Below are 57,671 nucleotides of genomic sequence, written 5' to 3'. Positions count from 1 at the left end.
TCCATCACGGTGAAGTAGGAGAAGCCGTACCGTTCGCCGTGGTGGAGGACCTGTTCCGCGATCTGGCCGGCTGTGCCGACGAACAGCGTGGGCACCTCCAGAAGCCGGTCGGTGCCGAGGTCCGGCGCGTAACGGCGCAGCGCCGCCACGCCCGCCCTGCGGTCGCGGGTCAGCACGGTCCCCTTGGACAGCACGTTGAGCTCAAGCCGCGGGGCGCGCACCCCGGCGGCCGACCGGACGTACGCGACCCGCTCGGCCATCTCGTCGGCGTCAACCAGCGCGGTCCTGCCGAACTCCGCCCGGTAGGGGGCGCCGGTGAAGCTGACGATCTCGGCCCGCTCCGCGGCCAGCCGCAGCACCCGGTCACCATGACCGCCGATCAGCAGAGGGGGCCGCGCGTCGCCGAGCGCGGCGAGCGCGCCGGTCGCGTCCCGCAGGGCGCGCAGCCGGTCGGCGGCGCCGAACGGGACGCCGGCCGCCTCGAACTCCGCCCGGACGTAGCCGGCCCCGAGCCCGACCTCCAGGCGCCCGCCGGTCAGCCGGTCGGTCGTCGCGACGTCCCGGGCGAGCACGGCCGGGCGGTGAAGGGACGCGTTGAGCACGTAGGTGCCGATGACGGCCTTCTCCGTCGCCTCCGCGGCCAGCATGGCGGAGGGAAACGGCGAGAGCAGGTTCAGGTGATCGGGCACCGCGATGACGTCGTAGCCGAGCGCCTCCGCGCGGCGGCACTTGTCCATCCACTGCGCCCGCGAACAGTCCTCGGTGATGAGCACCACCCCGAACCTCGCCACCGCATCCTCCCGCCCGTCGCGGCACACAATAACCCGGCCCGGCGATTGGGCTGAAGATTTGATCCGCGGAATAGGGGTCGCCGCGAAAATGAGGGGGTAGGCGTTCGTCACCGGCCGTTGCGGCCACCGGCGGTTCTCCTACCATTGGCACGGCGGCGCACGGTTTATACCGCCGAGCGCGGCGTAATCGCTTCCCGATTTCCCGGAATCGGGATTCGAAAAAGGGGTGCTGGTGCGCTACACGAAGCTGGGCCGATCAGGACCCGTCGTCTCCGCGGTCGGGCTCGGCTCGCTCGCCCTGGCGGGAGCCTATGGAGGGATCGGCACGGCCGAGGCGGACCGCCTGATCCGCCGGGCTCTCGACAGCGGGGTCACCCTTCTCGACACCGCCGACTTCTACGCCGGCGGGCGGATCGAGCGCCTGATCGGCCGCGCCGTGGCAGGGCGGGACGGGCAGGTCCTGGTGAGCACGCGGGGCGGACCGGCCCAGGCCGGCGACGGGCCCGACCGGCTCGCGCGGCTCGTCCGCGCCTGCGAGGCGTCCCTCGGACGACTCGGCCGCGACCACGTCGACCTCTACTACCTGCGCTGCGGGGACGGCGTCCAAGTCGAGACCGGCACGGCCCGCCTGGCGGAGCTGGTCCGGGCCGGGAAGATCCGCTACCTGGGCCTGTCCGGCGGCACTCCGGAGCAGATCCGGCGGGCGCACGCGATCCACGAGATCACCGCCGTCGCCGTCGAATGCTCGCTGCAGACCGGACCCCCCGACGCGGAACTGCTGCGCACGGTCAGGGAGCTCGGCATCGCCCTCGTCGCGGCGCGCCCGCTCGGCCGTGGCCTGCTCACCGGCCGGATCAAGTGCCCGGCCGCGTTCGAGGAGGGCGACTGGCGCCGAGCGGACCCCCGGTTCGGACGCGAGGGGCGGGAGCTCGGCGCGGCGCCGCTGCGGGCGGTGGAGTCCGCGGCGTCCCGCCTCGACCTCAGCGCCGGGCGGCTCGCCCTGGCGTGGCTGATGGCGCAGGACGGTCCCGTGGTGCCGGTCCCCAGCACCCGCAGCCCCGTGCACCTGGAGATGAACCTGGCCGCCACGCGGGTCGACCTGCCGCCGGAGGTGCGCGACGAGCTGGCCGGGCTCTTCCCCGCCGCCTACGGCCCCTCCGCGTCCGACCTGCTGTGAGGGGTGATCAGCGAGCCCGCCACGGCCTTGTTGACCGCGTCGATCCGGGAGACGGCGTTCAGCTTCAGGAAGATGTTGTGCATGTGCCGCTTGACGGTGGCCTCCGCGACCCCGAGCCGCCGGGCGATCTGGTGGTTGCTCAGCGCCTGGGCGGCGAGCTGGAGCACCTCCAACTCCTTGTCGGACAGCACCGGGCAGGGCGGCGCCTCCACGTGGGCCAGGCTGGTCCGCGACACCGCCAGCACGAGCCGGGAGGAGTCCTGGTAGACGCTGCGCACGGCCGCGATCAGCTCGTCGCGGCGGACACTCTTGTGCAGGTAGCCGCGGATTCCGGCGCTGAGCAGCCGGGTGAGCAGCTGCGGGCCGTCGTACATGCTCAAGATGATGATCCGGGTCTCCGGGGAGAGGTCGCGGATCCGGGCGACGGTGTCGGTGACCTCCTCGCCGGGGATCTCGACGTCGAGCAGGACCACGTCGGGGCGGGTGGCCGAGACGAGGGCGACCGCCGCCGCGGAGTCGCCGGCCTCGCCGGCGATCCGCATGCCGCCGAACGACTCGAGGATCTCGCGCAGCCCCTCACGGAACAGCGCGTGATCGTCCACCAGCGCGATGGAGATGGCGGAGTCGGGCCCGGAGTCGGGCCCGGAGTCGGGCCCGGATTCCGGCCCGGAGCCGAGCCCGGCACCAGGCATGGCACCCGTCACCGGCCGGACCCGCGCAACGGGAGGAACAGCTCGACCAGGCAGCCCGCGCCCGGCTCGCTGGAGATGATGACCGTGCCGCCCAGCAGCTCGGCCCGTTCGCGCATCGACATCAGGCCCACTCCGTCGTGTCCCACCCGCGCCGGGCCGAAGCCCCGGCCGTTGTCCTGTATCGACCCGGTGAGCTGGTGGGGCGCGATGTCCACCCGGACCAGCACCATCGTCGGTGCGCCGTGGTTGAGGGCGTTGCGCACCGCCTCGCGGAGGATCAGGAACGTCTCCTCCAGCACGGCGGGCTCAACCCACGACTCGTCGCCGTTCACGTCGAACACAACGGAGATCGACTCGTCCTCGACCGCCTCGAGCAGGTCGAGCAGGGACTTCTCCAGGTTGCGCACCGGCGCCTGGCGGTGCAACTCACTCGTCATCAGGCGGAGATTATCCATGATCTCCCTGATGGCCTGCTGCACCATGACGATCTTGGCGGAGGCCCTGGCCGGATCGGCGGCCCGGTACGCCTCGGCCAGCGCGAGCTGCTGATGGGCGACGCCGGTGCCGTGCCCGATGCGGTCGTGCAGCTCACGGGCGATCCGGCGGCGCTCGCTCTCCTGCGCCTCGAAGACCTGGTTCAGCAGGAAGCTGTGGTAGGCGTCCGCGGCCTCGCGGATGCGCCGCGACAGACTCTCCTCCAGCCCGGTCGCGACGAGCACGAAAAGACCGGAGGCCGGATTTTCTTCCCTCGCCAATTCACACGTCAGCCGGGCCAGCGCGACGCGGAAAAAAAGTGAGCCCGCCTCAAGAGAGGCTTTGGGGTTCACTCTGTCCGCAGCCCTCGCCTTTCCGACCTCCCAGGCGTGCAACCGCGATTGGCTACCGGAAAGTATTTTCCCGGCGCGGAGCGTAGCCGCCACATCGTCCAGCACGTAGCCGGCGGTCGAAAGGGCCTGCCGCCTGGCCAGCGGGTCGGCGAAGAGCACATTACCGGTCGCCTGCAGTGCAGACTCGAATTCGGCGAGCACTTCGTCCCGACACGCTTCGACATATCTCCCCGGGTCACCCGCCGCGTCGACTGCCGCGTCCAAGGCCCCACCCTCCCCCACGGGATGAGTGTACGAGCGCCCTCCACTATCCCGTAGACGACAGGCATTTGCAACATACGGGGTCAGATGACCGATAGAACGGCCATAATATGAAGCAGATGCTGCGTCACCATGAATGCGGCATAAGGCCGCCGGCGGCGACGCCGGTCACCGTCCTCGGGATGAAATTTCAACCACTTCGCCCCCGAGATCACCACGGCGGCCACCCCCGCCGCCATGGCCAGCAGCGGCCCCTCCAGCGGCACCCCTACGATCGCCACCGCCACGCCGAAGGCCGTCAGCACACCGACGGCGGCCAGTGCCATCAGCCGTCGCGACACCCGTTCGCCGACGAGCGCGCCCAGAGTGCGCCGGCCCACGGCCGCGTCGCCCGTGATGTCGGACAGGTCCTTGGCCGGCATGCCCACCAGCACCATCCAGGAGATGGCGGCCGCGGCGAACACCAGCAGACCGTGCGGCATCGCCAGGACCGCGCCGCCCACCGCCCAGTCCGCCACACCGCCACCCGCCCCGACCGCCACCCCGTCCGCTGTCCCGCCCACCGCGCCGTCCATCGCGACCACCGCCCCGGCCAGATAGGACAGCAGGCCGGACACGCAGAGCACCGTCAGCGTGCCCGCCACACTGTCCTTCAGCGGGGCCGGACGGCCCGAATAGAGGTAGCCCAGGACGAGGTTGAGGGCGATGATCACGGCCATCGGCGCGGGCAGCCCCAGCGTCGCCGCGAGCGCGAGGACGGCCGCGGCCGCCACGACGAGGGCCGCGGTCCGCTGGGGCAGGTCGCCGCGGGCGATCGGCCGGCCGGATCCGTTGATGCGGTCCTCGGTGACGTCGGTCACGCCGTTGAACAGGTAAATCGCGAGGATCGACAGCACCCAGGCGGCCATGCCCTGGAGGACCGTCAGGGGATTGGGGGACGCGCCCGCCGGCAGTGCCAGGGCCGCGCCGGTGAGGAAGCGGAGCGCCGATACCCCGAGCACACAGGGCCGCGCTTCCACGACGCACAGCAGCAGAATGCGAATTGCGGACGGGCGCTGCGGCGCCCACGTCCGGATGGCCAGCATAGCCCGGAGTATGACCCTGGGACCTGCGTCCGATAAGGGTGATATCCGAAAGTTGTAGGGCCCTGATACCGGGGATACCCCGCAGGCTACCCCTGGTTGACCTGCCCTGAACTCCTGTCGCACCTTCTTGCCGACGCACCGGACCCCCTACTAGTTTCGCAATCGGCCACACATTTTCCCCGAGGCCGAGAAGTTCGCCGTCCCAGCCATTTCTTCCGATCCCGCGCGCCGCATTCAAAGGGGGGAGCGGTAAGCCGTCGTTCCGGCGACGGCGACCGTCCGGCGCGGACCTCGAAACGGCCGCGCCGACGCGGCCCCTTTCAGGAAAGGAAATCCGGACCATGCAGGGAGCCGAACGTTACGCGAATTTCACGCCGATAGATCTGACCGAGCGCACCTGGCCGGGCAATCGCATCCGATCCGCCCCGCGATGGCTGTCCACCGACCTGCGCGACGGCAACCAGTCGCTCGCCCGCCCGATGACACCCGAGCGGAAGCTCATGATGTTCGACCTGCTCGTCCGGATGGGCTTCAAGGAGATCGAGGTCGGTTTCCCGGTCGCCAGCCGCGACGACCACGACTTCGTCCGGCTGCTCATCGAGCAGGACCGCATCCCCGACGACGTGCGCATCACCGTGCTGACCCAGGCCCGCGAGGAACTCGTACGGGCCACCGTGGACAGTCTGCGAGGCGCCCCCCGGGCGACCGTGCACATCTACAACGCCACCTCGCCGCAGTTTCGCCGGCTCGTCTTCGGCCTCGGCCGGGACGGCTGCCGCGACCTCGCCGTACGGGCGACCGAGGTGCTGCTGGACCAGGCCGAGCGAGTGCTCGGCGACTGCGACCTCGGCTACCAGTACTCCCCCGAGCTGTTCAACGAGACCGAGCTGGACTTCACGCTGGAGGTCTGCGAGGCCGTCATGGACGTGTGGCGGCCGGGCCCCGGCCGGGGCATCATCCTGAACTTCCCCACGACGGTGGAGCGCTCGCTCCCCAACGTCTTCGCCGACCAGATCGAGTGGCTGGAACGGCGGTTGTCGCGACGCGAGCACGTGTGCCTGTCGGTGCACCCCCACAACGACCGGGGCACCGGGGTCGCCGCCGCGGAACTCGCCCTCCTCGCCGGGGCCGAGCGGATCGAGGGCTGCCTCTTCGGCAACGGAGAGCGCGCCGGCAACGTGTGCCTGGTGACGCTGGGCATGAACATGTTCGTCCACGGCGTCGACCCGGGCGTCGACTTCTCCGACATCAACGCGGTGCGCCGCACGGTGGAGCTCTGCAACGGGCTGCCGGTCCACCCCCGCCACCCCTACGGGGGCGAGCTGGTGCACACGGCCTTCTCCGGTTCCCACCAGGACGCCATCGACAAGGGATTCGCCGACCGGGAGCGCCGGGCCGCCGCGACCGGCCTGACCCCCGACGACCTGCCGTGGACCATGCCGTACCTGCCGGTCGACCCGAAGGACGTGGGCCGCACGTACGAGGCCGTGGTGCGGATCAACAGCCAGTCCGGCAAGGGCGGCGTGGGCTATGTGATGAGTGCCTGGCATGGGATGCGCCTGCCCCGGGGGCTGCGGATCGACCTCGCGGCGCGCGTACAGGCGCTCGCCGACGCGGACGGCGGCGAGCTGTCCCCCGCCCGGATCGGCGCGCTGTTCGAGCGTGAGTACCTCGGCCACAGTGACTGTCACGGCGGCCCCGAGGTCCCCCTGACGTCCGCCGCCGGGCCGGTCCCGGTCACGCTGTACGTCGACGGCGGCGTCGAGCTGACCGGCCCCCGGGCCGAGGCCGTTCAGACGCTCGGGGCCACGCTCGCGTCCCGGGGCGTGCGGGTGCGCGCCGTCCAGCGCGCCGCGGCTCCGGACCCCGTCACACCCGGCCCCGTCGCATCAGACGCGTTTTCGCGCACCCGGCCGGACGAGGCGACCGGATTCGCCGGCCGGACCGAGGGCGCGATGGTGATCTACGCCGAATGCTCCGCCCATGGCACGACAGCATGGGGCGCGGGCATCGACGCGGATCCCGTCCGGGCCGCCATGTCCGCCGTGCGGGCCGCATGGGCCGCATGGGAGCGGCACAGACAGGGACAAGCGCGGGGACAGGGACAGACACAAGCCCTGGTGCAAGGGCAGTCGCAGGGACAGGCGGCGCAAGGGCCGGACCAGGGGCAGGGGCAGGGGCCGGGGCACGGCCCAAAGCGCCGCCGCCGCGTGGCCGTCGCCGGCCACTGACCGCGCCGCCAAACACCGCAGACCCGAACACCCGCAACCCAAACCCGCGAGCCCAGACACCGCAGACCCAACCACCGCACACCCAAACCACTCACCCGGACACCCCCGCGACCGCGACCCCGGCTGTCCGTCGCACGTACACAAGGAGGGCACGATGGCCGTTCACAACCAGCGGGAGGGCATGGCCCTGCTGCGCGCGATGCTGGACGAGGCCGCCGGCGGACAGGGCCGGGGCGCGATGGTCACCGGCGCGATCGCCACCGGCAAGAGCGAGTTGCTGTACGGCTTCGCCGACCTGGCGGCCGGGCGGGGCGCGCTCACGCTCACCGCGATGGGTGCCCCGTCCGAGCGCGGCCTGCCGCTCGGCGTACTCTCGCAACTGGTCCACAACGCCCCGTTGTCCGCGCCGCACCGGTCCGTCGCGCTGGGCCTGCTCCAGGAGGCCGAGCGGGCGCCGGCCGCGGGCGGCCCGGACGCCGAGGCCGTCGGGAACATCGACGTGCGGATGGTCGACGCCCTGTCGACGGCGCTGCTGGATATGGCACGGGAGTGTCCGCTCGTGATCGTCGTCGACGACCTGCACCACGCGGACCGCTCCTCCCAGCTCTGCCTCGCCTATCTGGCGCGGCGGTCCAGGAACGCCCGGCTCCTGATGGTGGTCTCGGTCCCGGACGACCACGCGCAGTCGCGCGGACTGCTGCACGCCGAGGTGCTGCGCCGGCCGCACTGCCGCCACATCCGGCTCGGCCACCTGTCCCCCGAAGGCGTCCGCGAGCGGCTGGCCGGCACCGCCGGGCACGAGGCCGCCGCGGAGCTGGCCGCCCGTTTCCACGAGCTGAGCGGCGGCAACCGGCTGCTCGTCGACGCGCTGCTGGACGACCATCAAACGGCCGGCGCCCCGGCCGAGCGGTACGGCGAGGCGGTCCTCGGCTGCCTGCACCGGGCCGACCCCGGCGCCGCGGTGGTGGCCGGCGTCATCGCCGTCCTCGGCTCCCCGGCCCAGTCCGTCCCGATGCTCAGGGTGAGCGAGGCCGCCGTCTCCGCCGCGGTGCGGGCGCTCACCGGCGCCGGCCTGCTCCTCGACGGCCGCTTCCGGCACGAGGCCGCCCGATCGGCCGTACTCGCGGCGATGGACGACGCCGAGCGCTCAGCGCTGCACCGCAGGGCCGCCGAGCTGACCTATCAGGACGGCGCCCCGGCCACGGAGGTGGCCGGCCACCTCCTGCTCGCCGGTGATCCGGCACACTCCTGGGCGGTGCCCGTGCTGGAGGACGCGGCCGAACACGCCCTGCGCCGTGAGGACGGCGTGGAGCCCGCCATCGAGTACCTGAAACTTGCCCTGCGGTCCTGCGACGACGACAGACGCCGGGCCGGAATCGCCACCCGCCTGGTGCGGGCCAAGTGGCGGATCAACCCGGGCATCTCGACCGGACACCTGGCCGAGCTGGCGGCGGCGCTGCGCGACGGGCACCTGGGCGGCGGCGACGCCGTGGTGCTCGCCAAGGCGCTGCTGTGGCACGGGCACAGCGACGACGCCCGCGACGTGCTGGACCGGCTCGGGGGCAGCGCACTCGACCGCGAGACGATGGCCGAGCTGGCCGCGGCGCATGCCTGGTTCCGCACCGGCTGTCCGTCCTTCGTCGCGCACCTGCCGCCGCTCGACGACGAACGGGCGGGCGGCGCGGGACACTCCCTGGGCGCCGGCCGCCGCCTGGAGGCCGCCGAGGCCCTCGCCCGCACCCTGGCGGAGGGGCCGGGAGAGGACACCGCGGCCACCGCCGAACGCGTCCTGCGCAGCGCCCGGCTGGACGAGATGTCGCTGGACACGGTCGAGTGCGCGCTGCTCGCCCTGACCTACGGCGACCGGACCGACCAGGCCGCGCCCTGGTGCGACGCGTTCGTCGCCGAGGCCGCGGCCCGCCGGGCGCCGAGCCGCCAGGCCCGGCTGTCGGCGATCCGGGCCGAGATCCACGCACGGAGCGGCGACATGGCGGCGGCGGTGCGCGATGCCCGGCAGGCACTCGAACTCATCTCCCCGGAGAGCTGGGGGGTGGCCCTCGGCGGTCTCCTGGGCACGCTGCTGCGGGCCGACGCCGCGACCGGGCGGCAGGACGCGTTCCTCGCGCGGGCTGAGGGCGCGGTCCCCGCGGCGATGCTGGAGACCCGGTTCGGCCTGCAGTACCTGTACGGCAAGGCCCGTTTCCACCTCGCTACGGGGCAGCCCGCGCAGGCTCTGGGCGACCTGCGTCTGTGCGGGGAACTCATGGAGCAGTGGGGGCTCGACGTCCCCGAGTTCATCGCCTGGCGGCTCGACGCCGCCGAGGCGCTGATCCGGCTGGACGAGGCCGACGAGGCACGTCTGCTCATCAAGGACCAGCGGACGCGGTGCGGCTTCCGATCCCCGCGGGTGCACGGCGTCGCGCTGCGCCTGCTGGCCGTCGCGGGTGAGGAGCGGCACCGGATCGGCCTGCTGCGCAGGTCGGCCGAGCTGCTCGAGACCGGCGGCGACCGCTACGAACTCGCCCGCACCCTCGCCGACCTCACTCACGCCCACCACGCCGCCGGCGAGTATCGGCGCGCCTGGCTCGTCGGGCGACGGGTGCGGACCCTCGCCGAGGAGTGCGACGCCGAGAGCCTGGCCGTCACGCTGCCGTACGGAGGGGACGCCGCGGAGGCCGGCTCCGCGACCGTGTTGCCGATCCTCAGCGACGCCGAGCGACGGGTGGCCACCCTGGCCGCCGACGGCTACTCCAACCGGGAGATCTCCAGCAAGCTGTTCATCACGGTGAGCACAGTCGAGCAGCACCTCACCCGCATCTACCGCAAGCTGAACGTCACCCGGCGCACCGAGTTGCCGCTCAGACAGTGGTGACCAGGGGAAGGCGGGCCACCCCGCGAACATGCCGATTTCGCGAGGGACGGCCCTCCCCTGCTCCGCTCCGCGCAGCGTGCCGCCACTGGCAGGCTCCACCGGTCATTTCTGCTCGTTGACCCTAATTATTTGGCGCGTTTCCATCCGACTGACTCTGATCGGAACTTCCTCCCTGGGGGCTCGCCTTGTCCCGATGGTCCTTACCCGTCGTCACCACCCTCGTGGCCGCCCTGGTGTTCCCCCCAGGCGCCCCGCCCGCGTCCGCCACTGACGCCTCCTCCCTGACGCAGCCCGCCGGCCTGGTCAACGTCTTCCACGGAACGAAGGAGGCGGCGGCCGACTTCGGCCACGGCGGGGGCGGTGGCATGACGTTCCCTGGCGCGGTCCTGCCGTTCGGCATGATGCAGTGGAGCCCGGACACCGTCGCCGACGCCGGCGGCGGATACCGGTACGAGGACAACCGCCTGCGCGGCTTCTCGATGACCCACATCTCCGGGCCGGGGTGCACCGGCGCGCAGGACTTCCCGGTCATGCCGTTCCCAGGCAAGATCGACCGTTCCCCGGCGACGCACGGCATGGACTACGTCCAGACGTTCCAGCACCAGAACGAGAGCGCCTCCCCCGGCTTCTACAGCTCCACGCTGGACACGGGCGTGCGTACCGAGATCTCGGTGAGCGCCCGGGCCGGTGTCGCCCGCTTCACCTGGCCGAAGGACAAGCCGGCGACGCTGCTGCTCAACACCAGCGGCTCGGTGAACGGCGTCGACGACGGCGAGACCCGGATCAGCGGGAACACGGTCGACGGCTGGGTGCTGACCGGCGGCTTCTGCGGCCCGCCGATGCGCTACAAGGTCTACTTCCACGCGGAGTTCGACCGGCCGGTGACCGGCTTCGGCACCTGGAAGGACGACGCGGTGCGGCCGGGCGCCCAGACCGTCGCCAACGCCTCGCGGGCCAGGGTGCAGGGCGACGTCGTCACGACCGACGACGTCGTGGTCAACGGGCCCGGCTCGGGCGCGTACCTGGAGTTCGACCCCGCCCAGCCGGTGCAGATGCGGGTGGGGCTGTCGTACGTGAGCGTCGACGGCGCCAGGAACAACCTGCGGACCGAGATCGGGACCAAGACGCTCGACCAGGTCCGATCCGACGCCTCGGCCGTCTGGAACCAGCGGCTCGGCCAGATCCGCCTCACCGGGGGCACTGACGACCGGCGGCGCACCTTCTACAGCAACCTCTACCACGCGCTGCTCCAGCCGTACGTCTTCGACGACACCGACGGCACCTACACCGGATTCGACAACAAGCCCCACCAGGTCCGCGCGGGGCACCACCAGTACGCCACCTTCTCCGGCTGGGACATCTACCGGTCGGAGGCGCAGCTCCTCGCGTTGCTCGTCCCCGACGTCGCCGGTGACATCGCCCAGTCGATGTACGACAACGCCCAGGCGCTCGGCAACGTGTGGGACCGCTGGTCGCACCAGAACACGGTCACCGGGGTCATGAACGGCGACCCCTTCCATGTGATCCTTTCGACCATGTACGCCTTCGGGGCGCGCGGCTTCGACGCCTCCGCCGCGCTCACCGCGATGGCGGCAGCCGCCCGCCGGTCCGGCCCGATGGACATCGGCCACCCGTTGCTCGGCTACGACGAGCGGCCCGGCAACACCGCGTACATGGACAAGGGGTACGTGCCGTCCGACCCCTCCGCCACCCTGGAGTACGGCGTGGCCGACTTCGGCATCGCCCAGCTCGCCACGCGTCTCGGCGACCAGACCACCGCGGCCGAGTTCATGAAGCGCTCGCAGGCCTGGCAGCAGCTGTTCAACCCGGCCAACTCCTACATCCAGCCGCGGATGGGCGAGGGATCGTTCACGGCTCCGTTCGACCCCGCCGCCGGTGACGTTTACATGGAGGGCAACGGCGCCCAGTACACCTGGATGGTCCCGCACAACGTGGGCGGGCTGTTCACCGCGATGGGCGGCCCGGGCAAGGTCGTCCCCCGGCTCGACTCCTACTTCACCCAGCTGAACGCCGGGCCGCACCAGCCGTACGCCTACCTCGGCAACGAGATCTCCCTGCCGCAGCCGTGGCTGTACGCCTGGGCCGGCCAGCCGTACAAGACGCAGGACGTGGTGCGCCGCGCGCAGGACCAGCTCTTCACCTCCGGGCCCGACGGGCTCGTCGGCAACGACGACCTCGGGACGATGGGCGCCTGGTACGTGTGGTCGGCCATGGGCCTGTTCCCCGCCGTCCCCGGGCGGGCGGAGCTGCTGGTCAGCACCCCGCTGTTCGACCAGATCACGATCAGGCGGCCGGCTGGGGACATCGTCGTCAACGCCCCCGACTCGTCGCGCCGCTACATCCAGTCGCTGCGCGTGAACGGCGTCTCGACGAACAGGGCGTGGCTGCCCGAGTCGTTCGCCACCTCCGGCGGCCGGCTCGACTTCGCCCTCCGCTCCACGCCCAACACCGCCTTCGGCGCGAATCCGGCCGACGCGCCCCCGTCCTTCGGCACCGGCGGCCGGCCGTACGTCCTGGGTCTCGACCCGGGCAGCGGCCCGGTGGAGCCGGGCTCGTCGTTCGACGCGCGGCTCTCGCTGCAGTCCCTCGGCCAGGCCGCGAACGTGACCGTGACCGCCCAGGCGCCCGCCGGGATCACCGTCTCGCCGTCGTCGCAGACCCTCCGGACCACCGCGGGCGGCCGGACGACGGTCACGGTGCACGTCACGGTCGGCTCCGGCGTACCACTCGGACTGACCACGGTGAAATTCACCGGGGGTTCGGCCACCGGCGGTCTGCGGCTCAACGTGGCCAGGCGCGGCACGATCGCCTGGCACCAGAACAACGCGGGCATCGGCGACGCCGCGGGCCCCGACGAGGCGAACCTCGACGGTCCCGGATTCAGCTACTCCGCGCAGGCGCTCGCGGACGCGGGCCTCACCCCGGGCGGGAGTCTCGCCTGGAACGGCTTCACGTTCACCTGGCCGGACCGCGCGCCGGGCCAGTGGGACAACCTGCGGCCGGGCACCGGGCCGATCGAGGTCACCGCGCCCGCCGGGGCGACCAAACTGGCCTTCCTCGGCGCGGGTGTGAACGGCTGGCCCGAGTCCACGGTGACCGTCACCTACACGGACGGCTCGACGAGCACCGGCACCCTGGGCCTCAGCGACTGGATCCTCGACTTCGGGGGTGCGGCGCCCCGGTTCGGCAACGAGGTCGTGGCCACCACGCCGTACCGGCTCTACTGGGGCTCGTGGGCGCTGCAGCCGATCCCGGCCAACGTCTTCGCGGCCCAGCCGATCGCGCTCACTCCTGGTAAGCAGGTGAAGAGCCTGTCGTTCTCGCAGCCGGACGACGGCGAGCTGCACATCTTCGCCTGGGCCTTCGCCTGAGCCTGAAGGTGGAATTCGGACCTGATCTGAGACCGGCCCCGAACGGCCGGTGACGCGGGAGGACCGGCGGCCGGTGAGCGCCCGCCGGTCCTTCGCGTTCCGGCGGGCGGACGGCCGGGAAAGGACCGGCCCGATATCGCATATGTAACCTTGACGTAACGTGTGGCCGGTGCCATAGTGTGGGGAAGTTGATCAAGATCGATCCCGCCCCCGACTCCCTCCGCCACCCACGACCCCGTTGACGCGAGCGCTTTTGTTAGCGCTAACACTTCGCGGCCACCGGATGTCCTGCCGAGTGCCGACCGAGACGACCGGCGCGGGATCACGCATGCCCGTGTGACGTGTCCGCGGCGCGCCCGAGCATCGGCAGGCCACGCCCTCGGACGTTCGACCCAGTCGAGCAAGACGCATGTAGGAGTTGATCCAACATGTTCGGACCCCCCATCCGACGTGGACGCCTCAGAAGCCTGGCCGCTCGTACGGCGACCGCGCTGGCGCTGATCGGCGGCGCACTCGCGGTGACGCCGCAGGCGCAGGCGGCGCCGCCGTCCGCCCCGGACCGGCCCCAGGGACCCTGTGACATCTACGCCGCCGGCGGTACGCCCTGCGTGGCCGCCCACAGCACCACGCGCGCGCTGTACGCCTCCTACAACGGCCCGCTCTACCAGGTCATGCGCACCTCGGACAACGCGACCAGGGACATCGGCGTCGTCCGCTCCGCCGCCCACCCCTCCCCGGACCCCGGCGGATACGCCGACGCGGCGGCCCAGGACGCGTTCTGCGACCACGTGGTCTGCGTGATCACCAAGATCTACGACCAGTCCGGCACGGGCAACGCCCTCTATCAGGCTCCTCCCGGCACGTTCCGGGGCCCGGCCGTCGGCGGCTTCGACACCCTCTCGATAGCGGACATGGCGCCGATCACGATCAGCGGCCACAAGGCCTACGGCGTGTACATCATGCCGGGCATGGGGTACCGCAACAACAACGCCACCGGCCTCGCGAAGGGCGACGAGCCGGAGGGCATCTACTACGTCATCGACGGCACCCACTACGACAGCGGCTGCTGCTTCGACTACGGCAACGCCTCGACGAACGGCCGCGCCGTGGGCACCGGCACCATGGAGACCACCTACTTCGGCACCGCCACCGCCTGGGGCAGCGGCAGCGGCCCCGGCCCGTGGATCATGGCCGACATGGAGGCGGGCCTGTTCTCCGGGTACAACGCGAAGCAGAATCCGGCCGATCCGACCGTCGACTCCTGGCGGTTCGTCACCGCGGTCGTCGACGGCGGCGGCGGGAACCAGTGGGACCTGCGAGGCGGCAACGCCCAGGACGGCCCCCTGACCACCTTCTACAGCGGAATCCGTCCAGGCTCGCTGACCAACAGCAGCTACTACCCCATGCACAAGAAGGGCGCCGTCCTCCTCGGCACCGGCGGCGACAACGGCAACGGGTCGTCCGGCACCTTCTACGAGGGGGTGATGACGAAGGGCTACCCGTCGGAGACCACCACGGACGCGGTGCAGGCCAACGTCGTGGCCGCCAAGTATGACGTGACGCGTCTGGCGCTGTCGCGGGCCACCACCTTCACCCCGCGCTCCGCGCAGGACGTCACCGAGACGTTCACGAACACCACGGGCTCGGCCGCGGTGGGCGTCAAGCTGAGCCTGTCCACCCCGGGTGGATGGACCGCCTCGGTCAAGGACACCCGCGACATGTCGGTGACCTTCCCGTCGGTCGCACCGGATGAGAGCGTGAGCGCGACCTTCACGGTCACCTCCGCGGAGAGGACCGACGCCGGCTACCTGACCGGCAAGGCCGAGTGGACGAACCCCTCCGGCCCGGTGAAGGGCCGCCAGTCCGCAGAGACGGCCCAAACCGTACGCAACGTCATCCCGATTAAGATCAACGAAGTCCGGTTCCGTACGAGCACCAACTCGACCGACCAGTTCGTGGAGCTCTACAACCCCTCCGCGAACGAGGTCGACATCTCCGGCTGGACCCTGACCACCACGCCGAGCGGCTCGCCCGGCACCACGCTGGCCAAGATCCCGGCCGGGACGCGGCTCGCGAGCGGCGCCTACTACCTGCTGGGCCTCGCCGGCTCCGGACTGGCGGCCCCCGCGAGCCACAAGGACACCACGGTCAACGTCAGGAGCACGACCGGCTTCGCGGCCGGCCAGCAGATCGACATCGACACCGGCCACGAGCGGGAGACCCGCACGATCCAGTCGGTCGGGACGGCGGCCAGCCCGGCGACGACGCTGTTCGTCCCCGTGTCCACCGGGCCGTGGATCACGGTCCCCGCCCACTCGACCAACGTGCCCGTCACCAACGCGACCGGCTTCACCGTCGGCGACAAGATCGGCATCGATTCGGGCGACGACTACGAACTGGCCACGGTCACCGCGGTCGGCAAGGCGGCCACGCAGACGACCCTGTCGGCCGACGCCGCCGAGGGCGCGACCAACATCAAGGTCGCGGCCGACGCCAACATGACCGTCGGCGACACCCTGACGGTGGACACCGGCGAGAACAAGGAGACCGTCACGGTCGCGAACGTCGGCACCACCGGCGCGGGCGGAACGGGCGTCGACCTCGCCGCGCCGTTGCGGCTCGCCCACGCGTCGGGCGTCGACGTGTCCGACCCCGGGACGGGGATCAGCTTCTCGCCGCCGACCCGTCGCCCGCACACGAGCGGCGTGCCGGTGCAGGCGCTGGGTGGCGGCCTGACGCTCGACAAGCCGGTCATGGCCCATCCGACCGGGGCGGCCGTGGTCAACCCCCTGGTCACGACGGCGGGCTACCAGGGAACGCCGGCGCCCGACCAGTGGTTCGGGAGCGCCCTGTCCACCAGCGCCGGCTCCATCGCGCTGCTCGACGAACGTGGCCACGTGGTCGTCGACGCCGTCGTCTACGGCTCCCAGCAGAGCAGTTCGAGCGGCAACGGAACCATCGCCACTCCCGAACTCGCCCTCATGGAGGCCGACCAGGGCAAGGGCGGGTGCATCGCCGTGGTGGCGGGCGCGGCCGCCGGCGCGGGCCGGAGCAACGCCCGCTGGCCTGACGGCACCGACGCCGACAGCCTCTGCCACGACTTCGTCACGACGACCGTGCCCACGCCGGGCGGGCCCAACACCAAGTAGCCCGATCGATCCCTGAGCGCCTCCGGTGCCCGCGGGCGCCGGAGGCGCTCGCCTCCTCCTCCGATTCCTTCCGGCGGGCCGGCGAGTCGACAGCGGCGACGGAGAACCCGTCACGCGATTCGAAATTCGGAGGAGTAGTGCTACTCGCAAACAAGAACGCGATCATTTACGGAGCGAGCGGAGCGATCGGGAGCGCGGTCGCTCACACCTTCGCCGCGGAGGGAGCACGGGTCTTCCTCGCGGGGCGCACCCGCGCCACGCTCGAGGTGGTCGCCGAGAAGATCCGGGCCTCTGGCGGCGTCGCCGACGTCGACCCCGTGGACGTGATGGACGAGGGCGCCGTCGAGGCGCTGTCCCGGGGGCTGGCCGCCGAGCTCGGGCCGCTCGGCGTCCGGGTCGTCTGCGTCAACGCGGCGAGGATGCCGGAGACACCGGGGCTCACCGAGGTGTACGGCCCGCACGCCGACGCCTACGGCATCACCCGCGAAGCCTTCGAGGCCCGCATGCGGACCGCACCCTGCGCAAGCGGGTGCCGACGGTCGCCGAGATCGCCGACGTGGCCGCATTCGTGGCGTCGGACCGGGCCGCCGCGATGACCGGCGCGGTCGCCGACCTCAGCGGCGGCATGATCGCGGACTGAGCCGGCGGACTGAGGTCGCGCGCGGAAGGTGAACGGCGGGGGCGGCGAGGCCCGGCCGCCCGGTGGGCGGGCCTCGCCGTCCTCTCCCGGTCAACGGGCCCGTTTCCCGGTTCGCGTTCCTTCAAGAGCCACTCGCATCTAATGTCGCAGGCAGACGACGGACGCCGCGACCATGCGAATGGAGGCCGAAGGTGTCAGGGGTGGATGTGACGCGGGTGGCCGCCGAGGTGACGCCGTGGGTGGTCTCGGCCGCGGGCGCGTACGGTGGCGCGGTGCTGGCGCGGACGCAGGAGGAGGCGGCCGAGGCGACGGTCCGGTGGGGCCGCCGCGTCCTGGTGCGCATGTTCGGAGAACGAGCCGAGGGCGAAGACGTTCCCGAGGAGCTGGCGGACGTGCTCGCCGATCCCGACGACACGGACGCCGTGGCCGCGCTGCGCCTGCGGATCAGGAAGACGCTGGCGGCCGATCCGGCGTTCGCGGTGGAACTGGCCCGGGCGGCCGGTGAGGCGCGGGTGACGATGACGAACAACTCCTACGGCCGGTCCCGCCAGTTCAACGTGGGCCATGGCACGATCAACGTCAACGCGCATGAGATCGAACCCGAGGGCGACCGCGGGCGGCGGCCGGGCGACGACAGAAGATGAAGAACGAGTCCTCCGGCCAGTCGCACCAGTACAACGTCGAGACCGGAAACATCAACATCATCGGAGACCGGCGTCCCCGGCTCCGCTGGCCCGCGTATCTCAGCCTCGCGTTGGTGATCATGGCGATCGCCGCCGTCGCGACCTCCGTTCTCCTGCCTCATGATCAGTCACCCTCGAGATCGTCCACGGCGGACGACCCTCTCGCGCCGATCCCACCGCCGGCGGATCCACCCGACGTGTCGACGAGCCTTCCCTCCGGCTCACCGCCGGCGTCTCCGAAGCCCCGGTACGGCAGCGCCCTGAAATTCAAGGTCCAACGAGTCGGCACTCCAGAGGGAGGGCCGGACGACGTGGTCTTCCCGGAGTCGGCGCACAAACAGATCGAGAGGTTCAACACCTATCTCGGCCCCTCGAACACCACGCCCCCGCCGGCGGACGGTCTGAGCTTCGGGGGATACTCGCTCGGGGGGATCGAGATCGCGCTGCGCATCGAGAACAACAGCGGTCGGAGACTCTCCGTCAACGCGGTCCGCGTCAACAAGCTCCGCAGGCAACCGATAGCCACCGGGGCGATCTTCTACATGCCGTCGGGCTCCGGCGACGCGACCAACGCTTTCATGATCCTCGACTATCCGGATCCCGTCCTGCGCAGAACCACGCCCACCACGCGGCTCGACAGCGAGCTGCCGCACACCGAGAAGCCCTTCTTCTCCACGAAGGAGCTGTCCATCGAACCGCGAGGAGAGTCCGACTATCTCGCGCTGACGTTCATCGCGCAGAAGGCGGCCTACGATTTCACGATCTCCTTCGACTACTCCTTCCAGGGGGATGATCAGATCTACACCCAGACGCTGACGAACGGCCGCCAGCCCTGGCGGGCCAGCGCCTCGGCCTGTCGCAGCACACCCGGCGGCGACGGCGTCCTGAAGCCGGGGCTCAAGTACACGTTCGTCCGCAACGCCGCCTTCCGGGGAAACGACTACGTCACCCTCGTCGGCGACCAGGCCCACAGCTGCAGCCGATGGATCGACTGATCTCGCGGCCGTCTCGGCCGATTCCTTTTCTCGGGTCTCCGAGTCTGTAGATGTGACTCGATCCTGAAGACGATCAAGGAGTGATCATGACGGACACGACGGCGATCCGGCTGGGCGGCCTGGTGCTGGGCAGCGACGACCCGGAACGGCTCAGCGACTGGTACCGCGCGGCCTTCGCCCCCTCGGCCGAGCCGGGCACCGTCCTGATGGTGGGCGCCAACCGGTTGGTCTTCGATCGGCGCGACGATCTCGAGAAGAGCACGCGTGAGCCCGGCAGGGTACTGATCAACTTTTACTGCGACGACATCGAAGCTGTCGCGGATCACCTGAGGGCCCTCGGCGTCACGCGGTGGATCCGCCCGGTGGAGCACTTCGGCCCGGGCCTCATCGCGACGGTGGAGGATCCGGTCGGAAACTACGTGCAGATCATCGAGCTCGGCGCCCGGCCCGCCGCCGGACGGTGACGCGGATGGGCCACATCTGTGCCGACGTCGACGACTTCGCGCAGCTGACCTCCGCGTACCGGCCCGAGCTCCTGGCCTACTGCTACCGCATGCTCGGCTCGACGCACGACGCCGAAGACCTCGTCCAGGAGACCTACCTGCGCGCGTGGCGCTCGTTCGAGGCGTTCGAGGGACGGGCGTCGGTGCGCACCTGGCTCTACCGGATCGCGACCAACGTCTGCCTCACCGCGCTCGAGAACCGTAAGCGCCGGCCGCTGCCGTCCGGGCTCGGCGGTCCCTCCGGCGACCCCCAGACCCCTCTGGCGCCACCGCCGGAGGTGCCCTGGCTGGAGCCCGTGCCCGACCGGCTGGTTGGCGCCGGCTCGGACGACCCCGCCACCATCGTCGTGACAAGGGCGAGCCTGCGCCTCGCCCTCGTCGCGGCCCTGCAGTACCTGCCCCCGCGCCAGCGTGCCGTCCTCATCCTGCGTGACGTGCTGGCGCTCCGGGCGGCGGAGGTGGCCGACCTGCTCGGCGTCTCCGTGCCCGCGGTCAAGAGCATCCTGCAACGCGCCCGGGCCCAGCTCGGCCAGGTGGCGCCGTCCGAGGAGGAGGCGTCCGACGCCTCCGGCGCGCGCGAGCGGGAGCTGCTGGACCGCTATGTCGCGGCCTTCGAGAACGCCGACGTCACCGCGCTGATGGGGTTGCTGACCGAGGACGTCGTCCTGGAGATGCCGCCCACGCCCACCTGGTTCGCCGGCCGCGAGGCCGTCTGCCGGTTCTTCCGGTCCCGGGTGCTCACCGCGCCGGGCGCCTTCCGGATGGTGGCCACCGCCGCCAACGGGCAGCCCGCGGCCGCCATGTACGACCGCGGACCGGACGGTGTGTACCACTTCCACGCGGTGATGGTCCTGTCGGCCGGCGACGCGGGGATCAGGCGGATCATCGCGTTCCGCGACCCGGGCCTGTCCGGCCTCTTCTCGCTCCCTCAGACACTCCCCCCGGCGCCGCGGCCGTCCGGCTGTCACAACGAGGGAGGCTGTCTTGTCCTATCTGGCGACCGGTCCGCGACAGGCGCGCCGGCGACAGGAGGCTCTTCATGAAGATCGCAGTTATCGGTGGGACCGGCTTGATCGGCTCGCAGGTCGTACGGAACCTCACCGCGGCGGGGCACGAGGCGGTGCCGCACTCGCTCTCCACGGGCGTCGACATCATCACCGGCACGGGCGTGGCCGAAGCGGTGGCGGGCGCGGACGTCGTCGTCAACCTCACCAACTCCCCCACCTTCGACGACGCCTCTCCCGCCTTCTTCCAGACCTCGATGGACAATCTCCTCACCGCGAGCGCGCAGGCCGGCGTCGGGCACTTCGTCATCCTGTCCATCGTGGGCGTCGACCAGGTGCCCGATCTCGTCTACTACCGGGCGAAGGTGCTTCAGGAGGACCTGCTGCGGGCGGGCGGGGTGCCGTTCTCGATCGTGCGGGCCACGCAGTTCATGGAATTCATGGACGCGGCCCTGTCCTGGACCGCCGACGACAAGACCGTGCGGCTGCCGCGCACGCCGATCCAGCCGATCGCCGCCGCGGACGTCGCCGCCGCGGTCTCGGAGGTCGCCGTCGGAGCGCCGCTGAACGGCGTCCGCAACATCGCCGGGCCCGACGTCCTCCCTCTCGACGACCTCGGCAGGCTCACACTGAAGGCCAGGGGGGACAGCCGTTCCGTCGTCACCGACGACACCGCGGGCATGTTCGCCGCGGTCAAGGGCGACGTCATCATCGCTCCCGCCGGCGCCGTCATCGCCCCGACCCGGTACATCGACTGGCTCGCCCGCGGCTGAACCGGCCTGAGACGCAGGCCGGGCCGGGCGCCCGCAGGACGCCCGGCCCGGGGAGGTTCCGCGGGTCGGCGTTATCCGATCCGCTTCCAGGGACCGTTGGGGTCGCCCGGCGTCTGGTCGCGGGTCCACCACTTCGCCTCGTAGACGACGCCCTGGTAGTCGGCCCGGTCGCCGGAGACGAAGATCCGGGACGGGGTCCACACCGCGGTGCCGTCCGGCGTGGTCACCATCTGCTCCCAGGCTCCGTACGGGTCGCCGGGGGTCTGGTTCTGCGTCCACCACAGGGCGCGCCAGACCGATCCGTGGTACGTCGCCTGGTCACCGGTGTCGTACACCTTGGTGCCGACCCAGGCAGGCGGGTTGCCGATCACGAACGGGACGATCTGTTCGGTGGTCAGCCCGTTCGTACCGACCACGTCGATCTTGAGCTGGTAGTCGCCGTTCGGGTACGCGGTGGTGTCCACGACGAGGTCGGGGTGGAGACCGTCGTTGTGGCTGCCCGGCGCCTTGGTGTTGTCGGTCAGCCAGACGCCGCCGCGGTTGAGCTCGATGTAGGTGTAGGAGACGTCGGAGGCCGCGCCGCCGAGGTCGGCGGTGAAGGTCCGCGTGCCCGAGACGGTCGCGCCGTCGGCGACCGAGACACCCGTGATGGCCGGATAGGCGGCCAGGGTCCAGAAGTGGTCCGGGACCGCGGCGTCGCTCGTCGCGGGCTGCGGGCTCGAGACGACGGTGGCGTTGCGTCCGTTGCCCGACGAGTCGGCGACGGCCGTTCCGGAGCTCTCGTCGAACGTGTAGCGCAGCACGTCGCCCGCGCCCGCGTCCCCGCCCGCGAGGGCGGACACCTCGGCCGCGGTCAGCGCCCGGCCGTACACGTTGAAGTCGTCGACCGCGGCGGCCAGGTAGGCGTCGCCCGAGTACTGCGAGCGGCCGATCCAGTTCTGGTTGGTCGCGCCGAGGTCGGACGGCCGCAGCGTGAGGTTGGTGCTGGTGCCCGCCACCTGGCCGTTGACGTAGAGGGTGCCGGTGGTGCCCGACACGGTCACCGTCACCAGCGACCACGTGTTGAGCGGGAGCGTCGTGGTGGAGTTGATCTGCTGCTCGCCGCCGGCGCCGCCGGTCGTGATGGCGAACCTGAGCCCCGTGCCCTTGTTGACCGTCAGGAACATGTACTTCGACGTGCCGGTGCCGAAGTCGAACAGGCGCGACCACGTCGAGTTCTTCGCCGGGTTGACCCAGGCCGAGATGGTGAAGTCACCCGTGACACCGCTCACCGCGCCCCGCGGGACGTTGACGTACTGGTTGCTTCCCGACAGCGCGAGGGCCTTGCCGAGCTTGCCGGCCACCCGTGTGCCGCCGGTGCCGGAGGACGTGACGGTGCTGTCGCTCCACTGCACGACCTGGGCGCCCGGTTCCTTGCTCATGCCGTCGACGCCGAGCACGTAGCCGTCGTCGTAGTTCACGAGCTTGTGGTGGCCCTTGCCGTCGGGAACGACCTGCCAGAGCTGGGAGTTGTCGCCGGTGTCGGTCTCCACAATGGCGGACGCGCCGTTGCCTGACGCGCCGTCCTTCACGCCGAGCACCAGGCCGCCGGCCGCGCTGACCACCTTGTACAGGCCCGAGCCGGTCGAGAGGAGCTTCCACCGCTGCGCGGCCGCGCCGGAGGCCGTGACCTGGCCGACGAGGCTTCCGGCCGTACCGTCGCCCTGGGCGCCGAGCGCGAGCCCGCTGTTGAGGTTGGTGATCCGGTACGTGTTCTGCAGGTCGGTCGCCGTACCGGCGCCGCTGATCACCAGGTGATAGCCGTTGACGGAGTTCGTCGCCACCGGCACGGTGATCGAGCCGTCGGTGACCTGATAGACGGTGTCGGAGATGGTGATCGGACCGGCGGCGGGGTTGGTCCGCCCGTACGACGGGGTGTACTCGAGCTTCGCGTGGACGGTGGCGCCCAGGTCGAGCTTGTCCAGGCCGTCGACGCGGACGGCGGTCGCTCCGCCGCCGCCGCCGAAGATGACCTGGACCTGCTTCTTGTCAGTGGTGACTGCGGCGGCGCCGTCGAGGCCCGTCGTGGCGTTGGGCGGGGTGGTCGTGACCATGTCCCCGCTCATGTCGGCGTACCACTTGTACAGCCAGTAGGCGCCGTTCGGGTTCCCGCCGGTGCCCGTCAGCAGGTCGCCCAGCGCGCCGTAGCCGTTCCAGAACGCGAGCTCGGCGTCGTGGATCCCGTAGCGCTCGAACTTCGCGATGTATCCGACCATCGCCCCCGGGATGCCGACTTCGGCGGGCGCGCCGTACTCCTCGATCGCGATCGGGCGCGGGCTGATGCCGAGGTCCTTCATGATGGCGGCGACCTTGGCCACGTCGGTGACGATCTTCCCCGAGTTGATCAGCTCGTGCCACGCGATGATGTCGGGCACCGTGTCCGTGTCGACCGCGTTCTGCAGGAAGTTCTGCATGTCGCCGATGTTGTCGGAGAAGCTCGGCCCCTGGATCGGCGTGGTCGGGTCGAGCGACCGCACCTGACGGAAGGTCTTCGTCCAGAAGTCCTCGTAGGTGCCGTTGGCCGCGAGCCAGGTGTTGTCCGACTCGTTCCACAGCTCCCACGCCGCCAGGTTCTTCACCCCGGCCGACTGCATGGACTTGACCTGCTGCTCCACGACGGACGGCCAGGTGGACCAGCTGAACTGGTAGGGCCAGCCCGCGTAGTAGTCGGAGAGGCGGTCGACGACCTTCGCGCCCGCCCTGGCCGCCTTGTCGGCGACGACCAGAACGTCGCCCTTCGCCTGCTGCTGGCCGCCTACGGCCATCTGGACGAACGTGTTCGGCTTGATCGCCTGGACCAGCGCGTCGGAGGGCGTCGCGTCGTCGGCGAGGCCGTACAGGGATCCGGTCGCGACGTGCGTGACCGGGCGGAAGGGCTGGTCCGCGCTGACCACGAGGGTCGACGCGGGCGCCGCCGCGGCGGACGCGGGCGCGGCGGCGAACGGGGTTCCCGCGGCCACGACCGCGAACGCGGCGACCACGGCCGCCGGGTGCCGGAACCGGCCGCGGAACCCGCCGCGGAGCAGGTCCGAACCGGAGCGCGCGGCTGCCGCCGCGCCCCGGGAGGAGTGTGTCCGGGACATGGGTGGTGGTGCTCCTTTGCGTTCTGTGAAGGAGGGAGCCCTCACACGTCCGAGAGCGCATCGCCTCGGAGGTCTCCTCGGACGGCGGGAGGGCAGACCGCCGACCGGGGAAGTTAGCGTTAACATCCGGGCGCGCCGCGTTCGGAAGCGTCCCCCTTGCCGGTGGGGGCGTTTCCGCGTCGATGGAGACGTTCCGCCGTTGAGGCGGAGCGAGGGTGTCATCGCCTCCCGGCCTTTCGCCGCGGTCGAAGGAGCTCGGATAGAGCGTTCTTCGAATCGCGACGGGAAAGTCAAGAAAACGATTGCCTTGACCGTAGAGACCGCGTGGCATGCGTGTCAATAGACCGTTACATAGGCGTTAAACGGAAACCATTAGCCGCAAATAGGAAACCTCTCAGGAAACTTGGGGAAATGTCGCTTACCAGCCACGATTGCCGGCCGCGCCTGCCAGACCCCGCCGCGACTCAGCCCGGGGCGTGCGGGACAGAGCGGGTCGTCCTGGACGGCCGGCCGGCGGGCGGGACGTCCTCGTTCACACGCCGTGCTCCGGCCGCCCTGACCTGGGACAGGTGGTCGTGCGGTGACGTACTGGCCGGCCGCCGGGCTGGCGCTCGTCCTCGGCGGCGTGGTTCCGGCGACGTCCCTGGCTCTCCACGGCGACCCGTTCGACCGGCTCGTCGGGGCGCACGTCAGCCCTTTGAGGCTCTGCGGCTCGTCGGGTTAGAGCGTGCGATGGGTCTTGTGCCGTGCTGGTGGCCGGCCGCTGGACGCCGCCCGCGGCCCTGCGCTATCTGAAGGACGTCGAGGCGCACTATCACGCCCTGATGCTCCTCGTCCTCGCCGGCATGGCGGGGTTCGCCGTCAGCGGCGACCTGTTCGACATGTTCGTCTTCTTCGAGATCGGGCGCCGCCCGGACGCCCTCGTCGTGGCGGCGTTCGTCCTGGTGATCACGGGGGGCGGCTTCCGGGAACCGGCGTGCTGGATGTTCCTGCTGGCGGCGCTGGCCCTGGTGGGTCTGCCGCCTTTCGGCCCGGGCTGGGCAAGGCCGTCGCCGAGGAGGCAGCCGCCGCGGCGGGTCGTCCCTGGCCGCGGGTCGCGTTCATCGTCGTGTCGGCGGTCACGGGAGGCGCCGTCCTGGTCGTCATGCTGGCCGCGACGGGTGCGCTGCCGGCCGGCGGCGTCCTCGTCGGCGTGTTGCCCTCGATATCGACACCGGCCGCCCGGGGCGCGGAACTGTTCACCGACCCCGGGGGCGGGTCCCGTCGGCTCGGCGCGCCGGGGTGCTGCCGCAACAGCGGCAGACGGTCAGCCCTGATCCCGGCCCGTCGCCCTGTCGCGGAGCCGGTCGGCCGCTGCCACGGCGCGCCCGGCGGTCTTGAGCACTCCCGGCTTCGGCGGGGTGTGCGGATGGGGGCGGGTGGGCGCCGTCTTCTTGCCCTCCACGAGCTTCTTCCCCAGCTCCGCCGCCCGGTCCGTGCCGATCACCGAACGGAGCTGCGGCCAGACCGTCTTCTCCTCGTAGGCGATGTGCTCGCGCGCGTCGGCGATGAAGCCCGACAGCAGTTCCTCGAACTTGGCCTCGCCCGCCTCCAGACCGAGCAGGTCGTCGAGCACCTGCTTGGCCGCCTGCTCCTCCTCCACCGCGTGGTCGGCGAGCCGGTCGCCGTCCGGGACCAGCTCCCGCACGGCGGGCCAGAAGTACTCCTCCTCGACCGCCTCGTGCTTGGACTCCTCGATGATGAGCTGCTCGACCATCTTGCCGCGCAGCTCCGGCCCGTCCAGCCCTGCCGGGGCGGTTCCGCTCTCCAGCTCCGCGAGCATCCGCTCGACCTCGCGATGATCGTGACTCAGGACCTCGAACACGTCCGCCATCTCACTCCTCCTCTGTTCCCCTGTGTCTGGTGTTTCCGTCACGTCCGTCGCCCTCTTCCCTAAGCCGAGAGGCGAAACATCACGGGTTTCCGGCTGATGTGGGGTGCTGTAAATGGATTGCCGGTGGATGGCGGGCGCTGGGAGGCTCGGCCCAGCAGGAACGGACAGGAACGGGGAGGAGACCGCGAAATGGCCGTCACCGCGTCCAGCACGCCGTCCGAGTCCGAGCCGGAGGTCCGCACGGCGGCCGGCGCCCTGCGCGGCGGCCGGGAGGCGGGCCTGGCGGTCTTCCGCGGCGTCCCGTTCGCCGAGCCACCGGTGGGCCCCCTCCGTTTCGCCGCGCCGCAGCGGGTACGCGGCTGGGACGGTGTGCGCCCGGCGGTCGCGTACGGCCCGCCGCCCCCGCAGTCCGGCCTGCTCGGGGCGTCCCAGGAGACCACCGGCGACGACTGGCTGACCCTTAACGTCTGGACGCCGGCACCTGATCCGGCGGCACGGCTCCCCGTGATGGTGTGGATCCCCGGCGGCGGTTACGCCATGGGCGACTCCAGCCTCCCGGAATACGACGCCGGGCACCTGGCCGCGAGCGGAACCGTGGTCGTGACCCTCAACTACCGTCTCGGCATCGAGGGTTTCGCGCAGATCGACGGGGCCCCGGCCAACCGGGGGCTACTCGACCAGGTCGCGGCCTTGCAGTGGGTGCGGGACACCATCAGGGTGTTCGGCGGCGACCCGGACCGGGTCACGGTCTTCGGGCAGTCCGCGGGCGGCGGATCGGTCGCCGCGCTGCTCGCCATGCCGCGCGCCGCCGGGCTCTTCCGCCGGGTGGTCGCGCAGAGTGTGCCGGGCACCTTCTTCTCTCCCGAACTGGCCGCCGACATCGCCGCCGCCTGCGCCGCCGAGCTGGGGGTGCGGCCCACGGTGTCCGGCCTGTCGGCCGTGGCCCCGGCCCTGCTGCCCGCGGCGGGCGACGCGATCGCCGCCAAGACGGCCCAGTGGCGGGAGCGCTGGGGGCAGATCACGCACCGGCCGATCCCGTTCGCACCGGTTGTCGACGGTGAGGTCCTGCCGGCGACCCCGTGGGAGGCGCTGGCCGGCGGCGCCGCCCGGGACGTCGGGCTTCTCGTCGGCCACACTCGTGACGAGCACCGGTTGTTCAGCCTGATCGACGGCGTGCTCGGCCAGGTCGCGCACGAGCAGACCGAGACCGCCCTGCGCCTGCTCGCCCCCGGCCCTGACGGGGCACGCCGCTACCGGGAGGCGTACCCGGCGGCCTCGGACGAGGAGCTGTACGAGCTCGTCAACGGGGACTGGCTGTTCCGCATGCCGAGCCTCCACCTCGCGGACGCGCAGATCGCCGGCGGCGGCCGGGCCCACCTCTACGAACTGATCTGGCCCGCCCCGGGACTGGGCGGTGGCCTCGGCGCCTGCCACGGCCTTGACGTGCCGCTCGTGTTCGGCAACCTGCGCAGCGGCCGGCCCGCCGTCCTGCTCGGTGACCCGCCCTCCCCGGCGGCCGAGGAGCTGTCGGCGCGGATTCGCGGGGCATGGACGGCGTTCGCCGCTCACGGCGACCCGGGCTGGCCCCCCTACGACCCCGGCAGTCGCCTCGCACAGCTCTTCGGCACGCCGTCGACGGTCGCCGCCTACCTGGAAGAGACCTCACGACTGCTGTGGCAGGACCACACCTTCCCCGCCCTCCCGCTCCTCGCTCCGTAATATCCGTAATAGCGGCCCGTAATAACGGTCGAAGCGTTGTCACAGGTGGGGGCGCTGTCCGGTCTCAGCTGGTGCACGGCCGGGAGGAGCCGGCCGCCGTTCCGCGGAGGAAGCCCGATGAGCACGGATCACGCCCACGCGCACCAGCTGGACAACCCCGACAAGAGCGGGCCGCCGCCGAAGATCGATGTGGTCTCCACCGTGACGGGGGCGCCGCCCGCCCCGGAGGGGGCCGAGGCGATGACGATCCTGGTCACGTTGCCGCCCAACAGCCCCGGCGCCCCGCCTCACCGGCACTCGGGGCCCGCGTTCGGGTTCGTACTCAAGGGGGCCGTGAACTTCGAGCTGGAAGGCGAGCCCATGCGGGTGGTCCGGGCCGGTGAGACGTTCTGGGAGCCGGGTGGCGACGTGATCCACTACCAGGACGGCAACCACCTCGCCGACGAGGAGTCGGCCTTCGTGGTGACCATGTTCTGCGCTCCCGGGCAGCCGATGTTGACCGTGGTCAGTCCGGAGGAGCTGGAAGCCCGGAGAGACCGCCGCGCACCACGATCATGACCTTGGTGTCTCCTTCATGCATCGACGCCGCCTCGGATAGGATTTGACGGTCAGAGACACCATGCGTCGGTAATCGCAGCGAGGGTGACACTGTGTCCCAGGCTGTGCCGCTGCGGGGGCGGCATCGCGAGTTGGCGGAGCTGGACGCGCTGGTGTACCGCGCCCGCGCCGGCCACAGCGGCGCGCTGGTGGTCGCCGGCGAGGCCGGTGTCGGCAAGACGGCGCTCCTGGACCGTATGGCCGCGCGCGCCGCGGCCAATGTCCGGATTGAGCGCATCGGGGCGTCGGAGTCCGAGATGGAGCTGGCCTACGCCGGTCTGCATCAGCTGTGCGGGCAGATGATGAGCTTCGCCGGATGCCTGCCCGACCCGCAGCGCGAGGCCATCGAGGCGGCGTTCGGCCTGCGCCAGGGCTCCGCGCCGAGCCCGTTCCTCGTGGGGCTGGCGCTGCTCGGCCTGCTCACCGAGGCCGCCGGTGACCGGGCGCTGCTCTGCGTCGTCGACGACGCGCAGTGGCTCGACGAGGCGTCGGCGCGCGCCGTCGCGTTCGCCGCCCGGCGTCTCGACGTCGAGGGGATCGCCGTCGTGCTCGCCATGCGCACCGTGGGTGAGGCGTTCGCCGGGCTCCCACAGCTGGTCGTCGCGGGGCTTGGTCATGACGACGCGTGCGAGCTCCTGCGGCTCGCGACCCCCGGAGGCCTCGACCGGCGGGTGCGCGACCAGCTGATCGCGGAAGCGCACGGCAACCCGCTCGCACTGCGGGAACTGCCCCGGGCGCTGAGCCCGGCCGAGATCGCGGGCGGGTTCGCCCTCACCGGGTCGATGCCGCTGGAGAGCCGCATCGAGCAGAGCCTGGTCGCGCAGCTTGAGCCACTGCCGGAGTCGGCGCGCCTGTTGCTCCTGCTGGCGGCCGCCGACCCGACCGGCGATCCCGGACTGCTGTGGCGGGCGAGCGCGGTGCTGGGGCTGGGCTCGGGGGATGTCGACGCCGCGACGGACGCCGGCGCGCTCGCCGTCGGCGCGCGCGTCGGGTTCCGCCATCCGCTGGTGCGGTCGGCGGTCTACCGGGCGGCGTCGCCGGAGGACCGCAGACGCGTCCACGCCGCGCTGGCCGACGTCACCAGTGCCGACCACGACCCGGACCGCCGGGCATGGCATCGGGCCAGCGCGACACTGCGTCCGGACGAGGAGGTCGCCGCCGATCTCGAACGGTCGGCGGTGCGTGCGCGGACCCGTGGCGGCGCGGCGGCCGCGGGCGCGTTCCTCGAACGGGCGGCCGAGCTGACGCCCGAGCCGGTCCGGCGTGGCCAGCGGCTGATCGCCGCCGCCGAGGCCAAGCACGACGCGGCCGCCCCCGCGGCGGCCCTGCGCCTGCTCGACGCCGCCCGCGGCCTTCCACTCACCGCGTTGCAGGAGGCGCTGATCGCCCGGCTGCGCGCCCGCGCCGGATACGCGCTGCGGCGCGACAGGGACGGGGCGCAGCTCCTCCTCGCCGCGGCGCAGGGCCTCGAAAAGCTCGACCCGGTGCTCGCCCGCGACACCTACATCGAGGCGCTGGCAGCGGCGATCTACCGCGGCAGGCTCGGTGACGCCGAGCAGGTGGCCACCGTGTCGAACGCGATCCTCGCGGCGACGCCGGCCGCCGAGGAGTCGGATCGCGCCCGGGACCTGATCCTGCGCGGCCAGGCGCTGCTCGCCGCCAAAGGTCAGGAGGCCGCGATGGCCACCTTGCGGCGCGCTCAGCGCGCGTTCCTCGAAGAGGTTCCGGACGCGCTCGAACTGCACTGGATGTGGTTCGCCTCGCGCGCCGCGCAGGACCTGTGGGACCCCCACGGGCTCCGCGCGCTCGCCCAGCGGCAGGTGGAGCTCGCCCGTGCGGAAGGTGTCGTGACGGTGCTGCCGATCGCCCTGAGCCTGCTGATGCTGGCCCAGACGGTCGACGGCGAACTGGACGCCGCGGAGGCCACCTGCGACGAGATCGACGCCATCAAGGACGTCACCGGCAACCCGTTGCCGCAGTACGGGCGGCTCTTCCTCGCGGCGTACCGAGGGCAGGTCGCGGAGACGGAACGGTGGGCGGAGCGAATCCGGTCCGACGCGTACGCGCGCGGCGAGGGCTTCGGGCTGAGTGCGGTCAACTTCGCTGAGGCGGTCCTCTACAACGGGCTGGGACGCTTCGCCGAGGCGGTGGACGCGGGCCGGCGCGAGCTGCCGTACGCGCACGAGCTGAGCCACGCGATGCGCACGCTGCTCGAACTCGTCGAGGCGGCCGCGCACACCGGTGAACGCGCGCTCGCCGAGCAGGCGTTGGAGCGGCTGGCGAGCGTCACGCGGCCGGCGGGCACCGGCTACGCGCTGGGGGTGGTGACGATGGCGGAGGCGCAGCTACGCGAGGGCGACGAGGCCGAAACCCTGTTCCTGGACGCGATCCGGCACTTCGAGCAGGAGCGGATTCCGATCATGGTGGGGCGCTGCCGTCTGCTGTACGGGGAGGCGCTGAGCCGCCTCCACCGGCACACCGAGGCCCGCGAACAGCTCCGGACCGCTTACGAGCTGCTGTCGGGCTGCGGCCTGAACGGGTTCGCCGACCGCGCCGCGCGCGGGCTGAGCGCGAGCGGCGAGACCCTGCGCACGCGCACGCACGGCTCGGCGGCGCGGCTCACCGACCAGGAGCTGAACGTGGCGCGCCTCGCCCGCGAAGGACTCACGAACCGGGACATCGGCACCCGGTTGTTCATCAGTGCGCGTACCGCCGAATATCACCTGCGCAAGGTGTTCATGAAGCTCGGCATCAGGGGGCGCGCGGAGCTGAAGACCGCGCTCGCCGAGCTGGGCCACGCGGTTTCGGACGCCGGATAGCCCGCGGGTTCCGGAGCCGGGGATCGGCCCGGCACCGGTACCCGAGGGGCCGGCCCTTCTCAGGAGCGCGACTCCGGGGGCACGTAGTCGAAGGTGGGCCCGGCCGTGGCGCCGTCCTCGTCGGGCATCGCCATCAGGGCCTCGGCCTGGGACTTGACCGCGTACATGGTGCCGACGGCGGCCCCGAGCGCCTGCGGCTCTCCGTTGAAGGCCTGCTCCAGCTGGCTCAGCAGCGTGCAGTAGGTGCGGTTGAACTCCTCCTGCGCGGTACGGATCGCGCTGCCGGGGGCGTGATCGGACAGCCGGGGGTTGGGCCTCATCGGGCGGACGGCTCCGGTCAGGTTCACCGAAAGCGGCTCCCCCGTGGGCCCGGATACGGGGGTGTCGCCCCTCCGGTAGCGGCGCCCGAGCTTGAGCTCCTGGAACCGGTAGTAGTGGGCGACCTCGTCCCGGTCCGGGTGGAAGACGTCCTGGTCTCCGTCCCAGACCTCGCCCCGGGCCGTGCCCTCGCCCTCTTCGACGATCTCCTCCAGCGCTTTCAGCGCCGACTCCAGATCCTGAACCGCGAACAACCTCCCGGCGGTGTGCCGGAAATGGCTGCCGCTCACCTGGCGGGCGGGGTCGCCGCCGAAGACCTCTCGCTCACCGAGTTCCTCGCACAGGTGGCGCAGCCCTTGTTCGATCGCGTCGTAGAACTGCCCGATCGTCTCGTACCCGTCGCCCTCCGGCGGGGCGCCGGGCGGGGCCGGCCGTTCCAGGGTCAGGAACATCTCCAGCGCCTGCGGTCCGAACGGGAGCAGCGCCAGCTCCAGATCGCTGTGGGGCAGCCGCCGGGGATGGGGCGGCAGCATCTCCGGCATGTCGAGGCGCGGCCGGCCGCCGACGGCGTTGAGCAGGTTAGCGGCCAGCACCAGATGCAGCATCTCCTCGACGAAGACGCCACCCACCACCTCCACGGCCTCCGGGTTCCGCTCCGGCTCCAGTGAGTACAGCGCGCACAGGTACGGCGGCAACGTCGCGTGTTCCAGCTCGACCGCCCACTGCAGGTGCTCACGCAGGCTGTCGAGGGTATCGATCCGAGCCGGTCCGGAAACGGCGATATTCGCCTGCAATTCCGGATTTCTCATCAGATTCCTACCTCTGCAGTCTGAAGGGGTTATGGCGCGGGGTTCTGCTTCAGCCAGTCGAGGTAGCGGATCGTGCCCAGGGTCGCGCCGTCGTCGGGCACCAGGGTCCGCTCCCCCGGCACGGCGCCGAAGTACTGCGCCTGCGGGTCGGTGACGACCTCACGCGGGTCGCCCCACGCGGCCAGCGCCTGGCGGAAGAACTCGTCCATCCGCGTCTGCTCCGGACCGGCCACCTCCGTCCTGCCCTTCAGCGGCGACCCCACCGCCACCCGGCCCACCGCCTGCGCGACCTCGTCGCCGGCGATCGGCTGGAAGCGCACCGGCGCCATGTGCACCTTGCCCTCCACCGTCGCGTCGTCCGCGATGCCGCGGGCGAACTCGAAGAACTGCGTCGCGTGCACGATCGAGAACGGAATCGGCGAGCTCACGATCAACTGCTCCTGCGCGATCTTCGCCGCGAAGTAGCCGTTCTCCGGCATCCGTTCGGTGCCGACCACCGACAGCGCCACATGGTGGCCCACGCCCGCCGCCGCCTCCGCCGCCAGCAGGTTTCCGGTGGACGTCCGGAAGAACTCCATCACCGCCTCCGGCTCGTACGACGGCGAATTCGACACGTCGACCACCGTCGACGCGCCGGCCAGCGCCTCCGCCAGCCCTTCGCCCGTGAGGGTGTTCACCCCGGTGTTCGGGGAGGCCGCCACCGCTTCGTGGCCGTGCTCCCGCAGCTTCGCCACCAGCTTGGATCCGATCAGACCGGTCCCACCGATAACCACGATCTTCACGAAAGACCTCTTTCCTCTCCGCCGGGACGCGTCGGTGCGACCCGGTCGTCAGCTAAGACCGGATGGCCGCCGGAGTCGTGACAGCCGCCGGTGATTCCTTTGCCGTCCCTGACGTTCCCCGTCGGACGCCGTCAGGCCGGGGGGCGGCCGTTCGCGGCCTCCGCCGTCATTTCCGGACGTGGTCGGCGGCGTCGCGGATGACGGCCGCCACGGCGTCGGGCTGCGACGCGGCGAGCGCGTGCGAGGCGCCCGGGATCTCCGTGGTCCCGCGGGAACCGGCCCGTTCGGCCATGAAGCGCAGCGCCGCGGCCGGGATGTTGAGGTCCCGCTCACCATGGACGAACCAGGACGGAATGCCCCGCCAGCCGGGGTCATCCGCTGTGAGGGCGTCGGTCAGCGCCCGCTCGGTGACCGGACGCTGGGTCACCGCCATCAGGGCCGCCTCCGCGGCGTCCAGATCGGCGCAGAACTGCTGGTGGAACTTGTCCTCCGCGATCCGGAACTCATTGCCGCCCGAGGCGACCGGGTAGGCGACCAGCGCGCTCGCCAGGGTGCTGCCCTCGAACTTTCCGGACAGCTGGAACGCGTTCTCACCGTGCTCCGGGGCGAAGGCGCCGACATAGACGAGGGCGCGCACGGCCGGGTTGCCGGCCGCGGCCTGGGTGACGACCATGCCGCCGTACGAGTGGCCGACCAGGACGACCGGGCGGTTCAAACCGGCGATCACGTCGCGCACGTACGCGGCGTCGCCCTCGACGTCGCGCAGCGGGTTGGCCGCCGCGACGGCGGCCAGCCCGTGGCCGTGCAGACGCTGGATGACGCGGTTCCAGCTTGCCGATTCGGCGAAGGCGCCGTGGACCAGGACGATGACGGGCTGCTCGCTCATGAGTGTGCCTTTCCGGTGTTCAGGGCGTTCTTGAGAACGTCGATGGCCTGGGCGGTCGCCGCTCGCGCGGCGCAGGTGTCGCGGAGCGGGTTGAGCATCATGAAGTCGTGCAGCGTGCCGTTGTAGCGGACGCTGGTGGTCGGGACGCCGGCCGCGGTGAGCTTGCGGGCGTACGCCTCGCCCTCGTCACGCAACACGTCGTTCTCGTCGACGACGACGAAGGCGGGCGGCAGGCCGGCCAGGTCGTCGAGGCCGGCGCGCAGGGGTGAGGCGGTGATCTCGGCGCGCTGGGCCGGGTCGGTGGTGTACGCGTCCCAGAACCAGGCCATCGCCCTGGCGGTCAGGTAGGGCCCTTCGGCGAACTCCCGGTAGCTGCCCGTGTCCTGACCCGCGTCGGTGACCGGGTAGTAGAGCGACTGGTGCACGAAGTTCACGTCGCCGCGCCGCTTGGCGAGGATGGTCAGCGCGGCGGTCATGTTCCCGCCGACCGAGTCGCCCGCGACCGCCAGCCGCGTCGCGTCCAGCCCTTCGACCGCGCCCTGCTGCGTGATCCACTGAGCGGTGGCGTACGCCTGCTCGATCGCCACCGGATAGCGGGCCTCGGGCGAACGGTCGTACTCCACGAACGCGACCGCGACGCCCGCCCCGACGGCCAGCTCGCGCACCAGCCGGTCATGCGTGCCGGCGTTCCCGAGCACCCAGCCGCCGCCGTGCATGTACAGGACGACGGGCAGCGTTCCGTCGGCGCCCGTGGGCTTGACGACGCGCACCCGCACCGCGCCGACACCCGTCGAGACCGTGATCCACTTCTCGTCCACCTCGGGCTTGTCCACCGGGGCGGCCTGCAGGTCGTCCAGCACCGCCCGGGCGCCGTCGGGGTCCAGCTCATACACGAAGGGCGGTGCGGACGTCGCGTCGGCGAGCCGCTGCGCCTCCGGTTCCAGGACATGCTCCATCATGTGGGACTCTCCGTTTTCTCCACGTTGGATCCAGCCGCCCACTTGGACCGGGTGGCCCCCTGATCCGTGACAAGCCGATGATCGAGCGGCCGTGACGCCTCAGCGCGCGAGCCACTCGCGGTAGCCGGTCGGCGCGACGACGGCGCCGTCCTTGGCGACGAGGGCGTGGCCCGAGGCGGCGGCGTACATGCCGGCGCCGTCGTCGGTCACGACGACGCGGTGGTCGCCGCGGGCGGCCAGGGTAATCCTGCCCAGTTCGTCGAGCGCGAAGACCTCGGGTCCCGCGATGTCCCGGGTGCCGCGCAGCGGAGCGCCCACGCTGACGTCGGCCACGGCCCTGGCCACGTCGTCCGCGGCGATGGGTTGTACGAGGGTGGCGGGCAGGCGGACGGTGTGCTCGTCGGACGTCCAGGACAACACCGTGTCGACGAACTCGAAGAACTGCGTGGACCTGACGATCGAGTACGGCACGGGACCGGCCTTGAGGATGTCCTCCTGCAGCACCTTCGCGCGGTAGTAGGCCAGATCGGGCACCAGGTCGACGCCCACGATCGACAGGATGACCACGTGGCCCACCCCGGCCGCCTCGGCGCCGATCAGCAGATTGTCCATGGTCTTCCGGAAGAAGACGGGCGACGCTTCGTCGAAGGCCGCCGGCTTCGTCAGGTTGACGACCGTGTCGGCGCCCGCCAGAGCCTCGGGCAGGCCTCGCCCGGTGAGCAGGTCGAGACCGGTGGATCTCGAGTGCGGCACCGCCTCATGCCCGCCCGCGTCAAGGATCTCGACCACCCGGGATCCGATGAGGCCGCTCCCACCGATGACAGCGATCTTCATTTCCCACCTCCTGGCTCTCGGACACGACTCCGCGCGCCTGCTCGCCGTCGAGTACGAAAGCGAGGAGCCCGCTCTCCCGCCGAGACCGGATGATCACGCGGTTCGTGACAGGTCAGGGGGACCAGGGGACCAGGGGACCACGGCCAGGGTATCGACCAGGCTTCCCCCGGGGCGCGACACGGGGGTCCGGAAAGCGACCGTGATCGCGGTGGCATCACGCGGATGCCGGGTGCGAACGGAGCCGAGAACGTGACCATGAACCTGCTGGAGCCGTACCGGGACCCCGCGGAGCGGGCCGATCGGCGGTCGATCGGAAATCGGGACGAAGCCACTTCGGCGTTCGTCAGCGCCGCCCCCCGGCTGTTCGCGATCGCTCAGCGCGTTCTGCGGGACACGGGCGAGGCCGAGGACGTGGTGCAGGAGACCTGGCTGCGATGGGCTCGGGCCGACCGCTCGGTCGTCGTCAATCCGCCCGCGTTTCTGGCGTTGACCGCCACCCGGCTCGCCATCAACGTCGCCCAGTCCGCCCGCAGTCGCCACGAGACCATCGCGGGCCCCCGCCTGCCGGACCAGGAAGACCGTTCCGTCACCCCTGAGACCGCGGCCGAACGACACGAGGAGGTCGGCACCGCGATCCGGCTGCTGCTGGAGAGACTGACTCCCGCCGAACGGGCCGTCTATCTCCTGCGCACAGCCTTCGACTACCCCTACCGCCGCATCTCCGAGATCCTCCACCTGGGCGAAGACCACGCGCGGCAGCTCGTGCGTCGCGCCCGCGTCGGCCTCGCCGCCGAACGGCGCCGCCCGGTGAGCGCCACCGTGCACCGGCGCCTCGTACAGACGTTCCTCGCCGCCGCGCAGACCGGTGACCTCGCCGAACTGGAAGACCTGCTCGCCGCAGGCGCGGACCGGCGCCGCGCACAGAGCGCATAAGTCGATGGCGCGAACCCGGCCGCCTGTGGCACGGTGTGGGCGTGTCCGAGCAGATCTTCCTTCCGCGCAGTGTGGAGGAGGCGGTCGCCGCGGAGCGGTCCGGCCGTACCCTCCGCTACCTGTACTTCTGGGGGCATCGGCCCGCGCGCGACGGCGGCGCCGGGCCGGGCTGCCTGTCGCAGTGGTGGCCGGTCGCCTTCACCGAGGACGGCCACACCTTCGCCTCCGCCGAGCACTACATGATGGCGCACAAGGCGTGGCTGTTCGGTGACGCCCGGACCGCGGAACAGATTCTGGCCGCCGATCACCCGGGTGAGGCCAAGAAGCTCGGCCGGGCCGTACGCGACTTCGACGAGCAAGCCTGGAACGCCCGCCGATTCGACATCGTGGTGCGCGGCAACATCGCGAAGTTCGGCCAGAACGCCGAACTGCGGCGCTATCTGCTCGCGACGGGGAAGCGGGTCCTGGTCGAGGCCAGCCCGTACGACCGGATCTGGGGCATCGGCCTGACCGCGGGCGACGAGCGCGCCGCCACCCCCGCGACCTGGCAGGGTCTCAACCTTCTCGGTTTCGCCCTGATGGCGGCCCGCGACGCACTGGAGCACCGGTCGTAAATTCCGGCGCCTACGCGTACGCCGTGCTCGCACGCTCGTTCGACGAGTCAAACTCCCCACGTTCCTCAGACAGAGCAACCGGGGGACGTTGAGCAGGTGCCGACTACCCGATCTGCTTGAGGATTACCGGGGAAAGATCAGACGCCGGCGCGATGGTGAACAAACATAGGTCCCCGTCCACTGGACGGGGCCCCGGGCCACCCACCGAAACGGGTGGTGCAGTGACGAACAGTAAACAGGGTCGCCTCCGTACCCGGCAACTCACTCCACGTGACACGTGGGACAACCCACGCGCGAATCGATCTTGTCAGATCGCAAGGTTCTTGGAGGACTGGCAGGCCGTGCCCCACGCTTCGAGTACAGCCAGGCAGCCTTCGCCAAGGAACCCCTGCTTTGGGTAGCAGATGTGGTCGTCAGCAGTACGGCCAAGACGCTGGCCATCAACGAGGACCCTGCCACTTTGGGACTGGGGACAGCGCTTACCTACGTCGGTTGCGAGTCCATATGAATCGGTTGGCACGCGAAAGCCGGGCCACCACCTGCGGAGGTTAACCCGGCTCCCCTTAATGACTCCGAGTGAGCAATACACTACCTATCGTAGCCAGCCCAGGAATGCTGTCAAACAGCTTTCGCCGGCGACCGAGATCCCTCAGAACAGACCGCAGGCGGGGCCGTGCCCAAGATGCCGCGTGCAGAGCCGCTCGAAAGTGCCGGGGTTGGGCGGGCCCGTCGGGTGGAGGAGCCGGCCGGCCGATACCGTTCGTACGGTGGACGCCGTACGCACAGCCGCCCGTGCGCCCGAGCGCGGGAACCCCTCGTGATCCTGGACGCGCGGGCCGGTGATCTGCCGATCCGCGATGTCGTGCCCGAGCTGCGCGCGGTTCTGGAGAAGGCCGGTACGGCCGTGCTCACCGCGCCGCCGGGCACGGGCAAGACGACCCTCGTCCCGCTCGCTCTGGCGGGCCTCGACTCAGGCGGATCGCCGCGGCGGGTGATCGTGGCCGAGCCCCGGCGGATCGCGGCCCGTGCGGCGGCCCGGCGCATGGCGTGGCTGCTCGGGTCCGAGGTCGGCGCGGAGGTGGGCTTCAGCGTTCGCGGCGAGCATCGGCCGGGACGGCACGTCCAGGTCGTGACCACCGGTGTGCTCCTCCAGCGGCTGCTGGACGACCCCGAGCTGGACGGAATCGACACCATCCTGATCGACGAGTGCCACGAGCGGCACCTGGACGCCGACACCACCCTGGCCTTCCTGCTCGACGTCCGCGAGACTCTGCGGCCCGATCTCCGGCTCGTCGCGGCCTCGGCCACCGCCGACGCCGCGCCGTGGTCGCGGCTGCTGGGCGGCGCGCCCGTGGTGCACGCGTCCGGTTCGACGCATCCCGTGGAGGTGGTCTGGGCGCCGCCCGCCCGGCCGGTCGCCCCGCCGCACGGCCTGCGCGTCGACCCCGCCCTGCTCACCCACGTCGGAGGCGTCGTGCGCCGCGCGCTGGCGGAACGCACCGGTGACATCCTGTGCTTCCTGCCGGGGGCCGGCGAGATCGGCAGGGTGGCGGCGGCGCTGGCCGGCCTGCCGGAGATCGACCTGTTGCAGGCCCACGGCCGGGCCGAACGGCTCGACGAGGTGTTGTCGCCCGGCACGCGCAGACGGGTGATCCTCGCGACCTCGGTGGCCGAGTCGAGCCTGACGGTTCCGGGGGTCCGGGTGGTGATCGACGCGGGCCTGGCACGGGAGCCGCGCACCGATCATGGCAGGGGGCTCGGCTCGCTCACCACCGTACGGGTGTCCAAGGCGTCGGCGCGTCAGCGGGCGGGGCGCGCGGGACGTGAGGCCCCCGGCGTCGTCTACCGGTGCTGGTCGGAGGCGGAAGACGGACGGCTGCCCGACCACGCCCAGCCGGAGATCGCACTGGCCGACCTCACGGCGTTCGCGCTCCAGGCCGCCTGCTGGGGCACGCCGGACGCCTCGGCCCTCGCGCTGCTCGATCCGCCGCCCGCGGCCGCGATGGCCGCCGCCGGTCGCACGCTGCACGCGCTCGGGGCACTGGAGAACGGACGGGTCACCGATCGCGGACGCCGGATGGCCGCGATGGGAGTCCATCCCCGGCTGGCCCGTGCGCTGCTCGACGGCCCGGCCGAGGCCGCCGAGGTGGTGGCGCTGCTCTCAGGGGAACTCCCCCGGCACGCGTCCGACGACCTGGTGTCGGTGTGGCGCGAGGCGCGGCGGAACGGATGGCGCGACTGGCGGCGTGAGACGCGCCGCCTGGCGCAGGCCGTACGCGATCACGCGGACCCCCTTGAACGTGGGCTGGGCGGCGGGGGCGACGACGCCGTGGCCGGTACGGTCGTGGCGCTCGCCTACCCCGAGCGTGTGGCGCGCCGCCGCGGCGGCGGCTATCTGATGGTCTCGGGAACGGCCGCGACCCTGCCCGCCGATTCCCGCCTGGCCTCGGCGGAGTGGCTGGCGATCGCCGTGGCCGACCGTCCGGCCGGGGCCGCTTCGGCGCGTATCCGCCAGGCCGCCGTCATCGACCAGGACGTCGCGCTGGCGGCGGCCGGGCCGTTCCACGACGTGGAAGACGAGATCTCCTGGGATGGCGACGTCGTCGCCAGGCGCGTCGAACGCCTGGGCGCCGTGGAGCTGGCCTCCGCTCCGCTCCCCGGCGCGGACGTCAGCACGGCCGTCCTGACCGGCCTGCGCCGGGAGGGGCTCTCGCTGTTCCGCTGGACCCCGGAGGCGGTGTCCGTGCGCCAGCGCATGGCGTTCTGCCACCGGGTCCTGGGCGAGCCGTGGCCGGACGTGTCCGACGACGCGCTCATCGGCACCGCGGAGACCTGGCTCGACCTGCCGCGTCTGCGCCGCCGCGCCGACCTGGAGCGGGTGGACATGGCCTCGGCGCTCACGACCCTGCTGCCGTGGCGGCTCAGGCTGGACGAGGTCGCGCCCGAGCGGATCACCGTCCCCAGTGGGTCGCGGATCCGGGTGGACTACTCGGGTGACCAGCCGGTGCTGGCCGCCAAATTGCAGGAGCTCTTCGGCTGGGACGCCGCTCCCCGCGTCGCGGGAGTTCCCCTGGTGGTCCACCTGCTGTCGCCCGCTGGCAGGCCCGCCGCCGTCACCGCCGACCTGGCGTCGTTCTGGCGGGACGGCTACCGGGCCGTGCGGGCCGAGCTGCGCGGCCGATATCCGCGGCATCCCTGGCCGGAGGATCCCCTCGGCGCCGTCCCCACCCGGAGAACGACCCGCCGCGGGAACGGCTGACCGGACGACCGTTCGTCCTTGTAGTCGATGTAGCCGAACCCGAGCAGGGGGTTGCTCTTCTTCCGGACAGTACGGCGGGGCATCACGCGGTCTCCTTCATGTCGATGAAGTCGGCGAACGGGTCGGAGTAGGCCGCCCACTCTGCGGCGCCGGGAAGGGCGTCTCGCCTGGTGAGCAGGCAGGAGTCGAGCAGTGTGTGGATGCGTTCGCGGTCGAGGTCGGGCCCGGTGAAAACGAGGTGCTGGATCCGGTCTCCGGTGACCGGGTTCCAGTCCAGGGCGGCGGCGGCACGCCGGGCCGGTGAGGCCAGGTCCCAGGCGGCGTCGGGCATCGCGGCCAGCCAGGGACCCACGTCCTCGACGGAGACGACGCCGGCCACGGCGTCCCAGGCGAGCATCCGCTCGTGCCGGTTGGCCAGCCAGAACCGGCCCCGGGAGCGGACGGAGCCGGTCACCAGCTCGTCGACCGCGTCGAACAGGCGTCCGGGGTGCAACGGGCGCAGCCGCCGCCAGACGACGGTGGTGATCTCGCCGGTCTGCGCGTCCCCGGGCAACTGGGCGGTCGCCGGATCCACCCGTTCACCCAGCTCGTGGACGCAGAGCGGAAGGCCGGTCACCTCGGGCAGCGACGTGGAGAAGACCTGGGTGTGCGGGGCCAGATGGCCGAGCACCGCGGCGGACAGCTCCATGTCCTCCTCGTCGTCGCCGAGGAGGAGCAGCCCCGTGGCGTACTCCACCTGGCGGGCCATCACCTCGGCGAGATAGCGCCGGTCGCCCGCGGCGGTGAGCAGCCCGGTCTCGGCCAGACGCTCGCCGCGGCAGATGTCCACCGGCATGAGCTCGGCGTCGACGGCGGTCAGCACGCCGGTCAGCGCCAGTAGATCGGCCGCCTCATGCGCGAGCGCCTCGGCGACAGGGCGGGGTTCGACCGAATCCCACAGGTCGACGATCAGGAGCGAGGCCGTCCGCGCGTGCCGGACCAGCTGTGGGAGCAGGTCCTCGCGGATCGTGCAGGTGACACAGCTATGGGCCAGGTGCACCTCGGTCCGGTCCAGAAGACCCGAGGCGTCGCGGGTGACGCGCTCGACCCGGTTGCCTGCGACGCCGGTCAGATCGTGGTGGATCGCGACGGCGCCGGGATGGGCGCGGAGCAGCCGATCGACCACGGTCGCCCGGGCGTCGCCGTACAGGCCTGCCACGAGGACGACGGGGGTGCGCATGTGACCTCCAGGGATGAAAATGAAAACGATTGTCGTTATCATGGCACAGCCGCCGACCGAGAAGGACGAGAGGGATGGCCAGAAACGAGCTACGACCGGTGATCAAGCTGCGGTCCACCGCGGGCACCGGCTACACCTACGTGACCAGGAAGAACCGGCGCAACGACCCCGGCCGCCTGACGCTGCGCAAGTACGACCCGACGATCCGCCGCCACGTCGAGTTCCGGGAGGAACGATGAAGAAGGACATCCACCCCGACTACCGGCCGGTCGTCTTCCGAGACCCCGGCGCGGGCTTCGCCTTCCTCACCCGGTCCACCGTCACCAGCGGCAAGACCGTCGTGTGGGAGGACGGCAACACCTATCCCGTGGTGGACGTCGACGTCTCATCGGCCAGCCACCCCTTCTACACCGGCCGCAACCGGGTCATGGACACCGCCGGCCGGGTGGAGCGGTTCAACCAGCGCTACGGGAGGAGTTGATGTCCGCGCACTGCCAGCTCACCGGCGTACGGCCGGTCTTCGGCAACAACGTCTCCCATTCCCACCGCCGCACCCGCCGGAGGTGGAACCCCAACATCCAGCGGCGGCGGTACTGGCTGCCGAGCGAGGACCGGTTCGTCCGGCTCACGCTCAGCACCCGCGCCATCAGGACGGTCGACAAGATCGGCGTCGAGAAGGCCGTGACTCTCATCCGGGCCCGGGGGGAGAAGGTCTGATGGCGAAGAAGAGCAAGATCGCAGCCAACGAGCGCAGAAGGGCGGTGGTCGCCCGCCACGCCGAGCGCCGCGCGGAGCTGAAGGAAATCATCCGTACCGGCACCCCCGAGCAGCGGGAAGAGGCCGTACGGTCGCTGAGCCGCCAGCCACGCGACGCCAGCGCCACCCGGGTGCGCAACCGCGACGCCGTAGACGGCCGTCCGCGCGGCCACCTGCGCACGTTCGGCCTGTCCCGGATCCGTTTCCGGGAGATGGCGCACCGGGGCGAGTTGCCCGGCGTCAGGAAGGCGAGCTGGTAGCCGTGGCCGTACCCAAGCGCAGGACCTCCCGCAGCAACACCCGGCACCGCCGCGCCCAGTGGAAGGCCGAGCGCCCCGACCTCGTCCCGATCACCCTGAACGGCCGAGGGCTGCTGGTGCCCCGCCGCCTCGTGCGCGCCTACCGGCGCGGCCTGATCGACCCGCCCGCCTGACGACGCCGCCGCCCGTCCGATCCCGGACGGGCGGCGGCGTACGGCGAATACCTCTCCGTGAATCTTTCAGGTAATTCCTCCCACCCCGAGAGAAAATCCGATGATGCGAGGCGAAGCGCGACAATCGAATCGAATCGATTCACCGGCGACCTTGACACGTTTCACGCCCGATTCTCATACTGAATCGCCAGGTGATCACCACCGAAATTCGGCGCCCAATTAGGCGCACAGCGGGGGCGTCGCCCGGCTCCGGCGCGGCCTGCTCCGATTCGCGCCGGCGGTTCCCGGGGACGTGCCGGCGTCCCTCCGTTTTCCTGAGTTCGCGGTGACGTTCCGGCCCGGCCACGAATGTTTCCGCCGGCATCGATCTCCGCGGGCGCGACATGCGGGGAGAGATCGAATCATGGTGAATGCGGCGTGTCACCGCCGGGGCCGCCCGGCCTCGGCACACACCCACCCACGTACACCTGGTGGAATCGCAGGACGAAGATTCAGCTGGATCCTGGCGCTCTGCGCGGTCGCCTCAATGCTCGTCGGGCTGCTCGCGCCCGGCCCGGCCCTGGCCGCGGCCGCGACGATCAACCCGGGGACCATGTGGTACGACACCGCCGGCAACCGGCTGCAGGCTCACGGCGCCGGCGTGTTCAAGGTGGGCTCGACCTACTACATGGTGGGAGAGGACAAGACGGCCGGCGCCACGTTCACCGCCGTCGCCTGCTACTCCTCCACCGACCTGGCCACCTGGACGCGGGTCGGCAACGCGCTGAGCCGGCAGTCGAGCGGCGACCTGGCGGCCGGGCGGATCGTGGAGCGGCCGAAGGTCATCTACAACTCCAACACAGGTCAGTACGTGATGTGGATGCACATCGACAACAGCTCGTACAGCGACGCACGCGCCGGAGTGGCCACCAGTTCGACGCCCTGCGGGCCCTACACCTACCGAGGCTCCTCGCGGCCCCTCGGGTACCAGAGCCGGGACCTCGGCCTCTTCAAGGACGACGACGGCAGCGCGTACCTGCTGACCGAGGATCGCAGCAACGGGCTGCGCATCGACCGGCTCTCCGCCGACTACACCAGCGTGGTGAGCGCGACGGCGGTCCTCGCCGATCTGGAGTCTCCGGCGATGGTGAAGGTGAACGGCCGGTACTTCCTGTTCGCCTCCCACCTCACCGGCTGGTCCACCAACGACAACGTGTACGCCACGGCCACCTCGCTGTCCGGCCCGTGGAGTGGATTCACCACCTTCGCGCCGGCGGGCACCAGCACCTTCAACTCGCAGACCTCGTTCGTCCTGCCGGTCTCCGGATCGTCCGGGACGACGTACGTCTATCTCGGCGACCGCTGGAACTCCGGTGACCTGAACAGCTCGGTGCCTGTGTGGCTCCCGCTGACGATCAACGGCGGTACGGCGTCGATGAGCACGTTCTACTCGTCCTGGACCATCGACACGGTGACCGGCTCCTGGGCGCCGCCGGCGACACAGCCGGACTCCGCTCTGGTGGGGGAACAGTCCGGTCGCTGCCTCGACGTCCCCGGCGCCGCTTCCGCCAACGGAACACAGACCCAGATCTACGACTGCAACGGCGGCGAGAACCAGAAGTGGTACGCCACCTCCGCCGGCGAGCTGCGCACATTCGGCCGCACCAAGTGCCTCGACGTGCTGAACCGCGGCACGACGCCGGGCTCCGCCGTCGGCGTCTGGGACTGCAACGGCGGCACCAACCAGAAATGGACGCTCAACTCCAACGGCACGATCACCAGCGCCCAGTCCGGCCTCTGCCTGGACGTCACCGGCGGGCAGACGGCCAACGGCACCAAGGTGGAGATCTGGAGCTGCAACGGGGGCGCCAACCAACGATGGAGCCGCCGCTGATCGGTTGACGTCCCTCTGCCTCACACACCAGTGGAGCCGGTCCGCGTTACGCGGACCGGCTCCATGGTTCGGGGTTCAGTTGTCAATCAGGGTCAGACGCGGGTCCAGCGCTGGTTGGAGCCGCCGTTGCAGTCCCAGATGTTGAGCTTGGTGCCGTTCGCCGTGGCGTTGCCCGGCACGTCGAGGCACTTGTTCGCACCGACGGCGGTCAGGGAGCCGTCGGAGTTGAAGCGCCACTTCTGGTTGTTCTGCCCGTTGCAGTCCCAGATGATCACCGTGGCGCCGTTGGCCGTGCTGCCGCCGTTCACATCCAGGCACTTGTTGCCGTAGACCCGCAGCTCACTCGAGCTGGTGAGAGTCCACTGCTGGTTGGCCGCGCCGTTGCAGTCGTAGATCTGCGCCTGCGCGCCGTTGGACTGCGAACTGCCGGTCACGTCCACACACCGGCCCGACCCCACACCGCGGATCGCGCTCGTACCACCCGCAGGCGGAGAGGGCGACGCGGACGGCGACACGGACGGCGAGGGAGACGGCGAGGGCGAGCTTCCGCCCTGCGCGACGCCCTTGCCCACGAAGGTGAACGAGTCGACGTCGAACGCGTTGGCCGACGGGGCCTTGAACACCACGTAGACATTGTGGGTGCCACCGGGGTTGGTGACCTGGACCTGAGGCAGGGACACGTACGTGTTCCAGCCCCCGGTCGCCGGCACGGAGCTGGTGGCGATGAGCGTCCCCGTCGGCGAGTCGGCGTGCAGTTCGATGGATCCCCCCGTGTTGGAGGGCGCCGAGACGCGGAAGGACACCGCGTTGATGCCCGACAGGTTCATCGGGGTGAAGGAGATCCAGTCGTTGTTGGAGATGTCGCCGACTCGCCTGCCGCCTTCGGCGCCGGTCTCGTCGACGACCCGGATCCCGGACGAGCCGGTGAAGTGCTCGGCCTGCTTGTGCTTGGGCTGCAGCGTGATGCCGGCGTTGCCCTTCAGCCCGTCCTTGTCGGTGTAGTCGGCCTGCAGCACGTAGTAGACGTTGGCCGCCTCGTCATGGCCGGACGCGGTGGTCGTGACCGTGCCGGAGCAACCGGTGAACTGACCGGTGTCGTGGGCGTGCTGGTCGTGGCCGAGCGCCGTGATCACGTTGACCTTGCTGCAGTCGACGGTGCCGTCCTCGGGGTCGGTGACGTTCAGCGTGTAGCTCACCTGGTCGCCGAAGTCGATGAACCCGCCGTCGGCCGGAGCCGCGAAGACGATCTTCGGCCGGGTGTTGCCGACGGAGACGGTCAACGTGACGCTGGCCGTCTTCCCGCTGGAGTCCCGGACGGTCAGCTTGGCGGTGTAGTTGCCGTTGCTGTTGTAGGTGTGGGACGGGTTGGCGGCGGTGGAGGTGCCGCCGTCGCCGAAGTCCCAGCTGTAGGTGATCGCGTCGCCGTCGGGGTCGGACGATCCGGCCGAGGAGAAGGCCACCGTCAGCGGCGCGGCGCCCGAGTCGGGGTTGGCGCTCGCCTTGGCGAGAGGAGCGCGGTTCCCGGCCACGTAGTCGACGCGGTAGACGCCGTCATCGGTGTTCGCGTGACCGAAGCCGTTGCCCCAGTCGGCCATGTAGAGGGCGCCGTCCGGGCCGAACTTCATGTCGATCGGCGCGTGCGGAGCGAGCTGCGCGACGAAGGGGCTGATCTTCAGGAGGTTTCCGGACGAGTCCAGCCGCATTTCCTTGACGAAGTTGCGGCTCCACTCGTACAGGAACGGCGTCTTGTCGAAGTACTCGGGGAACTTGCGGTCGGACGTGCTGCTGGGGTCGTAGTGGTAGAACGGGCCGCCCATCGGGGCCGCGCCGCCACAGCAGTCGATCTCGGGGAACTCGGGAGAGACGTGGTAGTTGTACCAGACGGTCGCGCCCTTGGCCGCCGGCAGGTTGGTCAGCCCGGTGTTGTTGGGCGAGTCGTTGACCGGCGCCGAGCAGTTGAACTTCGCCCCCGAGGTGTTGGTGGCGAAGTTGAAGTCGTTGAACGGGATGTTGTTGCCGACACAGTACGGCCAGCCGAAGAAGCCCGGCTCCTTGATCAGGTTCCACTCCACGGTGCCCTCGGGACCGCGGTTGGCGTTGGCGCTGCCCGCGTCCGGACCGTAGTCGCCCAGCGAGATCCAGCCGGTGGCCTTGTCGACCGAGAAACGGAACGGGTTGCGGAAGCCCATCGCGTAGATCTCCGGCCGCGTCTTGGCCGTGCCCGGCGCGAAGAGGTTCCCGGACGGGATCGTGTACGTGCCGTCGGACTCGGGGTGGATGCGGAGGATCTTGCCACGGAGGTCGTTGGTGTTCGCCGCGGACCGCTGCGCGTCGTAGTGCTCCCGGCCCGACCGCTCGTCGATCGGGGCGTAGCCGCTGGACGCGTTGGGGTTCGTGTCGTCACCCGGGCCGATGTAGAGGTTGCCGTTCGGCCCGAACGCGAGGTAGCCACCGGTGTGACCGGGCTCGTCGACGTTGCGGAACGCCGGCACCTCGATGATCTTCTTCTCGCTCGCGAGGTCGATGCTGGTGCCGTTGAAGGTGAACCGCGACACCCGGTTGACCTCACCGCCGTTGGACGGCGAGTAGTTGAGATATATCCAGCCGTTGGTGGCGAAGTTGGGATCCAGCGCCAGGCCGATCCCGCCGTCCTCGCCGCCGTCGTACACCGACAGGGTGCCGATGACGCGCGTACCGCCGCCGTTGGCCGGGATCAGGTTCACCTTGCCCGAGCGCGAGATGTAGAAGACCCTGCCGTCGGAGGCCACGTCCAGCTCCATCGGCTGGTCGGGCGCGCCGTCGAGGGTCACCTTCTGGAACCGGGCCGCGATCGTGCCGCCGCAGTCGCCGGGCACCGAGCCCGCGGCCCACTTCACCCCGCCCAGCAGGTGCTGCTTGAACAGCGCCTCCGAGTAGGAGGACGCGTTGTGGCCCATCGCGGTGGCCCACACCCGGCCGCCCTCCGGGTTGCCACACCAGGAGATCGGGTGGTCGGCGCCCATCTTGTTCGCGCCGGCGTCGTAGGTGGTCTCGTCCGCGGTGACCAGCACATGCACCGAGCCGCGCATGTTCTTGTCGAAGTTGTACCACTCCTCGGTCCGCGTCCACCGGTCCGGCAGACCCTTCGTGGAGGGGTGGGCCTGGTCGGCCACCTTGGCGGTGCCCTGCACGATCGACGAGTGCTGAGTCATGTGGGCGCCGCCCATCACGACCTGGTCCCACCACGGGAACTGCGACTCGATGTTCATGTCGGTGGCGTTGTGGACCGCGACGATGCCGTGGCCGCTGCGCACATAGGCCTGCATGCCCTGACGCTGGGCGTCGTTGTCCCACACCATGCCGCTGGTCTGCAGCATGATGATCGCGTCGTAACTGTTCAGCGTCGACGACGTGAAGACCGAGGAGTCCTCGCTGCGGTCGAGCTGGAAGTTGTTGTCGGTCGCCATCTGCTGGAACATCGCGATTCCGGCGGCGATGGAGTCGTGCCGGTAGGCGCCGCTCGCGGTCTTGCTGAACAGCAGGACCTTGAACTGCGGATCGGCCGCGTATGCCACTAATGGCACCGCGGACAGCAGCAGCCCTAACAGGGCCGCCGCCATGGCTGGGAGTAGCCGTGTTCTTCGCATGAAGAATCTCCTGGGGGATAACCAGTTGGTAAGGAGAGGGAAAGGGTGCGATGGCACGGATCTCAGGGCTCGGTGATGGGAGCCTCCTTAGGTCAGGGCATGAGTGCGCGGAGGAAGGCGAGACCCTCGGTGGCGAGGGCGTCCTGACTCGGCGCGAGGGGACGCCATATGGACGCGGCGGTGGCGATGGTCCTGTTGTCGGCGGTGAAGGACTCGATCACGAGCGGGCCGCGGTAATCCACGTCGCGGACGGCCGCCGCGAAGGCGGGCCAGTCGAAGTGGTCGCTGCCGGGGGCGCCGCGGTCGTTCCCGCACACCTGGATGTGCGCGATCCTGGCGCCGGCCAGCCGAATGGCCCCGAAGGGGTCCTTCTCCTCGATATTCATGTGGTACGTGTCGAGGGCGAGTCCGCACTCCTCCGGGAGCGCCTCGAGCGCCTGCTCGACGGTGTTGATGACACTGGTCTCGTACCGGTTGAGCGGTTCGATGCCGATCCGGACGCCGTGTTCGGCCGCGTAGGAGACGACCGGTTCAAGGTTCTCCCTCAGCTCGGCGTAGATCGTGCGCCGCTCGTCCGGGCTCATCCGCCAGGCCCGGCCGACGGACGCGTAGGCGGGCCCGCTGACCGCCGGCGCGCCGACGGCCACCGCCACGTCCACGCAGTGCCGCAGGTAGTCCTGCGTCTCCTTGACGGTCTGCGGCGAGGCTCCGACGAGTTCGCGTCCCGGCGGCATCGTCAGCACGACCGACGCGCCGAGCCCGCACTCGGGAAGGAGGGCCGCCGCCCTCGCGGGATCCCAGTCGCCGGGCTGCTCGACCGGCAGCTCGACGACGTCGAATCCCCATTCCGCGAGCCGCGGCGCGAGGGCGGCCAGGGTCTCGTCGGTGAGCGGCGAGACCCAGACCCACGTGTTGACGCCGATCACGACGTGCCGCCCCACTTCTCGGGGTAGCCGGGCAGGTTCTCGCAGCCGCACATGGCGTAGTGGAGCGGCGGCATGCCGGGCTTGAGGTAGGTGGTGAGGTTGTCCTGGGTGATCGTCGGCTGCGGAAGGTTCCAGACCTTCGGCACCTGCTCACCCTTGAGGATCTTGAGCGCCGCGATGATGGGCGTGCGCCACTGGTACGTCGGATAGGTCGGGGCGATCGCGGTCAGCTTCGAGTCGCTCCACTTCTTCAGGAAGTCCTGCTGGTCCTCGCCGTTGATGGGCGGCACGGGCTGGCCCGCGTCCTCGAACGCCTCGACGGCCGCGACGGCGGTGGCGCCCGCGTCCATCCAGACTCCGTCGATCTTGCCGAAGCGCTGGATGTAGTCGCTGACGACGCTCTTGGTCTTCGCGGCGTCGCCGTCGGTGAACTCGACGCCGACGACGTCGAGGTCGCTCTTGTCGAACGCGACCTTCGCCGCCGACCAGCGGGTCTCCAGCACGTCCACGCCGGGCAGGATGCGCAGGGCGAGGATCTTCCCGCCGGCGGGCACCTTGTCGACCAGGAACTCGGCCGCCTCGGCGCCGAAGGCGTAGCCGCCGATCGGCTTGATGAACGTGACCGGGCAGTCGGTCTGGACGCCCCGGTCGAACACGATGACGGGCACCTTCGGGCAGGCCCCGGCCACCGCGGGAGTCAGTGTTGCCGTGGTGTTGGGCGAGACGATCAGCACGTCGCAGCCCTTGCCCTGCAGCTCCGCGATGTCGGAGATCTGCTTGTCGTCCTTGCCCTCGGCGTCGAGGGCGGTGAACTTCGCGATCTCCTTGTGCAGGGCGACCTCCGCCTGCATGTTCTTCAGGCCGACCTGCCGCCAGGGGTTGTTGACCGCGGCGTTGGAGAAGCAGAGGTTGTACGGCCCCGACTTCTTGTACTTGCCGGTGTCGACGAGTTGCGCGTCGATGGTCTGCTCCCACGGCTTGTCCGCCGGGCCGTCCGCCTGCGCCTTGCGCATCGCCATCTGCGCGTCGTAGTCGGCCTGCACGAAGAACTTCGACTGGTCTCCGGTGCCCGCGTCCTTCGCCGCCGCGGACCCGGCCGGCTCGGCGGAGCCCGACCCGGCGGAGGCGGAGGAGGTGGCGGGTTTGTCGCTGGTGCACGCGGCCGCCGACAGCGTCACCACAGCCAGCGCGGCGCAGGCGAGGAGCCGCCGCGAATATGAATTCATAGTCTTTCCTTCCATCACGATGTCGCCGCGACTCTTCTGCGCGGGAAGCGCACGGCTCCCAGCGCCACCGCGGCGATGATGATCACACCCTGTACGGCGGGCTCCAGCGCGCCCGAGATGCCGTACAGGTTGAGCAGGGTGAACAGCGCCTCCAGCGTGAAGGCGCCGGCCATCGCGGCGACCACGGAACCGCGGCCGCCCCCCAGGGCCACGCCGCCGAGCACGACGGCGGTGATGGCCTGGAACTCCAGGCCCTTGCCCACTTGCGCGGACACCCCGGCGAAACCACCGAGCAGGATCGCGGCGACCGCCGCGGCCAGCCCGGAGATCATGAATGCCACCGTCCGCACCCGCGCGACGCGGACACCGGACAGGGCCGCGGCGCGGTCGTTGTCGCCGACCGCGACCAGCGTGTGGCCGAAACGGGCACGCATCGCGTAGGCGGCGGCAGCCGCCACCACGACGAGGATCAGGACCGACCAGGGCACCGGGCCCAGGCTTCCCCGGCCCAGCTCCCGGAACTCCTCGGACAGCGCGCCCCGGGGCGCGCCTCCCGTCCAGAGGAAGATCGCTCCCGACAGGATCAGCAGCATGCCGAGTGTCGTGATGAACGACGGGACGCGCAGCAGGGTGGTGACGACCCCGTTGACCAGCCCGACGAGCAGCCCCAGAACGATCAGCAGGGCCACCACGGGCCACGTCGCCTCCGCGGATCCGTCGATGAGCCGCGCGGCGATCACCACCTCGGCGGTGACGAGCGAGCCGACCGACAGGTCGAACTCGCCGGACACGATGACGGCGTACTGCCCGGCCGCGAGAATCACCAGCGGCGCGGCGCGTTTGACGAAGGCGAGGAAGGCCGGCGGCTCCAGGAAGTACGGGTTGGCCACGGCGATCGCGACCAGCAGCACGGCCAGCACCACGAAGATCGGCAGAGTACGTCTCATGAGGTCCGCCTCCTGCGGGCGTAGATCGCGAGAGCTGCCACCAGGACCACGCCCCGCACGACGTCCTTGGCGAAGGAGTTGACCTCCAGCTGGTTGAAGATGCTGTCGAGAACGGCCAGGAGCAGGACTCCCCCGACGGTCCCGGCGACCCCGCCGCGCCCTCCGGCCAGGGCGGTCCCGCCGAGCACGACCGCGGCGATCGACTCCAGGTCGTACCCGCCGTCGGTGCCGACCGTCGGCGCGCCCGCCCCCAGGCGGGAGGCCAGCAGCAGTCCGGCGATCCCGGAGCAGACCGAGCACACCACGTGGGCGACGACCACGACCCGCTCGGTGCGGACTCCCGACAGCCGCGCGACCTCGATGTCCCCGCCCACCGCGTAGATCCGGTACCCCAGCCTCGTCCGGCTGAGCAGGAGCCAGACGGACGCCGCCACGGCGGCCCACAGCAGCGCCGACACCGGCAGCGGCCCGATGCGGTCGTACCCGAGATGCTGGAAGGACGCGGGAACACTGCCCGCCGGTCCGTCGTACCGCTCGTCCAGCGCCCCTCTGATGATCAGTGCGACCCCGAGCGTGGCGATGAACGCGTGCACCCGGAGCCTGGTGACGATCAGGCCGTTGGCCAGTCCGACCAGCGCGCTCACCGCCAGCACCGCCGCGACCGCGGCCGGCACGTTCGCGTCGGAGCCGGCCATGATCTCGGCCGCGACCAGGGAGGTCAGGCTGATCAGGTAGGTCACCGAGAGGTCCAGGCTCCCGGCCAGGATGACCAGGGTCTGGCCGACCGCGACGATGCCCAGCGCGGCCGATCGCTGCTGGATGCCGACGACGTTCTCCAGGCTGAGGAACTGCCCGCCGTCCAGGGCGAACAACAGCCAGCCCAGCACGATGAGCAGGACGAGCGCCAGGTAGACGGGACGCGCGGGCCGGTCGGCCGACAGCCGCCGCAGGAACGAGCCCTCGGCCGAGACGCGCCGGAGCTTCAGTTGCTGTGTCATGACGCGGCCGCCAGGTGCATCACGGCCTCCTCGGTGGCGCCGGCGGGCAGCTCTCCGGCGACGCGGCCGTCCCGCAGCACGACGATGCGATCGCTCATGCCGATGAGCTCGGGCAGCTCGGAAGAGATCATCAGTACGGCCATGCCGTCGTGGGCGAGTTCGCGCATCAGTTCATGGATGGCCGCCTTGGCGCCCACGTCGACGCCGCGGGTCGGTTCGTCGAACAGCAGGACACGCGGGGCGACCGTCATCCATTTGGCCAGCACGACCTTCTGCTGGTTCCCCCCGGACAGCAGCCGCACCTCCTGGGTGGGCCGGGGCGGCTTGAGCCGCACGCGTTCGAGCAGCCCTTCGACCGCGGGCCGCCGCATCCCGGTCGCCCGGGCCACCAGCAGCGCGTTGTCGCGCACCCGCTGGTTGAGCAGCAGCCCCTCGGCCTTGCGGTCCTCGGTGACCAGGCCGATCCCCGCCGAGATGCCCTCGCGGGCCGAGCGGGGACGGCAGGGCGTCATCTCTCCGCTGGTGAAGGGCTCCGCCCCGAACAGCGCCTTGGCGAGCTCGGTGCGGCCAGACCCCTGCAGCCCGGCGATCCCGACGATCTCACCCGCGCGCAGGTCGAGGTCGATGTCGTGCAGCCTGGCGTTGCCGCCGCCGCGCACCTTCACGATCACCTCACCGGGCGGTTCCGTCGCCCTGGGCGGGTAGTACGACTGGAGGTCCCTTCCGACCATCAGGCGGACCAGAGCCGCCGTGTCCAGGGCCGACGTCTCCGCGGTGGTCACCTTGGCGCCGTCCTTGAGCACGGTGATCCGCTGGGAGAGATCGAAGATCTCGCGCAGCCGGTGCGAGACGTACAGGACCGCGATCCCGCGCTCGGTGAGCCGCCGTACCAGCGTGTAGAGCAGCTCGACCTCGTGATCGGCCAGGGCGGCGGTCGGCTCGTCCATCACCACGATCCGGGCGTTCAGCGAGAGCGCCTTGGCGATCTCGACGACCTGCTGCTGCGCGACCGAGAGCCGCCGGACGAGATCGCGCGGCCCGAACGACTCCTCTCCGAGCGAGCTCAGCAGCTCAGCGGTGGCCGACTCCATCGCCGCCCGGTCGACCAGCCCTCGCCGGACGGGCTCCCGGCCGAGGTAGACGTTCTCGGCGACCGTACGCTCCGGCAGCAGGGTGAGCTCCTGATAGATGATCGCCACCCCGGCCCGCTGCGCCTCGATCGGGTGCCCGAACGCCACGCTCCGGCCGTCGATCTCGATCGTTCCCTCGTCCGGAGTGTGCACTCCGGCGAGGATCTTCATAAGCGTCGACTTGCCCGCGCCGTTCTCCCCCACCAGCGCGTGCACCTCGCCCGCGGACGCCTCAAGGTCGACCCCGCCGAGGACCCGGACACCGAGAAAGCTCTTGCCGATGCCGGTCATCTTCAGCACGCGGACCGCCCGTCGATCAGCGCGGCCGTGCCTGCCGCGCCCGGGGCGGCCGTCGTCACCCCGGTGGTGGAACCGGCTGGGACAGGTCTTCGTGGGGTACGGACCGAGGAGTCATGCACAGAGGGGTCTCCTAACGAGCAGCCGAGGGTCGTGCCGGCCCGGCATGAGGCCCACCCCGGACGCCGGTGACGGCGCCCTGCCGGACCGCGTCCGGCAGGGCGCCGTCGACAAGATTTCACCGCCTGGCGGACGGCGTTGTGACGCGGCGGACGCCGGGCCTGACCACACGGCAGTAATGATCAAGCAATTGTGACTGAAACTAAATGCCCAAAACCCGACTGTCAAGCCCGCTTATCTATCAGCCGAGAACCGAATATTGCGACATAGCGGACGATAACCTCGATTACCCCACAGAGGAAAAAACCGCACGTCCAGATAGGTCTGTACCAGAGCTTTTTCGCCTCAGCACCGGAGACGATCGGCAATACATCCCGAGGGGCAGGCGTAAATGAGTATGAAACTTCGGGCGCGTTTTCCTTCCGCGCTTCCCAGCCCGGGACCGTCCGGCGTGACCCGATCGGGGGTCACGCCGGACGGCATGTCACGCGGGAAGGCGTTCTACGTGGAACGCCGCTCCGCGGCTCCCGGCCGCTTTCTTCTGGCCCGCGATCGGCTCAGACGCGGGTCCAGCGCTGGTTGGAGCCGCCGTTGCAGCTCCAGATGTTGAGCTTGGTGCCGTTCGCCGTGGCGTTACCGGGCACGTCGAGGCACTTGTTGGCGCCGACGGCGGTCAGGGAGCCGTCGGAGTTGAAGCGCCACTTCTGGTTGTTCTGCCCGTTGCAGTCCCAGATGATCACCGTGGCGCCGTTGGCCGTGCTGCCGCCGTTGACGTCCAGGCACTTGTTGCCGTAGACCCGCAGCTCACTCGAGCTGGTGAGAGTCCACTGCTGGTTGGCCGCGCCGTTGCAGTCGTAGATCTGCGCCTGCGCGCCGTTGGACTGCGAACTGCCGGTCACGTCCACACACCGGCCCGACCCCACACCGCGGATCGCGCTCGTACCACCCGCAGGCGGAGAGGGCGACGCGGACGGCGACACGGACGGCGAGGGAGACGGCGAGGGAGAAGGCGACGGCGACGCGCTGGTCAGTTCCTTGATGCGGATGTTGCGGAACGACACCACGTCGCCGGACCCGTGGTTCTGGATGCCGATGTAGCCCTGCTGGAGGGAGCGCGCCGGGTCGCTGTTGGTGAAGTCGTTGATCTTGGACCCGTTCAGGAACACCTGCAGCCGCTCACCCTCCACCAGCAGCTCGTAGGTGTTCCACTGACCCGGCGGATTCAGCGCGGCGTCGCGTGCGGCGATGTCCGCCGACTGGAACCCGTAGACCGCCCCCGTCGTCTTGTCGGCGGTGTCGGTCGCGTCGATCTGCACCTCGTAGCCGGTGTCGAGCGCCGCCTGCGGATCACTCGTGGCCGGGAAGCCGACCACCACGCCGGAGTTGGAGTCGCCAGTCAGCCTCCAGTCGAGCTTGACCGAGTACGAGTGGAGTTCCTTGGCGCTGTACCACAGCATGCCCATGCCGCCCTGGGAGGTCAGCGTGGCGTCGCTGTTGGTGAACGACCCCGGCCCGGCCTGCGACCAGCCCGTCGTCGACCCGTTGTACAACGTCGTGTATCCGTTCTCCGGGCGGCAGTCGGCGTTGGCCGCCTTGGCCGCGTACCGGATCCCGCCGAGCAGCAGGTTGCGGAAGTTCGAGTCGGCGTACGACTCCTGGGTGTGCCCGAGACCGGTGTAGAACGCGCGGCCGGAGGACTGGGGGTGACACCAGGTGATCGGGTGGTCGCCCATGTTGCCGCCGCTGTAGCTGCTCTCGTTCAGGTTCTGCAGGACGTGCACGTTGGCCCGCGGGTTGGTGCGGTAGTTGTACCACTCGTCGGTACGCGTCCAGGTCGCCCCCAGATGGGCGGTCGCGGCGTTCGCCCGGTCCTCGGTCCTGACGGTGGCCTGCTGGATCGCCGGGTGGTTGTTGAACCAGGCGCCCATGAGCTGGCCGTAGTAGGGCCAGTCGTACTCGGTGTCGGCGGCCGAGTGCACGCCCACATAACCGCCGCCGCCGTCGATGTACGACTGGAAGGCGGTCTGCTGGGTGGCGTTGAGCACGTCACCGGTGGTGCTCAGGAACACCACGGCCTGATACTGCGCGAGATTGCCCGTGGTGAACGCGCCGGCGTCCTCCGTCGCGTCCACCGCGAAGTTGTTGGCCGAACCCAGGTCGCGGATCGCCTGGATTCCGGCGGGGATGGAGTCGTGCCGGAAGGCGGCCGTCTTGGAGAAGACGAGCACCTTGAAGGCGGCGGCCTGGGCCGGGATGGCCGGGATCATCGTCGCGGCGGCGGTGGTGAGCGCCACGGCGGTCACCGACAGACGTCGCAGCAGGGATGTCTTTCTGTCGCTCCGTGGGATGCCCCCGAGCGCGGGGGTCAGATGTCGCAGCATGGATGTCCTTCCGTCGCGGCGCCCGGGACGGCCGTCTCAGCGATCAGCTGGGCCGCGCCGGGTGTCACCTCAATTGGTGATCGGTGGTGCGGTCGAGGCCGGACGACGTCCCGGTCTTCGGGCTCGGGCGGGACCGGGTGATCCCGCCCGAGCCCGTCGCTTACCGGGACGTCGGAGCCCTCAGCCCCTGTCGGGGCGTAACTGGTGCCTCAGACCCGGGTCCAGCGCTGGTTGGCCTGGCCGTTGCAGTCCCAGATGTTGAGCTTGGTGCCGTTCGCCGTGGCGTTGCCCGGCACGTCGAGGCACTTGTTGGCACCGACGGCGGTCAGGGAGCCGTCGGAGTTGAAGCGCCACTTCTGGTTGTTCTGCCCGTTGCAGTCCCAGATGATCACCGTGGCACCGTTGGCCGTGCTGCCACCGTTCACATCCAGGCACTTGTTGCCGTAGACCCGCAGCTCACTCGAGCTGGTGAGAGTCCACTGCTGGTTGGCCGCGCCGTTGCAGTCGTAGATCTGCGCCTGCGCGCCGTTGCTCTGGGAACTGCCGGTCACATCCACACACCGGCCCGACCCCACACCGCGGATCGCGCTCGTACCACCCGCAGGCGGAGAGGGCGACGCGGACGGCGACACAGACGGCGAGGGAGACGGCGACGGCGAGGAAGACGTGCCGGTGCCGAGGGTGAAGGCGTCGAGGTCGAACAGGTAACCCGAGCCGGTCGCGCCGCGGAAGACCAGATACAACGTGGTCGCCCCCGCGGGCCCGCCGCTCAGGTTCGCGGTCGCGTCGACGAAGGTGTCCCAGCTCCCGGTCACCGGCACCGTCACCGTGCCCAGCAACGTCCCCGTCGCCGAACCCGCCCGCACCTCGATACGGCCACCCGCACCAGCCGACGCCACCCGAACCGTGATCTTGTTCGCGTTACCCAGCACATACGGCTGGAACGAAATCCAATCACCGTCATCGGTGTACCCGACCGTCTTACCACCCTCAGCCGTCGCGTGATCAGCCGCCTGCACACCCTGCATCGCAGCGAAATGCTCCGCCTGCCGATGACGCGGCTGCAACGTATGAATATCCGTCGTCGTCAACCCACCCGAATCGGTGTAAGAGGCGACGAACACCCCATACAGGTTCGCC

At 70.8% G+C, this 57,671-nt stretch carries 45 protein-coding genes (1 of these 45 running past the window's edge); 25 read left to right on the top strand and 20 right to left on the bottom strand.

Annotated elements, in window-relative coordinates:
• Positions 1-791: the 5' portion of a TIGR03621 family F420-dependent LLM class oxidoreductase gene (locus JOL79_RS29395; protein ID WP_210159163.1), read on the bottom strand. 46 nt of this gene lie to the left of the window's left edge; only the first 791 of its 837 coding nucleotides appear in the window; it begins with the start codon at positions 789-791; the stop codon falls past the left edge of the window.
• Positions 792-1,023: 232 nt separating this feature from the next.
• Between JOL79_RS29395 and JOL79_RS29390 the strand changes: the two genes are divergently transcribed.
• On the top strand, positions 1,024-1,968 hold the full coding sequence (locus tag JOL79_RS29390; RefSeq protein ID WP_210159162.1) for an aldo/keto reductase: 945 nt from the start codon (positions 1,024-1,026) through the stop codon (positions 1,966-1,968).
• On the opposite strand, the gene JOL79_RS29385 is transcribed toward JOL79_RS29390, so the two are convergent.
• From JOL79_RS29385 to JOL79_RS29375, 3 genes are all read right to left on the bottom strand, one after another.
• A complete protein-coding gene (locus JOL79_RS29385; protein WP_307848799.1) occupies positions 1,938-2,672 on the bottom strand; it encodes a response regulator transcription factor in 735 nt (244 codons plus the stop codon). The two genes, JOL79_RS29390 and JOL79_RS29385, sit on opposite strands and share 31 nt — an antisense overlap.
• Positions 2,669-3,379, bottom strand: coding sequence for a sensor histidine kinase (locus JOL79_RS29380; RefSeq protein ID WP_210159161.1), 711 nt, complete (start codon positions 3,377-3,379; stop codon positions 2,669-2,671). Before JOL79_RS29380 ends, JOL79_RS29385 begins: the two co-directional genes overlap by 4 nt.
• Positions 3,380-3,831: 452 nt before the next feature.
• Complete coding sequence (locus JOL79_RS29375; RefSeq protein ID WP_210159160.1) at positions 3,832-4,833, bottom strand: UbiA family prenyltransferase; 1,002 nt, start codon at positions 4,831-4,833, stop codon at positions 3,832-3,834.
• 341 nt (positions 4,834-5,174) lie between these two features.
• Here JOL79_RS29375 and JOL79_RS29370 point away from each other — a divergent pair, with 341 nt between their 5' ends.
• The 10 genes from JOL79_RS29370 to JOL79_RS29325 all read left to right on the top strand — a co-directional run bounded on the left by JOL79_RS29370 (position 5,175) and on the right by JOL79_RS29325 (position 21,075).
• Positions 5,175-7,064: a 2-isopropylmalate synthase gene (locus tag JOL79_RS29370; protein ID WP_230985698.1), complete on the top strand. Its 1,890-nt coding sequence runs from the start codon at positions 5,175-5,177 to the stop codon at positions 7,062-7,064.
• Between the two features lie 154 nt (positions 7,065-7,218).
• The gene (locus JOL79_RS29365) at positions 7,219-9,936 is read left to right on the top strand and encodes a helix-turn-helix transcriptional regulator (protein WP_210159159.1); all 2,718 of its coding nucleotides are present in this window, start codon (positions 7,219-7,221) and stop codon (positions 9,934-9,936) included.
• Between the two features lie 185 nt (positions 9,937-10,121).
• Positions 10,122-13,328 carry a GH92 family glycosyl hydrolase gene (locus tag JOL79_RS29360; protein ID WP_230985697.1) on the top strand — a complete coding sequence of 1,069 codons (3,207 nt, stop codon included), beginning with the start codon at positions 10,122-10,124 and terminating at the stop codon, positions 13,326-13,328.
• Between the two features lie 428 nt (positions 13,329-13,756).
• A complete protein-coding gene (locus tag JOL79_RS29355; protein WP_210159158.1) occupies positions 13,757-16,477 on the top strand; it encodes an arabinofuranosidase catalytic domain-containing protein in 2,721 nt (906 codons plus the stop codon).
• A gap of 137 nt (positions 16,478-16,614) precedes the next feature.
• Positions 16,615-17,073 (top strand): SDR family NAD(P)-dependent oxidoreductase, encoded by a 459-nt coding sequence (locus JOL79_RS29350; protein ID WP_210159157.1) that lies wholly within the window; start codon positions 16,615-16,617, stop codon positions 17,071-17,073.
• Between the two features lie 244 nt (positions 17,074-17,317).
• Positions 17,318-17,761 carry a hypothetical protein gene (locus JOL79_RS29345; protein WP_210159156.1) on the top strand — a complete coding sequence of 148 codons (444 nt, stop codon included), beginning with the start codon at positions 17,318-17,320 and terminating at the stop codon, positions 17,759-17,761.
• On the top strand, positions 17,758-18,795 hold the full coding sequence (locus tag JOL79_RS29340) for a hypothetical protein (RefSeq protein WP_210159155.1): 1,038 nt from the start codon (positions 17,758-17,760) through the stop codon (positions 18,793-18,795). The genes JOL79_RS29345 and JOL79_RS29340 overlap by 4 nt, the downstream gene beginning before the upstream one ends.
• Positions 18,796-18,881: 86 nt before the next feature.
• Positions 18,882-19,259, top strand: a complete 378-nt coding sequence (locus tag JOL79_RS29335; protein ID WP_210159154.1) for a VOC family protein — start codon at positions 18,882-18,884, stop codon at positions 19,257-19,259.
• Positions 19,260-19,264: 5 nt separating this feature from the next.
• Positions 19,265-20,341, top strand: a complete 1,077-nt coding sequence (locus JOL79_RS29330) for a sigma-70 family RNA polymerase sigma factor (protein WP_210159153.1) — start codon at positions 19,265-19,267, stop codon at positions 20,339-20,341.
• Positions 20,338-21,075 (top strand): SDR family oxidoreductase, encoded by a 738-nt coding sequence (locus JOL79_RS29325; protein ID WP_210159152.1) that lies wholly within the window; start codon positions 20,338-20,340, stop codon positions 21,073-21,075. The genes JOL79_RS29330 and JOL79_RS29325 overlap by 4 nt, the downstream gene beginning before the upstream one ends.
• Positions 21,076-21,146: 71 nt before the next feature.
• Here JOL79_RS29325 and JOL79_RS29320 read toward each other — a convergent pair whose 3' ends face one another.
• The gene (locus tag JOL79_RS29320; RefSeq protein ID WP_210159151.1) at positions 21,147-24,197 is read right to left on the bottom strand and encodes a LamG-like jellyroll fold domain-containing protein; all 3,051 of its coding nucleotides are present in this window, start codon (positions 24,195-24,197) and stop codon (positions 21,147-21,149) included.
• Between the two features lie 580 nt (positions 24,198-24,777).
• Between JOL79_RS29320 and JOL79_RS29315 the strand changes: the two genes are divergently transcribed.
• A complete protein-coding gene (locus JOL79_RS29315; protein WP_210159150.1) occupies positions 24,778-24,921 on the top strand; it encodes a hypothetical protein in 144 nt (47 codons plus the stop codon).
• Between the two features lie 22 nt (positions 24,922-24,943).
• Positions 24,944-25,513, top strand: coding sequence for a hypothetical protein (locus tag JOL79_RS29310; protein ID WP_210159149.1), 570 nt, complete (start codon positions 24,944-24,946; stop codon positions 25,511-25,513).
• On the opposite strand, the gene JOL79_RS29305 is transcribed toward JOL79_RS29310, so the two are convergent.
• On the bottom strand, positions 25,504-26,070 hold the full coding sequence (locus tag JOL79_RS29305; RefSeq protein WP_210159148.1) for a hemerythrin domain-containing protein: 567 nt from the start codon (positions 26,068-26,070) through the stop codon (positions 25,504-25,506). The two genes, JOL79_RS29310 and JOL79_RS29305, sit on opposite strands and share 10 nt — an antisense overlap.
• A gap of 189 nt (positions 26,071-26,259) precedes the next feature.
• On the opposite strand from JOL79_RS29305, the gene JOL79_RS29300 reads away from it, so the two are divergent.
• The 3 genes from JOL79_RS29300 (at position 26,260) to JOL79_RS29290 (ending at position 31,205) form a co-directional block, all read left to right on the top strand.
• Entirely contained in the window at positions 26,260-27,789 is a 1,530-nt protein-coding gene (locus JOL79_RS29300; protein WP_210159147.1) for a carboxylesterase/lipase family protein, read from the top strand.
• 117 nt (positions 27,790-27,906) lie between these two features.
• Complete coding sequence (locus JOL79_RS29295) at positions 27,907-28,347, top strand: cupin domain-containing protein (RefSeq protein ID WP_210159146.1); 441 nt, start codon at positions 27,907-27,909, stop codon at positions 28,345-28,347.
• A 92-nt stretch (positions 28,348-28,439) separates the two neighbouring features.
• Positions 28,440-31,205 carry an AAA family ATPase gene (locus tag JOL79_RS29290; protein WP_210159145.1) on the top strand — a complete coding sequence of 922 codons (2,766 nt, stop codon included), beginning with the start codon at positions 28,440-28,442 and terminating at the stop codon, positions 31,203-31,205.
• Between the two features lie 59 nt (positions 31,206-31,264).
• Here JOL79_RS29290 and JOL79_RS29285 read toward each other — a convergent pair whose 3' ends face one another.
• The 5 genes from JOL79_RS29285 to JOL79_RS29265 all read right to left on the bottom strand — a co-directional run bounded on the left by JOL79_RS29285 (position 31,265) and on the right by JOL79_RS29265 (position 35,793).
• Positions 31,265-32,332: a ferritin-like domain-containing protein gene (locus JOL79_RS29285; RefSeq protein ID WP_210159144.1), complete on the bottom strand. Its 1,068-nt coding sequence runs from the start codon at positions 32,330-32,332 to the stop codon at positions 31,265-31,267.
• 29 nt (positions 32,333-32,361) lie between these two features.
• On the bottom strand, positions 32,362-33,114 hold the full coding sequence (locus tag JOL79_RS29280) for an SDR family oxidoreductase (RefSeq protein ID WP_210159143.1): 753 nt from the start codon (positions 33,112-33,114) through the stop codon (positions 32,362-32,364).
• Between the two features lie 166 nt (positions 33,115-33,280).
• The gene (locus JOL79_RS29275; protein WP_210159142.1) at positions 33,281-34,000 is read right to left on the bottom strand and encodes an alpha/beta fold hydrolase; all 720 of its coding nucleotides are present in this window, start codon (positions 33,998-34,000) and stop codon (positions 33,281-33,283) included.
• Complete coding sequence (locus JOL79_RS29270; protein WP_210159141.1) at positions 33,997-34,959, bottom strand: alpha/beta hydrolase; 963 nt, start codon at positions 34,957-34,959, stop codon at positions 33,997-33,999. Before JOL79_RS29270 ends, JOL79_RS29275 begins: the two co-directional genes overlap by 4 nt.
• Before the next feature lie 99 nt (positions 34,960-35,058).
• On the bottom strand, positions 35,059-35,793 hold the full coding sequence (locus tag JOL79_RS29265; protein ID WP_210159140.1) for an SDR family oxidoreductase: 735 nt from the start codon (positions 35,791-35,793) through the stop codon (positions 35,059-35,061).
• Between the two features lie 222 nt (positions 35,794-36,015).
• On the opposite strand from JOL79_RS29265, the gene JOL79_RS29260 reads away from it, so the two are divergent.
• The 3 genes from JOL79_RS29260 to hrpB all read left to right on the top strand — a co-directional run bounded on the left by JOL79_RS29260 (position 36,016) and on the right by hrpB (position 40,599).
• On the top strand, positions 36,016-36,726 hold the full coding sequence (locus tag JOL79_RS29260) for a sigma-70 family RNA polymerase sigma factor (RefSeq protein ID WP_230985696.1): 711 nt from the start codon (positions 36,016-36,018) through the stop codon (positions 36,724-36,726).
• A gap of 41 nt (positions 36,727-36,767) precedes the next feature.
• Entirely contained in the window at positions 36,768-37,340 is a 573-nt protein-coding gene (gene ybiA, locus JOL79_RS29255; protein ID WP_372446820.1) for a riboflavin biosynthesis intermediates N-glycosidase, read from the top strand.
• 817 nt (positions 37,341-38,157) lie between these two features.
• Entirely contained in the window at positions 38,158-40,599 is a 2,442-nt protein-coding gene (gene hrpB, locus JOL79_RS29250) for an ATP-dependent helicase HrpB (protein WP_307848797.1), read from the top strand.
• Positions 40,600-40,681: 82 nt separating this feature from the next.
• Here hrpB and JOL79_RS29245 read toward each other — a convergent pair whose 3' ends face one another.
• Positions 40,682-41,818 carry a CobW family GTP-binding protein gene (locus tag JOL79_RS29245; RefSeq protein ID WP_210159139.1) on the bottom strand — a complete coding sequence of 379 codons (1,137 nt, stop codon included), beginning with the start codon at positions 41,816-41,818 and terminating at the stop codon, positions 40,682-40,684.
• Between the two features lie 74 nt (positions 41,819-41,892).
• Here JOL79_RS29245 and rpmG point away from each other — a divergent pair, with 74 nt between their 5' ends.
• From rpmG to JOL79_RS34655, 6 genes are all read left to right on the top strand, one after another.
• A complete protein-coding gene (gene rpmG, locus JOL79_RS29240) occupies positions 41,893-42,057 on the top strand; it encodes a 50S ribosomal protein L33 (protein WP_210159138.1) in 165 nt (54 codons plus the stop codon).
• Positions 42,054-42,299 (top strand): type B 50S ribosomal protein L31, encoded by a 246-nt coding sequence (locus JOL79_RS29235; RefSeq protein ID WP_210159137.1) that lies wholly within the window; start codon positions 42,054-42,056, stop codon positions 42,297-42,299. Before rpmG ends, JOL79_RS29235 begins: the two co-directional genes overlap by 4 nt.
• Positions 42,299-42,535, top strand: a complete 237-nt coding sequence (rpmB, locus tag JOL79_RS29230; protein WP_210159136.1) for a 50S ribosomal protein L28 — start codon at positions 42,299-42,301, stop codon at positions 42,533-42,535. Before JOL79_RS29235 ends, rpmB begins: the two co-directional genes overlap by 1 nt.
• Complete coding sequence (rpsN, locus tag JOL79_RS29225; RefSeq protein WP_210159135.1) at positions 42,535-42,834, top strand: 30S ribosomal protein S14; 300 nt, start codon at positions 42,535-42,537, stop codon at positions 42,832-42,834. Before rpmB ends, rpsN begins: the two co-directional genes overlap by 1 nt.
• 2 nt (positions 42,835-42,836) lie before the next feature.
• Positions 42,837-43,007 carry a 50S ribosomal protein L32 gene (gene rpmF / locus JOL79_RS29220; RefSeq protein ID WP_210159134.1) on the top strand — a complete coding sequence of 57 codons (171 nt, stop codon included), beginning with the start codon at positions 42,837-42,839 and terminating at the stop codon, positions 43,005-43,007.
• A gap of 526 nt (positions 43,008-43,533) precedes the next feature.
• On the top strand, positions 43,534-44,880 hold the full coding sequence (locus tag JOL79_RS34655; RefSeq protein ID WP_230985695.1) for a lectin: 1,347 nt from the start codon (positions 43,534-43,536) through the stop codon (positions 44,878-44,880).
• A 92-nt stretch (positions 44,881-44,972) separates the two neighbouring features.
• Here JOL79_RS34655 and JOL79_RS29210 read toward each other — a convergent pair whose 3' ends face one another.
• The 8 genes from JOL79_RS29210 to JOL79_RS29175 all read right to left on the bottom strand — a co-directional run bounded on the left by JOL79_RS29210 (position 44,973) and on the right by JOL79_RS29175 (position 57,559).
• Positions 44,973-48,506 (bottom strand): lectin, encoded by a 3,534-nt coding sequence (locus JOL79_RS29210; RefSeq protein ID WP_210159133.1) that lies wholly within the window; start codon positions 48,504-48,506, stop codon positions 44,973-44,975.
• Positions 48,507-48,598: 92 nt separating this feature from the next.
• On the bottom strand, positions 48,599-49,432 hold the full coding sequence (locus JOL79_RS29205; protein WP_210159132.1) for a sugar phosphate isomerase/epimerase family protein: 834 nt from the start codon (positions 49,430-49,432) through the stop codon (positions 48,599-48,601).
• The gene (locus tag JOL79_RS29200; RefSeq protein WP_210159131.1) at positions 49,429-50,658 is read right to left on the bottom strand and encodes a substrate-binding domain-containing protein; all 1,230 of its coding nucleotides are present in this window, start codon (positions 50,656-50,658) and stop codon (positions 49,429-49,431) included. Before JOL79_RS29200 ends, JOL79_RS29205 begins: the two co-directional genes overlap by 4 nt.
• A gap of 14 nt (positions 50,659-50,672) precedes the next feature.
• Positions 50,673-51,605: an ABC transporter permease gene (locus JOL79_RS29195; protein ID WP_210159130.1), complete on the bottom strand. Its 933-nt coding sequence runs from the start codon at positions 51,603-51,605 to the stop codon at positions 50,673-50,675.
• Complete coding sequence (locus JOL79_RS29190; RefSeq protein ID WP_210159129.1) at positions 51,602-52,603, bottom strand: ABC transporter permease; 1,002 nt, start codon at positions 52,601-52,603, stop codon at positions 51,602-51,604. Before JOL79_RS29190 ends, JOL79_RS29195 begins: the two co-directional genes overlap by 4 nt.
• Positions 52,600-54,024, bottom strand: coding sequence for a sugar ABC transporter ATP-binding protein (locus tag JOL79_RS29185; protein ID WP_210159193.1), 1,425 nt, complete (start codon positions 54,022-54,024; stop codon positions 52,600-52,602). The genes JOL79_RS29190 and JOL79_RS29185 overlap by 4 nt, the downstream gene beginning before the upstream one ends.
• Positions 54,025-54,707: 683 nt before the next feature.
• Positions 54,708-56,531 (bottom strand): lectin, encoded by a 1,824-nt coding sequence (locus JOL79_RS29180; protein ID WP_210159128.1) that lies wholly within the window; start codon positions 56,529-56,531, stop codon positions 54,708-54,710.
• Positions 56,532-56,740: 209 nt separating this feature from the next.
• Positions 56,741-57,559 carry a lectin gene (locus tag JOL79_RS29175; RefSeq protein WP_230985701.1) on the bottom strand — a complete coding sequence of 273 codons (819 nt, stop codon included), beginning with the start codon at positions 57,557-57,559 and terminating at the stop codon, positions 56,741-56,743.
• Positions 57,560-57,671: the final 112 nt, after the last annotated feature.

Source organism: Microbispora oryzae (genome assembly GCF_017896165.1).
Classification (GTDB): domain Bacteria; phylum Actinomycetota; class Actinomycetes; order Streptosporangiales; family Streptosporangiaceae; genus Microbispora; species Microbispora oryzae.
Note: the sequence above shows the minus strand (reverse complement) of the source record. Positions and strands in the feature narration are given on the sequence as shown.

Excerpts from the sequence above, each read along its gene's own strand:
- JOL79_RS29375 (WP_210159160.1), bottom strand. The coding sequence starts at position 4,833 with ATGCTGGCCATCCGGACGTGGGCGCCGCAGCGCCCGTCCGCAATTCGC.
- JOL79_RS29370 (WP_230985698.1), top strand. The coding sequence starts at position 5,175 with ATGCAGGGAGCCGAACGTTACGCGAATTTCACGCCGATAGATCTGACC.
- JOL79_RS29365 (WP_210159159.1), top strand. The coding sequence starts at position 7,219 with ATGGCCGTTCACAACCAGCGGGAGGGCATGGCCCTGCTGCGCGCGATG.
- JOL79_RS29355 (WP_210159158.1), top strand. The coding sequence starts at position 13,757 with ATGTTCGGACCCCCCATCCGACGTGGACGCCTCAGAAGCCTGGCCGCT.
- JOL79_RS29340 (WP_210159155.1), top strand. The coding sequence starts at position 17,758 with ATGAAGAACGAGTCCTCCGGCCAGTCGCACCAGTACAACGTCGAGACC.
- JOL79_RS29335 (WP_210159154.1), top strand. The coding sequence starts at position 18,882 with ATGACGGACACGACGGCGATCCGGCTGGGCGGCCTGGTGCTGGGCAGC.
- JOL79_RS29330 (WP_210159153.1), top strand. The coding sequence starts at position 19,265 with ATGGGCCACATCTGTGCCGACGTCGACGACTTCGCGCAGCTGACCTCC.
- JOL79_RS29325 (WP_210159152.1), top strand. The coding sequence starts at position 20,338 with ATGAAGATCGCAGTTATCGGTGGGACCGGCTTGATCGGCTCGCAGGTC.
- JOL79_RS29320 (WP_210159151.1), bottom strand. The coding sequence starts at position 24,197 with ATGTCCCGGACACACTCCTCCCGGGGCGCGGCGGCAGCCGCGCGCTCC.
- JOL79_RS29305 (WP_210159148.1), bottom strand. The coding sequence starts at position 26,070 with ATGGCGGACGTGTTCGAGGTCCTGAGTCACGATCATCGCGAGGTCGAG.
- JOL79_RS29300 (WP_210159147.1), top strand. The coding sequence starts at position 26,260 with ATGGCCGTCACCGCGTCCAGCACGCCGTCCGAGTCCGAGCCGGAGGTC.
- JOL79_RS29295 (WP_210159146.1), top strand. The coding sequence starts at position 27,907 with ATGAGCACGGATCACGCCCACGCGCACCAGCTGGACAACCCCGACAAG.
- JOL79_RS29285 (WP_210159144.1), bottom strand. The coding sequence starts at position 32,332 with ATGAGAAATCCGGAATTGCAGGCGAATATCGCCGTTTCCGGACCGGCT.
- JOL79_RS29275 (WP_210159142.1), bottom strand. The coding sequence starts at position 34,000 with ATGAGCGAGCAGCCCGTCATCGTCCTGGTCCACGGCGCCTTCGCCGAA.
- JOL79_RS29270 (WP_210159141.1), bottom strand. The coding sequence starts at position 34,959 with ATGATGGAGCATGTCCTGGAACCGGAGGCGCAGCGGCTCGCCGACGCG.
- JOL79_RS29265 (WP_210159140.1), bottom strand. The coding sequence starts at position 35,793 with ATGAAGATCGCTGTCATCGGTGGGAGCGGCCTCATCGGATCCCGGGTG.
- JOL79_RS29260 (WP_230985696.1), top strand. The coding sequence starts at position 36,016 with ATGCCGGGTGCGAACGGAGCCGAGAACGTGACCATGAACCTGCTGGAG.
- JOL79_RS29245 (WP_210159139.1), bottom strand. The coding sequence starts at position 41,818 with ATGCGCACCCCCGTCGTCCTCGTGGCAGGCCTGTACGGCGACGCCCGG.
- rpmG (WP_210159138.1), top strand. The coding sequence starts at position 41,893 with ATGGCCAGAAACGAGCTACGACCGGTGATCAAGCTGCGGTCCACCGCG.
- JOL79_RS29235 (WP_210159137.1), top strand. The coding sequence starts at position 42,054 with ATGAAGAAGGACATCCACCCCGACTACCGGCCGGTCGTCTTCCGAGAC.
- rpmB (WP_210159136.1), top strand. The coding sequence starts at position 42,299 with ATGTCCGCGCACTGCCAGCTCACCGGCGTACGGCCGGTCTTCGGCAAC.
- rpsN (WP_210159135.1), top strand. The coding sequence starts at position 42,535 with ATGGCGAAGAAGAGCAAGATCGCAGCCAACGAGCGCAGAAGGGCGGTG.
- JOL79_RS34655 (WP_230985695.1), top strand. The coding sequence starts at position 43,534 with ATGCTCGTCGGGCTGCTCGCGCCCGGCCCGGCCCTGGCCGCGGCCGCG.
- JOL79_RS29210 (WP_210159133.1), bottom strand. The coding sequence starts at position 48,506 with ATGCGAAGAACACGGCTACTCCCAGCCATGGCGGCGGCCCTGTTAGGG.
- JOL79_RS29200 (WP_210159131.1), bottom strand. The coding sequence starts at position 50,658 with ATGAATTCATATTCGCGGCGGCTCCTCGCCTGCGCCGCGCTGGCTGTG.
- JOL79_RS29195 (WP_210159130.1), bottom strand. The coding sequence starts at position 51,605 with ATGAGACGTACTCTGCCGATCTTCGTGGTGCTGGCCGTGCTGCTGGTC.
- JOL79_RS29190 (WP_210159129.1), bottom strand. The coding sequence starts at position 52,603 with ATGACACAGCAACTGAAGCTCCGGCGCGTCTCGGCCGAGGGCTCGTTC.
- JOL79_RS29185 (WP_210159193.1), bottom strand. The coding sequence starts at position 54,024 with ATGACCGGCATCGGCAAGAGCTTTCTCGGTGTCCGGGTCCTCGGCGGG.
- JOL79_RS29180 (WP_210159128.1), bottom strand. The coding sequence starts at position 56,531 with ATGCTGCGACATCTGACCCCCGCGCTCGGGGGCATCCCACGGAGCGAC.
- JOL79_RS29175 (WP_230985701.1), bottom strand. The coding sequence starts at position 57,559 with ATGCAGGGTGTGCAGGCGGCTGATCACGCGACGGCTGAGGGTGGTAAG.